55 protein-coding genes and 2 tRNA genes (2 of these 57 only partly in view) are annotated in these 54,637 nt (G+C 60.8%); 28 read left to right on the top strand and 29 right to left on the bottom strand.

The annotated features are described in order from the left end of the window. Positions 1 to 609: the final stretch of a transglutaminase TgpA family protein gene (locus tag BMZ23_RS09525; protein WP_093476055.1), read on the top strand. The gene continues 1,446 nt to the left of window position 1, outside the view; the window shows 609 of its 2,055 coding nt (coding positions 1,447-2,055); its start codon lies beyond the left edge, outside the window; it ends in the stop codon at positions 607 to 609. A gap of 37 nt (positions 610 to 646) precedes the next feature. Next, positions 647 to 1,111, top strand: a complete 465-nt coding sequence (locus BMZ23_RS09530; protein ID WP_093476058.1) for a DUF3429 domain-containing protein — start codon at positions 647 to 649, stop codon at positions 1,109 to 1,111. Positions 1,112 to 1,144: 33 nt separating this feature from the next. On the opposite strand, the gene BMZ23_RS09535 is transcribed toward BMZ23_RS09530, so the two are convergent. The 7 genes from BMZ23_RS09535 to BMZ23_RS09565 form a co-directional block, all read right to left on the bottom strand. Then, complete coding sequence (locus tag BMZ23_RS09535) at positions 1,145 to 2,116, bottom strand: hypothetical protein (protein WP_093476062.1); 972 nt, start codon at positions 2,114 to 2,116, stop codon at positions 1,145 to 1,147. A 67-nt stretch (positions 2,117 to 2,183) separates the two neighbouring features. Beyond that, entirely contained in the window at positions 2,184 to 3,221 is a 1,038-nt protein-coding gene (locus tag BMZ23_RS09540) for a M14 family zinc carboxypeptidase (RefSeq protein WP_093476065.1), read from the bottom strand. A gap of 70 nt (positions 3,222 to 3,291) precedes the next feature. Further along, entirely contained in the window at positions 3,292 to 4,506 is a 1,215-nt protein-coding gene (locus BMZ23_RS09545; protein WP_093476252.1) for a serine hydrolase domain-containing protein, read from the bottom strand. A gap of 21 nt (positions 4,507 to 4,527) precedes the next feature. Then, a complete protein-coding gene (locus tag BMZ23_RS09550; protein ID WP_093476068.1) occupies positions 4,528 to 5,442 on the bottom strand; it encodes a hypothetical protein in 915 nt (304 codons plus the stop codon). A gap of 14 nt (positions 5,443 to 5,456) precedes the next feature. Beyond that, positions 5,457 to 6,434, bottom strand: coding sequence for an NAD(P)H-dependent flavin oxidoreductase (locus BMZ23_RS09555; RefSeq protein WP_093476071.1), 978 nt, complete (start codon positions 6,432 to 6,434; stop codon positions 5,457 to 5,459). Positions 6,435 to 6,592: 158 nt separating this feature from the next. Then, the gene (locus BMZ23_RS09560) at positions 6,593 to 7,375 is read right to left on the bottom strand and encodes an META and DUF4377 domain-containing protein (protein WP_093476074.1); all 783 of its coding nucleotides are present in this window, start codon (positions 7,373 to 7,375) and stop codon (positions 6,593 to 6,595) included. A 56-nt stretch (positions 7,376 to 7,431) separates the two neighbouring features. Next, positions 7,432 to 7,899, bottom strand: coding sequence for a flavodoxin family protein (locus BMZ23_RS09565; protein WP_093476077.1), 468 nt, complete (start codon positions 7,897 to 7,899; stop codon positions 7,432 to 7,434). A gap of 136 nt (positions 7,900 to 8,035) precedes the next feature. Between BMZ23_RS09565 and BMZ23_RS09570 the strand changes: the two genes are divergently transcribed. Next, entirely contained in the window at positions 8,036 to 8,521 is a 486-nt protein-coding gene (locus BMZ23_RS09570; protein ID WP_093476079.1) for a glutathione peroxidase, read from the top strand. 12 nt (positions 8,522 to 8,533) lie between these two features. Here the strand turns inward: BMZ23_RS09570 and BMZ23_RS09575 are convergent, their stop codons facing one another. Next, positions 8,534 to 10,885, bottom strand: coding sequence for a response regulator (locus BMZ23_RS09575; RefSeq protein WP_093476082.1), 2,352 nt, complete (start codon positions 10,883 to 10,885; stop codon positions 8,534 to 8,536). Positions 10,886 to 11,009: 124 nt separating this feature from the next. On the opposite strand from BMZ23_RS09575, the gene BMZ23_RS09580 reads away from it, so the two are divergent. Next, positions 11,010 to 11,891: an ATP-binding protein gene (locus tag BMZ23_RS09580; RefSeq protein ID WP_093476085.1), complete on the top strand. Its 882-nt coding sequence runs from the start codon at positions 11,010 to 11,012 to the stop codon at positions 11,889 to 11,891. 24 nt (positions 11,892 to 11,915) lie between these two features. Here BMZ23_RS09580 and BMZ23_RS09585 read toward each other — a convergent pair whose 3' ends face one another. Beyond that, positions 11,916 to 12,674 carry a hypothetical protein gene (locus tag BMZ23_RS09585; RefSeq protein WP_093476088.1) on the bottom strand — a complete coding sequence of 253 codons (759 nt, stop codon included), beginning with the start codon at positions 12,672 to 12,674 and terminating at the stop codon, positions 11,916 to 11,918. 216 nt (positions 12,675 to 12,890) lie between these two features. On the opposite strand from BMZ23_RS09585, the gene BMZ23_RS09590 reads away from it, so the two are divergent. Further along, positions 12,891 to 12,966 (top strand) — tRNA-Glu (locus tag BMZ23_RS09590). A 16-nt stretch (positions 12,967 to 12,982) separates the two neighbouring features. Then, positions 12,983 to 13,058, top strand: a tRNA-Gly gene (locus BMZ23_RS09595). Between the two features lie 112 nt (positions 13,059 to 13,170). Here BMZ23_RS09595 and BMZ23_RS09600 read toward each other — a convergent pair. Both BMZ23_RS09600 and BMZ23_RS09605 read right to left on the bottom strand, forming a co-directional pair. Continuing rightward, on the bottom strand, positions 13,171 to 13,569 hold the full coding sequence (locus BMZ23_RS09600; protein WP_093476091.1) for a PA2817 family protein: 399 nt from the start codon (positions 13,567 to 13,569) through the stop codon (positions 13,171 to 13,173). A gap of 80 nt (positions 13,570 to 13,649) precedes the next feature. Then, positions 13,650 to 16,115, bottom strand: a complete 2,466-nt coding sequence (locus tag BMZ23_RS09605; RefSeq protein WP_093476254.1) for an acyl-CoA dehydrogenase — start codon at positions 16,113 to 16,115, stop codon at positions 13,650 to 13,652. Positions 16,116 to 16,330: 215 nt separating this feature from the next. Between BMZ23_RS09605 and BMZ23_RS09610 the strand changes: the two genes are divergently transcribed. From BMZ23_RS09610 to queF, 3 genes are read left to right on the top strand one after another with little or no spacing between them, the layout of a single operon-like run. Beyond that, positions 16,331 to 17,266, top strand: a complete 936-nt coding sequence (locus tag BMZ23_RS09610) for an ABC transporter ATP-binding protein (RefSeq protein ID WP_093476094.1) — start codon at positions 16,331 to 16,333, stop codon at positions 17,264 to 17,266. After that, positions 17,263 to 18,033, top strand: a complete 771-nt coding sequence (locus BMZ23_RS09615) for an ABC transporter permease (RefSeq protein ID WP_093476097.1) — start codon at positions 17,263 to 17,265, stop codon at positions 18,031 to 18,033. Before BMZ23_RS09610 ends, BMZ23_RS09615 begins: the two co-directional genes overlap by 4 nt. Positions 18,034 to 18,078: 45 nt before the next feature. Further along, positions 18,079 to 18,915 carry an NADPH-dependent 7-cyano-7-deazaguanine reductase QueF gene (gene queF / locus BMZ23_RS09620; protein WP_093476100.1) on the top strand — a complete coding sequence of 279 codons (837 nt, stop codon included), beginning with the start codon at positions 18,079 to 18,081 and terminating at the stop codon, positions 18,913 to 18,915. 20 nt (positions 18,916 to 18,935) lie between these two features. On the opposite strand, the gene BMZ23_RS09625 is transcribed toward queF, so the two are convergent. From BMZ23_RS09625 to BMZ23_RS09635, 3 genes are all read right to left on the bottom strand, one after another. Next, positions 18,936 to 19,211: a DUF4404 family protein gene (locus BMZ23_RS09625; protein ID WP_093476103.1), complete on the bottom strand. Its 276-nt coding sequence runs from the start codon at positions 19,209 to 19,211 to the stop codon at positions 18,936 to 18,938. 74 nt (positions 19,212 to 19,285) lie between these two features. Beyond that, the gene (locus tag BMZ23_RS09630) at positions 19,286 to 19,969 is read right to left on the bottom strand and encodes a VOC family protein (protein ID WP_093476106.1); all 684 of its coding nucleotides are present in this window, start codon (positions 19,967 to 19,969) and stop codon (positions 19,286 to 19,288) included. A gap of 93 nt (positions 19,970 to 20,062) precedes the next feature. Continuing rightward, entirely contained in the window at positions 20,063 to 20,533 is a 471-nt protein-coding gene (locus BMZ23_RS09635) for an anti-virulence regulator CigR family protein (protein ID WP_093476109.1), read from the bottom strand. A gap of 340 nt (positions 20,534 to 20,873) precedes the next feature. Here BMZ23_RS09635 and BMZ23_RS09640 point away from each other — a divergent pair, with 340 nt between their 5' ends. Then, the gene (locus BMZ23_RS09640; RefSeq protein ID WP_093476112.1) at positions 20,874 to 22,310 is read left to right on the top strand and encodes an MFS transporter; all 1,437 of its coding nucleotides are present in this window, start codon (positions 20,874 to 20,876) and stop codon (positions 22,308 to 22,310) included. A gap of 33 nt (positions 22,311 to 22,343) precedes the next feature. Here the strand turns inward: BMZ23_RS09640 and BMZ23_RS14975 are convergent, their stop codons facing one another. The 4 genes from BMZ23_RS14975 to msrB all read right to left on the bottom strand — a co-directional run bounded on the left by BMZ23_RS14975 (position 22,344) and on the right by msrB (position 24,307). Continuing rightward, the gene (locus BMZ23_RS14975) at positions 22,344 to 22,520 is read right to left on the bottom strand and encodes a hypothetical protein (protein WP_177197258.1); all 177 of its coding nucleotides are present in this window, start codon (positions 22,518 to 22,520) and stop codon (positions 22,344 to 22,346) included. A 116-nt stretch (positions 22,521 to 22,636) separates the two neighbouring features. Then, a complete protein-coding gene (locus tag BMZ23_RS09645) occupies positions 22,637 to 23,116 on the bottom strand; it encodes an FKBP-type peptidyl-prolyl cis-trans isomerase (protein ID WP_093476115.1) in 480 nt (159 codons plus the stop codon). Positions 23,117 to 23,180: 64 nt separating this feature from the next. Beyond that, a complete protein-coding gene (gene msrA, locus BMZ23_RS09650; RefSeq protein ID WP_093476118.1) occupies positions 23,181 to 23,783 on the bottom strand; it encodes a peptide-methionine (S)-S-oxide reductase MsrA in 603 nt (200 codons plus the stop codon). Between the two features lie 2 nt (positions 23,784 to 23,785). Next, a complete protein-coding gene (gene msrB / locus BMZ23_RS09655; RefSeq protein WP_093476121.1) occupies positions 23,786 to 24,307 on the bottom strand; it encodes a peptide-methionine (R)-S-oxide reductase MsrB in 522 nt (173 codons plus the stop codon). A gap of 168 nt (positions 24,308 to 24,475) precedes the next feature. On the opposite strand from msrB, the gene BMZ23_RS09660 reads away from it, so the two are divergent. Further along, positions 24,476 to 25,717: a serine hydrolase domain-containing protein gene (locus BMZ23_RS09660; RefSeq protein WP_093476124.1), complete on the top strand. Its 1,242-nt coding sequence runs from the start codon at positions 24,476 to 24,478 to the stop codon at positions 25,715 to 25,717. Positions 25,718 to 25,788: 71 nt separating this feature from the next. Here the strand turns inward: BMZ23_RS09660 and BMZ23_RS09665 are convergent, their stop codons facing one another. Together BMZ23_RS09665 and argF are read right to left on the bottom strand one after the other, a co-directional pair. Continuing rightward, the gene (locus BMZ23_RS09665) at positions 25,789 to 26,913 is read right to left on the bottom strand and encodes an ABC transporter ATP-binding protein (protein ID WP_093476127.1); all 1,125 of its coding nucleotides are present in this window, start codon (positions 26,911 to 26,913) and stop codon (positions 25,789 to 25,791) included. A 23-nt stretch (positions 26,914 to 26,936) separates the two neighbouring features. Next, complete coding sequence (gene argF, locus BMZ23_RS09670; RefSeq protein WP_093476130.1) at positions 26,937 to 27,842, bottom strand: ornithine carbamoyltransferase; 906 nt, start codon at positions 27,840 to 27,842, stop codon at positions 26,937 to 26,939. 279 nt (positions 27,843 to 28,121) lie between these two features. Between argF and BMZ23_RS09675 the strand changes: the two genes are divergently transcribed. Together BMZ23_RS09675 and grxD are read left to right on the top strand one after the other, a co-directional pair. Next, the gene (locus BMZ23_RS09675) at positions 28,122 to 30,203 is read left to right on the top strand and encodes a molybdopterin oxidoreductase family protein (protein WP_093476133.1); all 2,082 of its coding nucleotides are present in this window, start codon (positions 28,122 to 28,124) and stop codon (positions 30,201 to 30,203) included. A 103-nt stretch (positions 30,204 to 30,306) separates the two neighbouring features. Then, entirely contained in the window at positions 30,307 to 30,624 is a 318-nt protein-coding gene (gene grxD / locus BMZ23_RS09680; protein ID WP_093476136.1) for a Grx4 family monothiol glutaredoxin, read from the top strand. A 54-nt stretch (positions 30,625 to 30,678) separates the two neighbouring features. On the opposite strand, the gene BMZ23_RS09685 is transcribed toward grxD, so the two are convergent. The 3 genes from BMZ23_RS09685 to BMZ23_RS09695 are packed head-to-tail and all read right to left on the bottom strand — an operon-like array spanning position 30,679 to position 33,379. Further along, a complete protein-coding gene (locus BMZ23_RS09685) occupies positions 30,679 to 31,467 on the bottom strand; it encodes an SDR family NAD(P)-dependent oxidoreductase (RefSeq protein ID WP_093476139.1) in 789 nt (262 codons plus the stop codon). Between the two features lie 19 nt (positions 31,468 to 31,486). Next, entirely contained in the window at positions 31,487 to 32,317 is an 831-nt protein-coding gene (surE, locus tag BMZ23_RS09690) for a 5'/3'-nucleotidase SurE (protein ID WP_093476142.1), read from the bottom strand. Between the two features lie 3 nt (positions 32,318 to 32,320). After that, positions 32,321 to 33,379: a phosphotransferase gene (locus BMZ23_RS09695; protein WP_093476145.1), complete on the bottom strand. Its 1,059-nt coding sequence runs from the start codon at positions 33,377 to 33,379 to the stop codon at positions 32,321 to 32,323. A gap of 33 nt (positions 33,380 to 33,412) precedes the next feature. Between BMZ23_RS09695 and BMZ23_RS14820 the strand changes: the two genes are divergently transcribed. Beyond that, entirely contained in the window at positions 33,413 to 33,619 is a 207-nt protein-coding gene (locus BMZ23_RS14820) for a hypothetical protein (protein ID WP_143069583.1), read from the top strand. Positions 33,620 to 33,637: 18 nt separating this feature from the next. Here the strand turns inward: BMZ23_RS14820 and BMZ23_RS09700 are convergent, their stop codons facing one another. Beyond that, positions 33,638 to 34,672 (bottom strand): AraC family transcriptional regulator, encoded by a 1,035-nt coding sequence (locus BMZ23_RS09700; protein WP_093476148.1) that lies wholly within the window; start codon positions 34,670 to 34,672, stop codon positions 33,638 to 33,640. Positions 34,673 to 34,831: 159 nt separating this feature from the next. Between BMZ23_RS09700 and BMZ23_RS09705 the strand changes: the two genes are divergently transcribed. The 10 genes from BMZ23_RS09705 (at position 34,832) to BMZ23_RS09750 (ending at position 44,401) form a co-directional block, all read left to right on the top strand. Then, entirely contained in the window at positions 34,832 to 36,868 is a 2,037-nt protein-coding gene (locus BMZ23_RS09705) for an NADPH-dependent 2,4-dienoyl-CoA reductase (protein WP_093476151.1), read from the top strand. 125 nt (positions 36,869 to 36,993) lie between these two features. Next, entirely contained in the window at positions 36,994 to 37,467 is a 474-nt protein-coding gene (gene ispF, locus BMZ23_RS09710) for a 2-C-methyl-D-erythritol 2,4-cyclodiphosphate synthase (RefSeq protein ID WP_093476154.1), read from the top strand. Then, complete coding sequence (gene truD, locus BMZ23_RS09715) at positions 37,464 to 38,522, top strand: tRNA pseudouridine(13) synthase TruD (protein ID WP_093476156.1); 1,059 nt, start codon at positions 37,464 to 37,466, stop codon at positions 38,520 to 38,522. The genes ispF and truD overlap by 4 nt, the downstream gene beginning before the upstream one ends. Further along, positions 38,522 to 39,274 (top strand): 5'/3'-nucleotidase SurE, encoded by a 753-nt coding sequence (gene surE, locus BMZ23_RS09720; protein ID WP_093476159.1) that lies wholly within the window; start codon positions 38,522 to 38,524, stop codon positions 39,272 to 39,274. Before truD ends, surE (BMZ23_RS09720) begins: the two co-directional genes overlap by 1 nt. A gap of 35 nt (positions 39,275 to 39,309) precedes the next feature. Then, on the top strand, positions 39,310 to 39,945 hold the full coding sequence (locus BMZ23_RS09725) for a protein-L-isoaspartate(D-aspartate) O-methyltransferase (protein ID WP_093476257.1): 636 nt from the start codon (positions 39,310 to 39,312) through the stop codon (positions 39,943 to 39,945). Further along, positions 39,942 to 40,904: a DUF368 domain-containing protein gene (locus BMZ23_RS09730; RefSeq protein WP_483866628.1), complete on the top strand. Its 963-nt coding sequence runs from the start codon at positions 39,942 to 39,944 to the stop codon at positions 40,902 to 40,904. The genes BMZ23_RS09725 and BMZ23_RS09730 overlap by 4 nt, the downstream gene beginning before the upstream one ends. Before the next feature lie 16 nt (positions 40,905 to 40,920). Beyond that, entirely contained in the window at positions 40,921 to 41,820 is a 900-nt protein-coding gene (locus BMZ23_RS09735) for a peptidoglycan DD-metalloendopeptidase family protein (RefSeq protein ID WP_093476162.1), read from the top strand. A 47-nt stretch (positions 41,821 to 41,867) separates the two neighbouring features. Further along, complete coding sequence (gene rpoS, locus BMZ23_RS09740) at positions 41,868 to 42,884, top strand: RNA polymerase sigma factor RpoS (protein WP_425431685.1); 1,017 nt, start codon at positions 41,868 to 41,870, stop codon at positions 42,882 to 42,884. A 9-nt stretch (positions 42,885 to 42,893) separates the two neighbouring features. Continuing rightward, the gene (locus BMZ23_RS09745; protein WP_093476168.1) at positions 42,894 to 43,475 is read left to right on the top strand and encodes a LemA family protein; all 582 of its coding nucleotides are present in this window, start codon (positions 42,894 to 42,896) and stop codon (positions 43,473 to 43,475) included. Further along, positions 43,472 to 44,401 (top strand): GIDE domain-containing protein, encoded by a 930-nt coding sequence (locus BMZ23_RS09750; RefSeq protein ID WP_093476171.1) that lies wholly within the window; start codon positions 43,472 to 43,474, stop codon positions 44,399 to 44,401. The genes BMZ23_RS09745 and BMZ23_RS09750 overlap by 4 nt, the downstream gene beginning before the upstream one ends. Here BMZ23_RS09750 and BMZ23_RS09755 read toward each other — a convergent pair. Beyond that, positions 44,375 to 46,453: a putative bifunctional diguanylate cyclase/phosphodiesterase gene (locus tag BMZ23_RS09755; protein ID WP_093476174.1), complete on the bottom strand. Its 2,079-nt coding sequence runs from the start codon at positions 46,451 to 46,453 to the stop codon at positions 44,375 to 44,377. The two genes, BMZ23_RS09750 and BMZ23_RS09755, sit on opposite strands and share 27 nt — an antisense overlap. Before the next feature lie 123 nt (positions 46,454 to 46,576). Next, positions 46,577 to 47,158, bottom strand: a complete 582-nt coding sequence (gene sodB / locus BMZ23_RS09760; protein ID WP_093476177.1) for a superoxide dismutase [Fe] — start codon at positions 47,156 to 47,158, stop codon at positions 46,577 to 46,579. A 314-nt stretch (positions 47,159 to 47,472) separates the two neighbouring features. Here sodB and BMZ23_RS09765 point away from each other — a divergent pair, with 314 nt between their 5' ends. Then, positions 47,473 to 48,381 carry a hypothetical protein gene (locus tag BMZ23_RS09765; protein WP_143069584.1) on the top strand — a complete coding sequence of 303 codons (909 nt, stop codon included), beginning with the start codon at positions 47,473 to 47,475 and terminating at the stop codon, positions 48,379 to 48,381. On the opposite strand, the gene BMZ23_RS09770 is transcribed toward BMZ23_RS09765, so the two are convergent. After that, positions 48,332 to 48,991: a lysophospholipid acyltransferase family protein gene (locus tag BMZ23_RS09770; protein WP_425431688.1), complete on the bottom strand. Its 660-nt coding sequence runs from the start codon at positions 48,989 to 48,991 to the stop codon at positions 48,332 to 48,334. The two genes, BMZ23_RS09765 and BMZ23_RS09770, sit on opposite strands and share 50 nt — an antisense overlap. Positions 48,992 to 49,173: 182 nt before the next feature. Next, on the bottom strand, positions 49,174 to 49,926 hold the full coding sequence (locus BMZ23_RS09775) for a GNAT family N-acetyltransferase (RefSeq protein ID WP_093476186.1): 753 nt from the start codon (positions 49,924 to 49,926) through the stop codon (positions 49,174 to 49,176). A 199-nt stretch (positions 49,927 to 50,125) separates the two neighbouring features. On the opposite strand from BMZ23_RS09775, the gene BMZ23_RS09780 reads away from it, so the two are divergent. Then, positions 50,126 to 50,974: an oxygen-binding di-iron domain-containing protein gene (locus BMZ23_RS09780; RefSeq protein ID WP_093476189.1), complete on the top strand. Its 849-nt coding sequence runs from the start codon at positions 50,126 to 50,128 to the stop codon at positions 50,972 to 50,974. Beyond that, positions 50,923 to 52,077 (top strand): phospholipase D-like domain-containing protein, encoded by a 1,155-nt coding sequence (locus BMZ23_RS09785; RefSeq protein WP_093476192.1) that lies wholly within the window; start codon positions 50,923 to 50,925, stop codon positions 52,075 to 52,077. Before BMZ23_RS09780 ends, BMZ23_RS09785 begins: the two co-directional genes overlap by 52 nt. Position 52,078: 1 nt before the next feature. Here the strand turns inward: BMZ23_RS09785 and BMZ23_RS09790 are convergent, their stop codons facing one another. Then, complete coding sequence (locus BMZ23_RS09790) at positions 52,079 to 53,200, bottom strand: GGDEF domain-containing protein (RefSeq protein ID WP_093476195.1); 1,122 nt, start codon at positions 53,198 to 53,200, stop codon at positions 52,079 to 52,081. A gap of 325 nt (positions 53,201 to 53,525) precedes the next feature. Between BMZ23_RS09790 and BMZ23_RS09795 the strand changes: the two genes are divergently transcribed. Beyond that, a protein-coding gene (locus BMZ23_RS09795; RefSeq protein ID WP_093476198.1) for a fumarate hydratase crosses the window boundary here: on the top strand, positions 53,526 to 54,637 show its 5' portion. 409 nt of this gene lie beyond the right edge of the window; 1,112 of the gene's 1,521 nt are visible here — the first part of the coding sequence; the start codon lies at positions 53,526 to 53,528; the stop codon falls past the right edge of the window.

Genomic DNA, 54,637 nt, shown 5'->3' on the forward strand with positions numbered 1-54,637 from the left:
GATGCGGTTCGTGGCGAGGGCAGCTTTCTGGAGGATGCTTTCCTGTCTCCGGTGCGCTACCGCGAGGTGGGCTGGATCAACCAGAGCCGTCTGTTCTGGGATGATGTGAACTACCAATGGCAGTTGCGCGTGCTTGGCTATCAGAGCGAGCAGCAGTTGCGGTTTTTGCAGAACTGGTTTGGCACTACCGACTGGCAGCGGATTGCAATTTGGGCGTTGTTGCTGGTGTTGCTGGCGACTGTGCCGGTCGTACTGTGGATTTTGCGTCCGGCGCGGCGTGCGGCAGACTGGCGGGTGCGCGCCTGGCAGCGCCTGGATCGCCGGCTGGCCAGAATCGGTCTGCAGGCGCAGCCGGGAGAAGGGCCGCGCAGCTGGGAGTTGCGGCTGATGCAGCATTTGCCTGGCCAGCGCGCCGAGCTGAAGGCCTTTTTCGAGCAATTTGTGCAGGTAACCTATGCCGAGCCGGAAGCCGGAAGCCGCAGGTCAGGGCGCAAGGCCCTGCAGCAGAGCTTGCGGGTATTGCTGCGCCGGTTACCACGACGCCGTCCGCCACAGCCGACCCGGGTGCTGGATGAGGTGCTGTCATCCGGGTCGCAGCCACCACTATAATCAGAAGCCTGAACATAGATCAGGCAGGGGATTTGCGATGCATCCGTTCAATGCTATTCGTCCACCCAGACTTGCATTGGTACTCAGTGTGGCTGGGCTGGTGCCTTTTGTAACCGGTGCCCTGGGGCTGTGGGTGATTCCCGAGGGCTGGCGTGATCGAGTGATGGATGAGTTGCTGGCCTATGCGGCCGTGATTCTGGCTTTTATGGGAGCCATTCATTGGGGGCTGGCAATGCGCGCCGAGGAAACCAGTGACAAGGCACCCATCCAGCTGGGGTTGTCTGTCATTCCCCCGTTGCTGGGGTGGCTTGGATTGAGCCTGCCGATTGCGCTGGCATTACCAGTATTTTTTCTGGCGTTCTTGCTGCTTTATGTGGCTGACCGCTGGGCGGTAAGCCATGGGCTTGCGCCGGTTTGGTATCCGGCGTTGCGCAAGCCTATCAGCCTGGTGGTTGTTTCCTCTCTGCTGGTTGCCTGGCTGGCTCTTTTGCAAGGGTTTTGAAAAGGCCATGGCCAGGCCGTCTCCGGTACGGCTTTATTCGCGCTTTCTGATATCCCCGCGGAACAACATTTCCAGGCGCAGGGTAAAGGCCCAGCGGGGGTCGAAGTTGGCGTCACGCGGGAAGTGCAGTTCAGGTATTACGTCAAGGTAAAGAATTTCCCGGTGCAGGTCGCGGCGGTAATGGGTCAGCAGGTAGTAATCATTGATGCGCGGGCTTGAGCTGCTGTTGCCGACCATGGCAGCGGCATAACGCATGGCGCTGCGCCGACCGAGAATCTGGTTAAGCTCTGCCCCTTGGGAAAACTCCAGCGTGTCGTATTCCTCCTGCCACTGGAACTGGGTTATGTAGCGTAAATGCAGGCTTTCACTGAGGGGGCGGCCGATATCCCAGCGGCTTCGTGCCGAGTAGCCGTCACTGTTGAACCAGGACAGCCGGTTGTATGACCCCAGCTGCCAGGGGCCGTTACCCAGATCCCAGAGGCGCTCGCTGGTCAGTCGCACATAGGGGTCAAGCGGCAAACGGAAACGAACGCCGCCGCCAAAACGGGTTGCCCAGCCTTCGCGCTTGTCCTTTGAGTCGAGATGATCGAGGCCAATGGTGGTGGAGCTGCTGTCGTTCTGGTCGCGGCGCAGCCGCTGGCTGCCCTGGTCAGCCAGGGTGCCCTGGCGTTCTTCCGGATCGCTTTCGATCAACAGGCGCAGGCGGTCACGGGTGGTTGGCAGATCCAGACGCGCACGGATACTCAGGTCGGTCTCGAAGTCTTCTGATTCCTGCCAGTCAAATTCACTGCTCAGACGCAGGAAAGAGCGGTTTTCCACGCTGTAGCTGTCGTCACTGCCAAAGAAATCATCAATGTTACGCGAGGTATTGCTGACCCATCTGGAGACGCTGTCGTGGACAGGCGTGATGCGTTCAACCATCCAGGGCGTCAGGTCGCTGTCACCATCGTCAGCGTGCAGGGACAGTGGAATAACCGCCAGGCAGAGCAACAGTGGTATACGCATCCATGATTTCTCCTTATGTTTTTCCCCCAGTCTAGCTTGAAGACCGGAAAATGACAGTCTGTGGGTTTCAGATAAACCATTGCTGAATGGCTTCACGCGTCAGGCGTTCGCGCTCCGTGGCGGCTGGTTGCCAGTGCTGCCAGGCCCGGGTTGCTTGACTGAGGAACTCGAATAGCGGCAGGTGCTGGCGCAGCACACGGCGCTTGCGGTGGTCGATCACCGGATTGAAATAGCCGAACCAGTCGAGCATCTGTCGCGGATTCTTGCGTACCCACAGCCACGAGCCCATCTCCAGGGTGAACGGCAGATAGACCTGCTGCGGATGCTGTTCCAGTGCTTCATCGTACAGGTAGTCCCAGAGGTCACCGTGGGTGGTGTAATTCACCGATTGCGGCTCGATGATGTACGGGTGGTGGTGCGGGTAGCTGCGCTGGTACAGCTGTTTCAGGGCGTGCACTTCAGCAATGTGGGGAATCGGTCGATGGCTGCGGGCATAGCTGCACCACAGCCGGTCGCGCCGGCCAAAGCCGCTGTGGCAGTCAACGCTGAGGGCAAAGGGGCGGCCTAGCAGGCGCTGGCGCACTGTGTTGACCAGCGCCATGGCCTCGGTTTCCATTGGTTGGTCGCGGCGTCCGCGATACCAGGGCAGGTGGCGGCTGATACGGTGACCACTGACCAGCCAGGGGGCGGGACCCATGGCATCTATCGGTGCATTGCGCATCAGGTCGACACCCTTCAGGTTGCTGCGCCGGTGATGCCAGATGCCGCCGGGGTTGATCATCGGCATCAGCAACAGGCGCAGGTGCTGCAACTGTTCATGCAACGACTCGTCCCACTCGAGGCGGTGCACCAGGCTGTGCAGCCAGGACAGCAACACCTGAGTACCTATCCGCTCAACACCATGCACACCGGCAAAGAAGCCGATTACCGGCGCATCATTGGCCAGGCTGCCCAGCTCGAGCACCTGCACCGGTACGCGCAGCCCATCGACCTCGACCTGACAGGCGATATCTACCCGCAGGTATTTTTTGCCCACTTCCAGCAGGTGTTCCAGTTCCAGCAGTTCGGGCAGGTGGCGCTGGATTTTCAGTAGTTCTTCGGTCATGGTCAGCCCGTTGCAGGAACTGCCATGAGCCTGTCACAGGCCGGTTGCAGGCATGTGACAGGCAGTCTGCTCAGTCGACCAGTGCGCCGTAGAGCATGGCCCGCAGTTGCTGGCGAATTGGATAGCTGGAGGAGGGGATCAGCTGGGTCATGAACACCATTAGCAGATCCTCGGCCGGGTCGACGAAAAAGTTGGTGCTGGCCATGCCGCCCCAGCCGTATTCACCCACCGATCCGATGGTTTGCGAACGTGCCACATCCAGCTTGACCGAGAAGCCGAGGCCAAAACCGCTGCCATCATAGGGTGTTTCGCTGAACGAGCCGGCCAGAGCCAGGCTCGGAAGGTCGCTGTTGTCCGGGAGGTGGTTGAGGCGCATAAAGCCCAGGGTTTTTGGCCCGATGATGCGCTGGCCGTCGAGGCTGCCGCCGTTGGCCAGCATCTGCGCAAAGCGCCAGTAATCGTCAACGCTGGATACCAGGCCGCCTCCGCCTGACAGGTAGCCGGCCCGGCTGAATGGCGAGTCCTGCGGGTCGTCCTGCAGGCTGAAGGAGTCGCCGGGCTGGTGCTGGTAACAGGCGGCAAAGCGCGGCAGTTTGGCTGTTGGTACGCTGAAAAAACTGTCCTGCATGCCCAGCGGGGCAAAGATATGCTCGGCGAAATACTGATCCAGCGGCTTGCCGGACAGCAGCTGGACCAGATAGCCGCAGACATCGGTGGCCACCGAGTAGTTCCAGGCGCTGCCGGGAGAGAACTCCAGCGGCAAGCGTGACAGTTCGTCTACCAGTCGCTCCAGCGTCATTCCCGGTCCGCCGTCGAGCTTGAGTGCGCGGTAGGCAGCGTCCACATTGGTACGCTGCATGAAGCCATAGGTTAATCCGGACTGGTGACTGAGCAGGTCGCGAATGGTCATCGGCCGCTGGCAGGCCGTGGTAAGGAAATTCGGATGCACGCCGGCCTTGTACACACGCAAGTTCTGCCAGGCCGGAATGTATTTGTGCACGGGATCATCGAGCAAGAAACAGCCCTGTTCGTAAAGCTGCATCAGTGCTACCGAAGTGACCGGCTTGGTCATCGAGTAGATGCGAAACAGCGTGTCACGTTGCATCGGCAGGTTGCGTTCGACATCCCGCAGCCCCTGTGACTGACACCAGACCAGCTCGCCGCGACGGGCAATCAGGGTGACGCAGCCGGGCAATTTGCCCGGCTGCAGGTACTGCTGGTCGATATGCGTGGCGATGCGCTGCAGGCGTGTCGGGTCAAAGCCCTGGATCAGTTCACGGGACATGCGGGTTTCCATGGCGCAGTTTTACGCCTCTGCTTCGTAGTTGGGGTAGGAGTGCTTGAGGGTGGCATGATTCAGCAGCATCTCGGCCTTCAGCACAGTGCCGCTGGCGTCATAGATGCGCGAGCGTACCCAGTAGGATTCGGTGCGCTTGCTTTCCGACAGGGCAACCACTTCGCGGCGGATCAGGTAGTCCTCACCAACAAACAGTGGGCCGTCGATCATGCGGATTTCCTGGTCGGCAAACAGGCCGATGACCGGTTGTTTGACCGGGAATTCAGCCAGTTTGCTGCTGTATTCGGCCAGTACGCTGACCATTTCCAGCGGGATGATCGCCCGGCCCCAGGGGCTGCTGGTCGGGTCGCTGTACCACGGGGAGTTCTCGGTGATGCGCTCAAGCTTCTGTGCCAGCGAGAAGGGGTACAGGTTGCCCATGTGCTGATCGGCGTCCATACGTACCGGTTCATCCTGCTTGCCGGTCATGCCGACCTTGAGGTCGGCGAGAATCACCAGCTTCTCCGGCGTGCGCAATTTGGCCATGCGCTCATCCAGCAGGCTGGGGCCGTCATCCGGGCCCAGGCTGGCGCTGGCTTCCAGTACCGGGGTGCCGTCGGCCTTTTCCGCCCAGCAGCGCACACGGGTGGCACCGGGCGCCGGGCGCTCGATAAAGGCGCGTACCTGTTCGCCCTCGACCACCATGTTCTGGAAGTGACTGGAGAAACAACCACGCTCAAACCAGGTCTGGCCCCAGACCTCGGCCAGCAGCGGGGTGAACTGGCTGAAATGGGTTGGGCCTTCGATTGGGCCGGCGCGAAAGCCGAGTTTCTCGGCCATGGCGTCATCGTGAATCGAGGTGTGGCCGCTGTATTCCTGGTCGGCCAGCATCTGTTTCGGCTCGCGCAGCGGGCCGCAGAGAAAGAGTGGAGTGTCGAAACTCATGTGGATGTTCCTTATCAGTTGTTCAACATGCCGCTGAGGCGCTGGCGGATAATGGTTTCGGCTTCGGCCATGATGCGGTCGATCAGCTCCTGCACCGTGGGGATGTCGTTGATCAGGCCGGCAACCATGCCGCAGGACCAGGCGCCGGCATCCATTTCGCCGGTTTTCATGATGCGCGGGTAGACCCCGGCAACTTCCGCGGCGATGTCGGCAAAGGTCAGCTTGCTGCCCAGTTCACGTTCCTTCTCCAGCAGACGCTCGACGGCGGCGTTGGTCATCACCCGCTCGGTATTGCGCAGCGGACGCATCACCAGTCGGGTATCCAGTTCGCTGGCGGCGACAATCGCCTGCTTGACGTTCTCGTGTACCGGCGCTTCGCGGGTGGCGATAAAGCGGGTGCCCATGTTCATGCCCTCGGCGCCGAGCGCCAGGGCAGCAGCCAGCGAGCGGCCATCGGCCATGCCGCCGGAGGCAACAAAGGGAATCTCCAGCTCGTCGGCGGCGCGCGGTAGCAGGATAAAGTTCGGCACGTCGTCCTCGCCGGGGTGGCCGCCACACTCGAAACCATCCACGCTGACCGCGTCACAGCCAATGGCCTGGGCCTTCAGTGCATGGCGCACCGCGGTGCACTTGTGGATCACCTTGATGTCGTGCTCCTTGAGGATCGGCAGGTATTTCTGCGGATTGTTGCCGGCGGTTTCCACGGCCTTGACGCCGCCTTCAATGATGGCGCGGATATAACCGGGGTAATCCGGCGGGGTGACTGAGGGCAGGAAGGTCAGGTTGACGCCGAACGGCTTGTCGGTCATTTCCCGGCAGCGGCGGATTTCATTCAGCAGGGCTTCGGGGTTTGGCTGGGTCAGGGCGGTGATCATGCCCAGGCCGCCGGCATTGGCGACGGCGGAGGCCAGTTCGGCATAGCCGACATGGTGCATGCCGCCCTGAATGATCGGGTGCTGGATGCCGAACAGTTCGGTGATACGGGTTTTCATCGCGATGCCTCTGTGCAGGTTGGTTGGCGGCGCAGCCAGGCGCCCGGTCCCTTTGTGACCGATGAGTGTAGGTGGGCGGCATGCCCCGGGCAATCGCGTTGTTTACAGGGTATTCACTGGTTTGATTGGCCGCCGCAAGGCCTGCGGCGGCCGACTGATCAGCGGATCATCATTTCCGACTCGACCACCATGTCCAGCACCCAGACGAAGCGGGAGGCGTCGGCCGGCGGCTGGGCGCGGGTGAAACGCTTGAGCCTAAGCACATTGCGGATGCCGGCCTGGTGTTCGAAACCTTCAATGGACTCGTACATCAGTCGCCATTCGCCGGCATTCCGTTGCAGCCCCTGTTCGTCGTAGTGCAGGTCGCGGACTTTGAGACAGCGGTGCTCCGGCATCAGTGGGTGTTGGCAATCTGCGAGGTCCTGGGAAACTTCCAGAAAGACGATTTCCGGGGTGCTGCCGTAGCGGGTTTCAGCGGTCGGAGTGCCCTGCAGAAGCAGTTGTTGACCGGCAGCGTTGGTCAGTTGCAGCTGGCGCTGTTCGCCATTGTCCTGCACATGCAGTTGCAGCGACTGTCCCAGAAAGTCGCGAATGGCGCTTTCACGCTGCATCAGCGCCTGATTGTCGCAGTACATCATGGTCTGCATCAGCTGACCGACCTGCAGCCGCTGCTGTTCGATGCGATAGTCACCGCCGATCAGGTTGCAGCTGCCAGTGATGCCCAGGCGCTGTTCCTCGAAATTGAGTTGCAGGGGCTGCTCCGGCACGCCGCTGAGTTCGGCAATCGGGCTGCCGTCGGCCTGCAGGGCCTGTTGCAGTTGCCAGTGCCAGCCCTGCAGCTGCGGCTCCGGGCCGGGGGCTGTCGGGGTGCTGGTGGCGTTGCAGGCCACCAGCAGGGCGCTGCCCAGCAACAGCAAGGAAAGGCGTGGTGTCGATGACATTTTGCTACTCCGGTGCGGTGGATGAAGGGCTTCGACCCCGGGCGCTGTCAGAGGTTCTAGAACACCCCGTTATCCAGGCCGGCCGCCAGATACAGGCCAAGCTCCTCGACCTGCTCGACAAAACTGTCCTGCCAGTCGCCACGCAGGGTCAGCGGCGGCTGGACCCAGTTCCAGCGCAGCCCGGTGACTATGCTTTCGATCGCGCGGCGGGTGCCGGTGCCGTCATGTCCGGCGCGGATATACAGGGCGCAGGGCAACCCCTGCTTGCGCTCCAGCACCGGGTAATAGCAGCGATCGAAGAAGTCTTTCAGGGCGCCGCTCATATAACCGAGATTTTCCGTGGTGCCGAGCAGGATGGCATCGGCCGCCAGCAGATCCTCCGGTGTTGCCTCCAGTGGCGGCAGCCAGCGACTGCTGACTGACTCGATGTCCGGGTGACGGGCGCCGCGCAATGCCGCCTCGGCCAGTTTGCGGGTGTTTTCGGAGGGCGCGTGGGCAACGATCAGCAGGTGTTTGCCGGGCATGCGGGGAGCCACTGAATGACTGTAGTTGCTCCCAGAGTAGCACTGGCCAGCGCCGGATGCATGTCGGGTGAAAATAACCCCGCTCTGCTAAGCTGTGCAGCGGGCAGACAGGGGTCTGCCGCTATCGGAGAACAGCATGACCGAGACTATCCTGCAGATTCCCTGCGAAACCATTGATGGCCGCGAGGTGACCCTGGGTGAACTGGGCGGCAAGGCCTTTCTGATCGTCAATACCGCCAGCAAGTGCGGCTTTACCCCGCAGTACAAGGGGCTTGAGGCGCTGTGGCAGAAATACCGCGAGCGTGGCCTGCAGATTGCCGGATTCCCCTGCAACCAGTTTGGTGCCCAGGAGCCTGGCAGTGAGGAAGAGATCGCGCAGTTCTGCGAACTCAAGTACGGTGTCAGCTTTCCGCTGTTTGCCAAGGTTGAGGTGAATGGCCGCCAGGCGCATCCGCTGTTCATCCAATTGAAGTCGCTGGCGCCAGGACTGCTTGGCAGTAAGGGTATCAAGTGGAACTTCACCAAGTTTCTGGTGGATGCCGAGGGTCGCGTGGTCGGCCGTTACGCGCCGACCACCGGACCGGCTGAGCTGGAAAAGGATATTGAAAAGTTGCTGGGTTGACGATGTGGCGCGCTACTGCCGTTCATTGTCGTTCGGCAGCCAGTGCGCCAGAATCTGTTGCAAGTCTTCACGGTTGAAGGGCTTGGTCAGGTAGTCGTTCATGCCAGCCTCCTCACAGCGCAGGCGGTCGTCCTGCAGTGCATTGGCGGTCAGTGCTATTACCGGAATATCCTTCCAGCGTGGGTCGCTGCGCATTCTGCGGGTGGCTTCGTAGCCATCCACAACCGGCATGTTGCAATCCATCAGTACCAGCGGATAATCGTGGCGCTGTAACAGCTGCAGGGCCTCTTCGCCCTGTGCCGCGATGTCAACTTTATAGCCCATTCTTTCTAGCATCCCGCGAGCAACCATCTGGTTAACCACGTTGTCTTCAACCAGCAGCAGGGACTGGCCATTGCCCTTGTGTTGCGGTGTAGCAATCGCCTGGGATTGGTCTGGTGCATGCAGCAGACTGTCAATCGCTGCGGCCAGGCGGGCGCGCGGCGGCGGTGCAGGCAATTGCTGGCGTATTCCCAGCATTTGGGCCTGCTGGCTGTCCAGTTGCTTGGGATATGGGCAATACAGCAGGCGGGGGATCTCGCTGTGGATGCCGCTCAGGCGTCTGGCCAGATCGGGGGAGTCGATTATCCAGACGTCTGCCAGGGGTATTTGCTGCAGCGGGGTGTCGGACTGGTAGTCCAGACGCGTTACCTCCAGACGCCAATGACGCATGAGTTCTTCAAGGATGGCTCCCTGGCGTCGATCGCTGCGATTGAATAAGAGTACCGAGCAGAAGCCTGGCGCTGGTTCGGCGTTATCCGGGGTCTGGCCGGAGGCCAGGGGTAGATGAACGCAGAATGTGCTGCCCTTGCCGGGGTGTGACTCGACACTCAGATAACCGTGCATGGCTTCGGTGAGACTTTTGCACAGCGCCAGGCCCAGTCCGGTTCCACCAAAGCGTCGGGTAATGTGCACATCCGCCTGGGTAAAAGCGTTGAATATGTCACCCAGCGCATCAGCTTCGATGCCGATCCCCGTGTCGCTGATACGGATGAATACAGAATAGTGGTCGTCTTCCCTGTTGCAACCAAGCTCAACAGCCACTTCGCCGTGTTCGGTAAACTTCAGGGCGTTTGACAGCAGGTTGCTGATTACCTGACGAATCCGGGTCGGATCTCCGCGCAGACTGTGCGGGAAGTCTGGCTGAATGCGGCAGCTCAGTTCCAATTCGTGCTTGCCGGCATTTTGCGACAGCAGGCTGAGGGTTTCTTCAACCAGATCAGGCAGGTTGAAATCGATGTGTTCCAGTTGCAGTTTCCCGGCTTCGAACTTGGACAGGTCCAGTATGTCATTGAGCAGCTGTACCAGCACCTTGCCTGAGTCGTAGGCAATAGTCAGCTGTTGCCTTTGCTCACTGTCCAGGGGGCTGTCCAGAACCAGTCCGATCATGCCCAGCAGGCCGTTGATCGGGGTGCGTATTTCGTGGCTCATGGTGGCCAGGAAGGCGCTGCGCGCGCGGGCCATCTGTAGAGCCTGCTCGCGGGATTCCTGCAGCTCGGTGTTCGAGCTGCGTAGCTGGCTGTTGGCTAGTTGCAGTTCGTTGGTTCGCGCCTCAACGATCATTTCCAGTTCGTCCAGATAGCGCCGCAGACGTTCCTCGGCACGCAGTTTCTGGCGCAGGTTGACATCGATATTTTGCAGTTGCTGGTTGATTACCTCGACCAGCACGCCAATTTCATCACGCTGGTGTCCGGCAGGACAGGGCAGGCGGGAATGCCGGTGTGAGGCGGTATCCATGCCAAGAAGATTGCTGATGAGTTGAGTGAGCGGTTGCGTAAGCATGCGGTAAAACAGCCCCATCAACAGCAGCGACAGTGCCAGGCTTAGGACGAATGCCGAGAGCATGACAGTGCCGGCGCGGCGCAGGAAGGTAGCCCCCTGATGGAAGGTGTCTACTTCGATATGCAGTTTGCCAAGAATTTCTCCGGGCAGAAGGTTGACCTGCAATTCGCTGGAGTAACTGCGGCGGCTGTCAAACAGCAGGTCGCTGATCAGCCGCCAGCGGCTGTCATTCATCGGGCGGCTGACGCTGGCCAGGGCACTGCCGTTGTTATCGATGATTTCTGCTTTGACCAGTTGTGGCGCCCGCAGTAGGCCATTGACCAATTCTGCTGCCAGTTCGGCATCGATGTTGTAGGCAATTCGCGAGGCCGGACCATGGCTGACGTTCAGTTGCGCAACAATTTCGCGGTCGATTGCCGCGTTTTCGGCACGGTAGTCCAGCAGTACCTGCAGCATGCCGAGCAGAACGCCAAGGCCGAAGGCTGCCAACACACCCAGGCGGGTCTGCTTGAAGGAAAGTCTGTCGGTCAACCGGATTTTCATGGGTGCCGTCTGTCCTTGATGGAGTCGGCCGATTGCCTGCCTAGGCCGCTGCGGGTGTCGGCGTGGTGGAGTGCCGCCGTCTGTGGCATGCTTTTGCCGTGTCCCTATTCTAGCGGAGCTCTACATGTCTGCCACCCTGGTCGAACAATTGCTGGACTCCCTGCAAGAGGCTGTTGCCGGGCAGGGGAAGCAGGATCAGATAGACTGGCAGCGGGTCTTTGCGGCTCGCTGGGAGTCCTCTGGACGTGCCGGCCAGCTGCGCCCCTTGCACTTGAGGCTGGATACGCAGCTGCAGGATCTGGTCGGAATTGACCGGCAAAAACAGTTGCTCGAGCTCAATACGGCGCAATTCGTTGCAGGCTTTCCGGCTAACGACGCCCTGTTGTGGGGCGCCAGAGGTACCGGAAAATCATCGGTGGTTCGTGCCTTGCTGGCCGCCCATGCGACCCGAGGGTTGCGTCTGATCGAGGTGGATCGTGGCGAGTTACTCAACTTGCCGCAACTGGTTGCACGAATCCGTGATTTGCCATGGCGGTTTCTGTTGTTTTGCGATGACCTGGCCTTCGAGGCGGACGACCAGACCTACAAGTCGCTGAAAACCTTGCTTGATGGAAGTGTCGAGGCCGGTGCGGACAATCTGCTGATTTATGCAACTTCCAATCGTCGACACCTGTTACCGGAAATGCGTAGCGACAACCAGGCGGCAAGCATGGTCGATGGTGAGTTGCATCCGGGGGAGGCTATCGAGGAGAAGATATCCTTGTCGGACCGGTTCGGGCTGTGGGTGTCGTTCTATCCCTTTGCCCAGGATCACTATCTGCAGGTGGTACGTCACTGGCTGGGGCGCATAGCCGCAGATGCAGGGTTGTGCTGGGAGTGGTCGGTGGAGCTGGAACAGCAGGCGCTGCGCTGGGCTACGGCGCGTGGTAACCGGAACGGGCGCTGTGCCAGACAATTCGCCCGTGATTGGGTTGGCAGGCAGTTGCTGAACGGGGCTGCGATCTGACGTGATGCAGGCCCCGGGCAAAAGCTAGTCGTCGTAAAGGCTTTTCTTTTTCCAGGTTTCGTTTTCTTTTTCCAGTTCATCCATGCCGGAAAGCAGCTCTCCACTGGTGTTTTTCTGTTCTGCGGCATTTGCCGCCTGTTCCGCTCTGGCCATGAGCGTTTTGAATTCGCTGATTTTGTCGGCCAGGGCAGGGCTATTGAGTTTGACCAGAAAGGCCACAGCGCGTTCGTATTGCAGCTTGGCAACGCGGGGCTTGCCCTGTTGCATGGCCTGGCGGGCCAGGGCGCTGAATGTCTCCAGTTGGGTAAGCAGCAGACACTGGCGCAGATGCTTCTGCCAACGTTGCAGTTCGGCGGCGGCAATGATCGAGTCAGCGCCGGCCTGCTGTAATGTCTTATCCAGGCTCTCCAGCTGCTGGCGAATACTACGGCTGTGCTCTTCGCTGGTGACCTGAAGGACAGCAGGCCGGGAGTCCTCGTTTGCTGTCCCGTTGCCGAGCGCGTCCCGCTGCTTGCGCAGAGCCTCATTTTTGCTGTCCAGGCGTAACAGCTTGTCGAGCAGGTTGATCTCAACCAGCTGAAGCTGGCTGCGCAGTTCGGCTGGCACGAAGGTTTCGGGAAGTTGTGAGCTGGCCTGGTTGAGCAACCTGAGCCTGGCTTTCAGTTCGGCTGTGGCGCGGGCGCGTTGAACGCGGGCGCGCTCGATGGTGTGGTTGATGTAGCCGATAGCCAGCAGAACGGCAATGCCGCCGGCAACCAGCAGTGCAATCAGAAGAGGAGACACGTAGGCGAGCTCTTATTGTGATGAATGAATATTGCATCAGTTATGCCACAAGGCACTGCGCAAATAAAGCCACGCGGTGGCTATAAGCGTCTGTTGCAGGGGTGTCGAAAAAAGTAGTGATAAAGGGGTTGACGCACTCATCACCCCTGCATAAAATGCGCGCCACTTGCAGCGAACACGGCGACGTAGAGCGGCAAGCAGTGAAGCACGGATAGTGTCCCCTTCGTCTAGTGGCCTAGGACACCGCCCTTTCACGGCGGTAACAGGGGTTCGAGTCCCCTAGGGGACGCCACTTCGGCGTCATGTGTGCGGGAATAGCTCAGTTGGTAGAGCACGACCTTGCCAAGGTCGGGGTCGCGAGTTCGAGTCTCGTTTCCCGCTCCATATTCGAAAAGGCAGCCCTCGTGGCTGCCTTTTTTCGTTGTGCGATTTCCCTTGAATCTAATGCCCGAGCGGTGGCTGGCAGTCACCGCCCGGATGCTGCCTGCCGGTTGCTTTACTGCAGCCGCTGGTGCATGGCTGAGGCCCAGTCGAAGTGCTCGCCACGGGCCTCGACCAGCGCGCGCTGTTCGTCAAGGGCCTGGAAGCGGGCAATTTCCTCATCGGGCATGAAATGCAGGCAGTCGCCGCCAAAAAACCACAGCAGCTCGCGGGGGATCAGGTGGGCGATCTGCGGATAGCGGCTGATGATCTGGCAAAGAATTTCCTGCCCTTCGTACAGGCAGTCCCGCTGATTCAGGCGCAGCTCCTGCAGCAGCTCGGCAAAGCGCTCCATAAAAGGTTCGTGGCTTTCCTCGGGCAACTGGTCCATCAGCATGGCCTGCGCATGCAGGGTGTCGAACAGGCTTTCCAGCAGGGCCAGGTGGTAGGCGTGATAACTCGATTGGGCTGACATGGCGAGGCTCCGTGATTACGCAGGCGCGGCAGTCTAGCAGAAAGCAGGATGCCGGGGAGTCGTTACTCCCCGGTCATCAATCAGTTGGCCTTGCGTTTGCTGCTGCGTTTGCGGCCGCTGGCCGGCTGCATGTCCTCGGCAGCAAAATCATCCACCATGATCACCGCGCGCCGTGCCTCGCGGGTACGCTTGAGCAGTTCCGCTTCCTGTTCACTGAGTACGCCGGCTTCCACTGCCACCGCCAGTTCGTCAGCCTGGCTGTCATGCGCCAGCTCGCCGGTGGCACGGGCCTTGTTCAGTCGGTTTTCCAGCGGGTCGGCCTGCATCACCAGCTCCAGCGTGCTGTTCAGTAACCCGGTGACGTCGTCCGGGTCCTGGCTGCGGTAACAGCCATCCAGCAGCCGGTCGCGCGCTGCTCCCGGGGTCATCAGGCGTCTGGCAACCTCGGCGCAGGTGCGGTCCGATGGCGGACGCAGGTGCCTACCCAGCGGGAAGATAAGTGGGCGCAGGGCAATGCCGATGCGTCGGTCGGGGAAGTTCAGCAGTATCTCGTGCATGGCTTGCTGAATGCGTACCAGCAGGTCGTCCATGCCCCAGCGCAGGAAGGGCAGGTCCTCGTCGGGGCAGCCATGATCCTGATAGTACTTGAGCGTGGCGCTGCCCAGGTACAGGTGGCTGAGGATGTCGCCGAGGCGCGCTGACAGCCGCTCGCGGCGCTTAAGTTCGCCGCCGAGCATCAGCATGCACAGGTCAGAGAGGGTGGCAAAGGCCGCCGACAGGCGGGTCAGTTGCTGGTAGTAGCGGCGGGTTTCGGCATTGCCAGGGGTTTTCAGCAGGCGCGCATCGGTCAGGCCAAGCAGCAGGCTGCCGGCGGCATTGCCCAGCGAGTAGCCGATATGCTCGAACAGCAACTGGTCGAACTGTTCGATGGCCTTGGCGCTGTCGCTTTCGCGGGTCAGCTGCATTTCCCTGAGCAGGTAAGGGTGGCAGCGGATGGCGCCCTGACCGAAGATCATCATGCTGCGCGTGAGAATGTTGGCGCCTTCCACGGTGATCGAGATCGGCGCGGCCTGATAAGCGCGGCCCAGGTAGTTCTTCGGGCCCAGGCAGATGCCTTTGCCGCCATGGATATCCATGGCATCGTTGATGCACTGGCGCATGCGCTCGGTCAGGTGGTATTTGACCACCGCCGACAGCACCGCCGGTTTCTCGCCCAGATCCACTGCGCCGGCGGTCATGCTGCGTGCCGCATTCATCACATAGGTATTGCCGCCAATGCGCGCCAGTGCCTCCTGGATGCCCTCGAACTCGCCAATCGGCAAGTTGAACTGGCGGCGGATACGCGCATAGGCGCCGCTGGTCATGCTGGCCATCTTGGCGCCACCGGTGCTGCCGGCCGGCAGTGAGATCGAGCGGCCCACCGACAGGCAGTTCATCAGCATCTTCCAGCCCTGGCCGAGCATGGCTTGACCGCCAATCAACCAGTCCAGCGGAATGAATACGTCCTTGCCGCTGTTCGGGCCGTTCATAAAGGCCGCATTAAGCGGGAAGTGCCGGCGACCGATCTCGACACCGGGGGTGTCGGTGGGGATCAGCGCCAGGCTGATGCCCAGGTCTTCCTGTTCGCCCAGCAGGTGGTCGGGGTCATAGGCCTTGAAGGCCAGTCCCAGCAGGGTGGCGACCGGGCCAAGGGTGATATAGCGTTTTTCCCAGTTCAGGCGCAGACCAATGACTTCCTCGCCCTGCCACTGACCCTTGCAGACGATGCCGGTATCCGGCATGGCACCGGCGTCGGAGCCGGCATCGGGGGAGGTCAGGGCAAAACAGGGAATCTCTTCGCCGCTGGCCAGGCGCGGCAGGTAATGCTGCTTCTGTTGTTCGGTACCGTAATGCAGCAGCAGTTCGGCCGGGCCCAGCGAGTTGGGCACCATCACCGTGGAGCCGAGATCGCCGCTGCGGCTCGACAGTTTCATTGCGATCTGTGAGTGGGCATAGGCGGAGAAGCCCTTGCCGCCGTACTCCCTGGGGATGATCAGGCCAAAGAAGCCGTTGCTGCGGATGAACTGCCAGAGTTCTTCGGGCAGGTCTTGTTGTTCGGTGGTGATTTGCCACTCGTTGGCCATACGGCACAAGTCTTCCACCGGGCCATCGAGGAAGGCTTTTTCCTCGTCGCTCAGCTGAGGCTTGGGAAAAGCGTGCAGGCGGTGCCAGTCGGGGTTGCCACTGAACAGCTCGCCATCCCACCAGACAGTGCCAGCGTCAAGGGCTTCCTGTTCGGTGCGGGATATTTCCGGGAGGGTCTTGCGAAACCAGTTGAACAGCGGGGTGCTGATGCTGGTGCGGCGCCACTGGGTCAGATTGAGCGGGATGGCAATGCCGAGAAACAGCGCCCAAAGCAGCAGGGTGGGAAACCAGTGCAGACTGCCGAACAGGGTCATGATCAGCAGGAATCCGCCCGTGGCAATGCTGCCATTAAGCAGGCCGCTGCGGCGCCAGGCCAGTGCCGCGATGCACAGCAGCAAGCCGATCAGCCATAGCAGGGTCAGCATGAAAAGCTCCTTTGTGGTTCTGGTCAGGAGCCCAGCATAGCTGCTTTGTCAGGTTGGGGGAAACCGCCGGTCAGAAACGCTGTCTGCATGAGCAATAGGCTGCTTGGCACCTTGGTGGCTATGTTGTTCGGGGATTATCAGGGTTGCGGACTTGATATCCCCGCGCAAACCCCCATCATGTCTGACCCGTTCCGCCAGATTCAGGACCACCCATGACAGCGGCGATCAGTATTCGCGGATTGCAGAAGACCTATCCCAACGGCCTGCAGGCACTCAAGGGGATCGACCTTGAGGTGGCGGCCGGTGATTTCTTTGCCCTGCTGGGCCCGAATGGCGCCGGTAAGTCGACCACCATTGGCATCCTCTCCTCGCTGGTCAACAAGAGTGCTGGTGAGGTGCGCATCTTCGGGCATGATATTGACCGCGAGCTGATGGCGGCCAAGCGCTGCATCGGCGTGGTGCCCCAGGAGTTCAACTTCAGCCAGTTTGAAAAGGTCATGGATATTCTGGTGACCCAGGCTGGCTTCTACGGTATCGGCCCGGCGCTGGCGCGTGAGCGCGCCGAACATTACCTGCGCCGCCTCGGGCTGTGGGACAAGCGTAATGAGCCCTCGCGTATGCTCAGTGGCGGCATGAAACGTCGGTTGATGATTGCCCGGGCACTGATTCACCAGCCACGTCTGCTGATTCTGGATGAGCCGACCGCCGGCGTGGATATCGAGATCCGCCGCTCGATGTGGCAGTTCCTCGAGGAGATCAACGCCCAGGGCGTGACCATAGTGCTGACCACCCACTATCTGGAGGAGGCCGAGCAACTGTGTCGCAACATCGCCATTATCGATCGCGGGCGGATCATCGAGGACACCAGCATGCGCGAGTTGCTCAAGCAGTTGCACAGTGAAACCTTCCTGCTGGATTGCCGGCAGACCCTGGAGCAGGCGCCGCAACTGCCGGGCTATGCCTGCCGACTGCAGGATGCCCATACGCTGGAGGTTGAGGTGGACAAGCAGCAGGGCATGAATGCGCTGTTCGCCGCGCTCACGGCGGCCGGCATCGAGGTGCTGAGCCTGCGTAACAAGAGCAATCGTTTGGAAGAATTGTTTATGCGTCTGGTCGATGCGTCTGCCAGTCAGGAGGTGTCGGCATGAGTAATCCGACGCTGGTTGCCTTTACCACCATTGTGGTCAAGGAAATTCGTCGTTTTACCCGCATCTGGCCGCAGACACTGCTGCCGCCGGCGATCACCATGGCACTGTATTTTGTGATTTTCGGCAACCTGATCGGCAGCCGCATTGGTGAGATGGGTGGCTTCAGCTATATCGATTACATAGTGCCTGGGCTGATCATGATGTCGGTGATCACCAACAGCTATTCCAATGTGGTGTCGAGTTTCTTCAGCACCAAGTTCCAGCGCTCGATCGAGGAGCTGATGGTGGCGCCGGTGTCACCCCATGTGATTCTGCTCGGCTATGTGTTTGGCGGGGTGGCGCGGGGGCTGATGGTGGGGCTGATCGTGACCCTCTGCTCGCTGTTCTTTACCCGCTTGCAGGTGATGCATATCGGCCTGACGGTGACTGTGGTGTTCCTCACCGCGCTGGTGTTTTCCCTCGGCGGCTTTATCAATGCGCTGTTTGCCCGCAGCTTTGACGATATCTCGATCATCCCGACCTTTGTGCTGACGCCGCTGACCTACCTGGGCGGGGTGTTCTACTCGATCAGCCTGCTGCCGCCGTTCTGGCAGGCGGTGTCGATGGTCAATCCGATACTGCATATGGTGAATGCCTTCCGTTACGGCATTCTTGGGGTATCCGATATCGGTATCTGGGTGGCCCTGCTGATGCTGGTGCTGGTGGCGCTGGCGCTCTATGTGTTCAGCTATCGCCTGCTGATGCGCGGCACCGGCCTGCGCATGTAAGCCGGTCAAGGCGGTCCGGGACCACAATGTTATGGGAGTTTATGCATGAATTCGCATCCGGCCGAGCAGTCACCGCTGGGCAAGAGTACGGCCTATGTCAGTCACTACAGCCCGCAATTGCTGTTCCCGATTGCCCGCGATGCCAAGTGGCAGGAGCTGGGCCTGCGTGGCGACAGCCTGCCATTTGTTGGTGAGGATATCTGGAACTGCTGTGAGCTGTCCTGGCTGGAGTCAGGTGGCAAGCCCCGGGTGATGGCTGCCGAGTTCCGCTTTGCTGCCAGCTCGCCGGCGATCATCGAGTCCAAGTCGTTCAAGCTGTACCTGAACTCGTTCAACCAGAGCCGCTTTGACAGTGTCGAGGCGGTGCAGCAGGTATTGCAGCAGGATTTGTCGGCGGCCTGTGGGGCGCCGGTGCAGGTGTTGCTGCAGGACCTGCATGGCCTGCGTGAGGCCGGTCTGGCCGAGTTGCAGGGGAAGTCGCTGGATGATCTCGACGTTCAGGTCGACCAGTACCACTACAACCCGGCACTGCTGGCACTGGTCGAGCCGGCCGTGCGCGTGGAACAGACCTGGGTGACCGATCTGTTCAAGTCCAATTGCCCGGTCACCGGCCAGCCGGACTGGGCCAGTCTGCAGATCAGCTATGCCGGGCCGCAGCTGGATGAAAAGGCGTTGCTGCGTTACCTGCTGTCATTCCGCGAACATGCGGACTTCCATGAGCAGTGTGTCGAGCGGATTTTCTGTGACCTGCGCGGCATACTCGGCGACGACTGCCGGTTGCTGGTGAGTGCGCGCTATCTGCGCCGTGGCGGGCTGGATATCAATCCCTGGCGCAGTTGCGGCATGCCGGCGCCGGGTAATCTGCGGCTGGCCCGGCAGTGAACGCCGGGCCGCGCTGATACTCAGATACCCATGTCCGAGAGTGTCTGCATCACGCTGCGCAGGGTGCCGGCCAGGGTCGGGTGACGTGCTTCAAACTCCTCGGCCATCAGATTTACCCCGTCAACCAGGGTCGGTTCGCTGTCGGCCTCGGCGTTGGCCAGCGCCAGCAGACGTACCTCAAGACTGGCGGTCAGCTGTTCCAGCTGTTCTCGTTCCTCCGGATTCAGCGGTCCCTGTTCTTCGGCCAGCGCCTGTTGCAGGGCCTGGATATGCGCTTTGAGACGATCGGCGGCCATGTGGCTCTCCTTGTTGGATCAGGTCATGCCTTAACTATACCTGCTTGCCAAAGGCCTGGGCAGTGCTGCGACCTTCAATGCACACCAGGTTCGCGACCCGTCAGCGAAGCGCGCTCCGACAGCTCAACCCAGGTGCCTTCGGGGGCGATGACGAAAGCAATCCGCGCGGTACTGCCGAGGGTCACAGGGTCACGGGCACTGCGTGCCCCGGCGGCGATGGCGGCCTGCCAGGCGGCGTCACAATCCTCCACTTGCAGGGTGAGGTAGCGTAACCCCAGGGCGGGCAATGTATTGTCGTTGGCGCCAGCGGACTGCCCGCCAGGCTGCAACTGCAACTGACTGTTACCGCAGGCCAACAGGTTTTCCGCCAGCCGCTGCAGCCCGAGTACATGATGGTAGAAACTGGCGCTGGCTTTCAGGTCCGGCGTGGCAATGCGTATGCCCAGGGTCGGTGTGTCGCTCGGGTGAATTTCAATCAGGTTGCCGTCCGGATCATGCAGCAGGCGTTCGCCACTGAGGCCCGGTAGACCAAGAATTACAGCCTGCAGATTGTTGCTGCCAGGGTGCGGGAGAGGGTCGCGGGCGGCGTTGAGCTTGAGAATCGCCTCGCCGACCGCATGTCGATGTTGCAACAGGCCGCCGCCCAGTTTCAGGGTATGGTCAAAGGGCAGGCCGACGGTCTGTTGCCAGAAATCCAGCTGCGCCGCCGGTTGGTTGCTGAACAAGCCGATATCAAAACTCTTCTTGGCAAACTGCATGACGGGCTCCGCGCTGATCGGTTTCGGCAATCCTCGGTCGGAAAAGCACAGGGAGCCAGCATCAATCATGCCGGTGATTAAGTGGCATCGGCATCAGTCGTAGATGTTTTCCAGAATGGCTTCGACCACGCCGGTGGTGACGCCGACCAGAATGGCGTCACGCCCGACCTGTCGCCAGTCGTAATCAGGATAGCGTGGCAACTGGCCGAGCAGGCGATTGTCGAACTGCTTGGCAATGCCGGGGGGAAGCGGCTTGCCACGTGCCAGATTCTTGCGAATACCCGGCGGCAGCGCGTCCGGTGCAGGGCCCAACAGGTGCCGTTGTTCGCGGAAGATATTTCGGATGATACGTTCATCCAGATCCAGTGATTCATTTCGCTGCTTGCTCTGGGTGCCGTAGTTAGAGCGTTCGCCGCGGGTTTCACGACTCTTTTGCTGGATCTGCTCGGCCTTGGCGGCGTTACCCTTGGCTGCTGCGGCATGCGCGGGTGGTTGTGCCTGGCTGTGGCCGGCTGCCAGCAGCAGAGCGGCAAGGCCTCCACTCAGCAATATCTTGATTTTCATGCTGGTCCCATCCTGTCTGGTTGCTATAAAGCTTGGGCCGCTTTTGCTGGGCAGAGTTCCGGTTACACGTAAAAACAATCAGCGTTATGAATGGTCAGGGCGAGTGACGGTTGATTGCGCCTGCAAACGCCGGAATCAAAGGACTGTAGCCTTCTCATCAGGGAAACAGGGAAGCAGCCGGTTATGAATACTGTTGATTCCTGCTTTAAGACACTTGTAGGCATTGGGTCGTCCTGCTAAGAATCACTCAGGATGTCGCCATCGAACGACACCGGACGAGACGCACAAGCACAATAACGCAGGCCCTGCTGGAGTCTGCACGTTTCACGCGGAGAGCAGCATGAGTCAGTCAGGCGATCTGAAACGCTCCACCATTCTTATTCATGGCTCAATCGGCATGCCGCTGGCGGTGATCGGCTATCCATTGGTGGTCTATTTGCCGCCGTTCTACGCCCAGGAAGTCGGGCTGAATATCGCCCTCATGGGGTTGGTGCTGGTGTTGGCGCGGCTGACCGATGTGATCACTGACCCGCTGATAGGCACCCTGAGTGATCGCTGGCGTACCCGTTTCGGGCGGCGCAAACCCTGGCTGATGATGGGTATGCCATTGATGCTGTTGGGCACCGTGATGATTTTCATGCCGCCTGAGGGCGTCGGAATCGGTCATCTGCTGTTATGGACAATCCTCATGTATCTGGGCTGGACCATGGTGACACTGCCTTACAGTGCCTGGGGAGCGGAGCTTTCCGGGGCTTATCACCAACGTAGCCGGGTTACTGCTGCGCGCGAGGGTTACATTCTTGTTGGTCTGTTTTTGGCGGCCTTGGCGCCGGCCATTGTGCAGCGACTGGGCAAGCGCTTTCAGGAGGGTGATACGGACGGCGCTGTCATGCAGTTTGCCGTCTGGCTGCTGGGAAGTGATGGCCAATTGGGCACTGGTTATGGTCCGATTCTGGCGGGGATGGCCTGGATGCTGTTGATTCTGTTGCCGCTGACGGTGTTTTTGGTTGTCGGTGCGGTCAAGGAGCCGCCGCCGCGTTCGGTTCAGCGCACCGACTGGCGAAAGGGACTGCGAGTCCTGAAGAACAACGGTCCGTTCAAGCGCATGATGCTGATTTTGTTGATTGTTGTTACAGGTGAGTCCTTTCGCAATGCGCTGTCGGTGTTCTTCATGCAGCATGTAATCCAGATTCAGGCGCAGATTGGTTTGATGTATCTGTTGTATTTCGGCGTGGGTATTCTGGGCATACCCTTCTGGCTGATTGCCGGCAAACGTATCGGCAAGCACAAGGCGTTTTGTTTGGCGGTGGCTGTATCCAGTGTCAGTATCATTGGTATGTTCTTTCTGCAGGCTGGCCAGTTACTGCCCTTTGCCATCATGTTTGCGCTCAAGGGGTTCTGTTTTGCGGCCTTCCAGTTTCTGCCGTTGTCGATGCTGGCAGATATCGTTGACCTGGATACCGCACGCAGCAAGGAACACCGGACCGGGCTCTTCTTCGCCATGTCGGGCATGGCGCACAAGCTGGCCATGGCGCTCGGACTGGGTTTGTCTCTGGGTTTGCTGGCGCTGGTCGGATTTGATGCCAAGGCAGTAGAGCACACCGGCAGCCAATTGATGGCGCTGAGGGTGTTGTACATCATCGGCCCGGTATTGCTCTATATGACAGCTTTTGCGATTGCCTGGAAGTATCCGCTGACGTCAGAGCGCCAGGAGCGGATTCATCAATGGGTGTTGCGTCGCAATCGTCGTATGCAGCTGGAACCGCAGCAGCCCTAGCCGGGCTGGAGGGGCGCTGCCGTGGTGGGCGCTTTAGCGTGCGCCGCGGGTCGGGCGGGGAGCGGGCCAGGTCTGACCGCTGACGCCATTGGGGATTTTCTGGATTTCACCGCCAGAGGCCAGGAAGGAGTCGATCTGCTGGGTAATGGCGTTGCTGCTGGTGACGGCGGCATCGGCCTTGCGTTTGGCGGGACTGGTACGCGTGCTCATGACGGCTCTCCTTATAGGGGGAACCGGACACCATACAGGTTATTGCCGGTGACGGCAAACCGGCACCGATGATTGCGAGGCAGGAAAAGCCGGCAGCAAGCGCTGCCGGACAGTTTTCAGTGCTGGTGACCACCCACGCCGTGGGCATGCCCGTGGGCGATTTCTTCCTCGCTGGCTTCACGTACATCCATGACTTCTATATCGAAGGTCAGGGTCTTGCCAGCCAGCGGGTGGTTGGTGTCGATATCGGCCATTTTCAGGCCGACCTTGCTGACGGTAACCTGGATTGCGCCCTTTTCGGTTTCGACCACGGCAGTCATGCCCGGCTTCCACTTGCGGGCACCCTGCAGGTGCTTGACCGGAACCCGCTGGATAGCGTTCTCGCGGCGCACGCCGTAGGCCTGCTCGGGGCTCAGGGTGATGCTGAAATTGTCACCGGCCTGATGGCCTTCGAGGGCGTTGGTCAGGCCGTCGATCAACCCGGGGTGACCGTGCAGGTAAAGTACCGGCTGGTGTTCGCGGGAATTCTCGATCTGACCCTGCTCGTCCGACAGGCAATAGTGAAACTGGACGACGGTATTCTTGCTGATCTGCATGCCTGGCTCCGCTACGGCAGTTGAACAGCGGCGATTATCCGGTTTGTCGCCGCTGTTGCCAAGATCAGTTGCCCCAGAGTTCCTGAAGGCGTGTATCGCGGCCGCAGCGGCTGCGGTAGAACTTGTAGCGGATCGGATTTTTCAGGTAGTAGTCCTGATGGTAGTCCTCGGCCGGATAGAAGGCGGTTTGCGGCAGGACCTCGGTAACTATCGGCTGGGTAAAGCGTCCGGAGTCGGTCAGTGCCTGGCGGGATGCTTCGATCAGCTGGCGCTGTTGTTCGTTGTTATAAAACAGCGCGCTACGGTATTGCGGGCCGTTGTCGCAGAACTGGGCATTCGGGGTGATCGGGTCGATGGTTGGCCAGAAGGCTTCCAGCAGTCTGGCGTAGCTGGTCTGCTGCGGATCGAAAAACACAGCGACGGCTTCGATATGTGCGGTGACACCGGAAGATACCTGTGGGTAGGTGGCGGTCTCCGGCGTTCCGCCAATGTAGCCGGATACCGTGTGTACTACGCCCGACATGGCGTCAAAGTCGGACTCGGTACACCAGAAACAGCCGCCGGCAAACACGGCCATTTCGGTGCCGGGCGGACCTTGCTCCAAAGGCGTGGCAGCCTGTGCCTGAATGCCGGTAAGCAACAACAGTGCAGCTAGCATCTTTCGCATGCTTATCCCCTCAACGCCGGCAGGTTTTCTGTGGCCGGCACAAAACGCAAGGCCACTCCGTTATTGCACCAGCGCTGCCCAGTTGGCTGCGGTCCGTCGTTGAACACATGGCCCTGGTGCCCACCACAACGGATGCAGTGGTATTCGGTGCGCGGCCAGACCAGCTTGAAGTCACGCTTGGTGCCCATGCTGCCGGGGATCGCCTGGGTGAAGCTGGGCCAGCCGGTACCGCTGTCGTATTTGTCTTCGCTGCGAAACAGTGGCAAATGGCAGGCGGCACAGACATAGGTGCCGTCTTCATACAGCTTGTCCAGAGGGCTGCTGCCAGCGCGTTCGGTGGCTTCCTCGAACAACACACGCCAGGCTTCGGGGGATACCTTGTCGCGCCAGTAATCATGCGGGTGATCCAGCGGGGTGAAGTCGGTCACGGTCTTGTGCTCCACAGTTGAGGCCAGTAGCTGGCGTCCGAGCAGGGGCAGGCTGGCCGCTGCGATCAGGGTTGTCAGCAGGTGCCGTCGGTGCATGGTGCTCTCCAGTTATACATAACATGTACACAATGGATTTTTTCTGTATCTTTTGCAAGCATCGCCAGCGCGTTCGGGTGATTGACCTGTGGTCTTGATTTGCTTTGTGTTGCCGGAATCCGTCCGGAATATTATGGTGTTTCACTCGAAAACAATAAGGAAACTGTCATGTCGAAGCGCTTTTCACGCCATCTGTATCCGCTCTGGCTGGCCGCCGGTTGCCTGTGCGCAAGCCTGCTGGCACAGGCGGATACCTCGCCGCAGGCCATTGCTGCCGAACGCTTCCGGTTGCTAGAGCAAGCCCTTCAGGCGGAGGTGGATCAGGGTCGTCTGGCGGGTATCAGCGTGCTGGTTGAGCAGGACGGCAAGCTGCTACACCGCAGTCGCCATGGCTATCAGGATATCGCCGGCGAGGTGCCGCTGGCCGATGACAGCTTGTATAAGATCTTTTCGCTGACCAAGCCGGTAACCAGTGTTGCCATGTTGATGCTGCAGGAACAGGGCAAGCTGTCACTGGATGATCCGCTCGCCAAATACCTGCCAGAGTTTGAAGGCCTGCAGGTGGCAGTGGCTGATGGTGCAGATGGCGTGCCGCAAACCGCAGCACCTCGCCATCCGCCGACACTGAGAGAGTTGATGAACCAGACGGCAGGGTTTAGCTATGGGGTATTCACCCAGTCCCAGGTCGATGCCTTATACCTGAGAGCCGACCTGTTCAACCCGCAGCAGACTCTTGAGGAGTTGGTCGGCAAGCTGTCCAGACTGCCGCTTCTCTATGAGCCGGGTACCGTGTGGAATTACAGTCTGTCGGTGGATATCCAGGCGCGGGTGGTCGAGGTGGTCAGTGGTCTGCCCTACGATGAATTCCTCGCCCGCAATATCTTCCAGCCTCTGGGCATGCAGGATACCGGCTACTACGTCAGCGCCGCGCAGGCGCCACGCCTGGCGGTTTCCTACAAGCCCGGTGAGAACGGCCTGGAGCCGCAGGACAACACCAGGTATCTGACCAAGCCGACGCTGATCCAGGGTGGCAGCGGACTGATTTCCAGCATGGATGACTACCTGCGCTTCGCCCGTATGCTGCTCAACGGCGGCGAACTGGACGGTGTGCGTATCCTCTCGGCAGAGTCAGTGGCGGAAATGGCCCGCGATCAGTTGCCTGAGGGTGTGGCCGGTCCATCCTGGGTGCAGGGCAACCGGTTCGGCCTGAATGTGGCGGTTGTCGAAGACAGTGTCAAGGCCGGACATCTGCCGGTGGGCACCTACTGGTGGTGGGGTATTCAGGGGCCGTGGATGTGGGTTGACCCGGCCAACAAGCGCATTGTGCTGGGCATGCTGCAGAACACCGACTATCGCCATTCGCGCAAGGTGCACGGCACTATCAGCCATATCCTGTTTGGCGGGCAGTAACGCCTGCCGCAGCGTTCACCGGTGGGATAGTGCGCACGGGTGAATGCTGCATCGGGGAAGCAGACGCCCGATCACTCGTCCTGTGCGGCGGGTTCGGTATCCAGCACCTGCTCCAGCGGCAGCTGCGCATGTACGTTGACGCTGCCCTGGGCTGAGAACACCACCAGATGGTCCGCGGCGGTACGGATGCCCAACTGTTCTCCCACCGGGTGGTCATCGTGACTAGGCAGTATGGTCTCCAGCACGCTGCCGGTGGGCAGTTGCAGGCGGTACAGGGTGGTGGCACCAAGGAAGGTCTTGCCGATGATGCGTGCCCGCAGGCTGCTGTTGTCCTGGGCGACGATGTCGTCCGGGCGCAGCAGCACATCCACTGCACTGCCGGCGGGTAACTGGTAGGCGCGGTTGCCGCGGATTACGCCGAGTTCGGTCTGCACGGTATCCGGCGTCAGCAGCTGGCCGCGAATAAAGTAGCCCTGACCGATAAAGCTGGCAACAAAGGGGGTGGCCGGTTCGTGGTAGAGGTTGTACGGCGTGTCCCACTGCTGCAGTCGGCCTTCCTTGAGTACCCCGACGTGGTCGCACACGGCAAAGGCCTCGCTCTGGTCGTGGGTTACCAGCATCGCACTGATCTTGCGCGCCTTGAGGATCTCGCGCACCTCGGCGGACAGGCGCCGACGCAGTTCGCCATCCAGGTTGGAAAACGGCTCATCCAGCAGCAGCAGCTTGGGGTCGGGTGCCAGCGCGCGGGCCAGCGCTACGCGCTGCTGCTGGCCGCCGGACAGCTCGTGGGGGTAGCGCTTGCCCAGATGCCCCAGTTTCACCAGATCCAGTAGCTCCGCCACGATGCGTTTTCGCTCAGGATGGCGGTTGATGCCGAAGCCGACGTTGTCCTGCACGGTCAGGTGCGGGAACAGCGCGTAGTCCTGGAACACCATGCCGATCTGCCGCTGCTCGGGCGGCAGGCGTTTGTCGGCACTGCTGATGCGCTGCCCGGCCAGGCGTATTTCACCGCCAGTAATCGGCTCGAAGCCGGCAATTGCGCGCAGCGTGGTGGTCTTGCCGCAGCCGGAGGGGCCAAGCAGGCAGCCGATATCGCCGGCACGCAGGTGGATGTTCAGCTGGCTGACTACCGGGTGACCCTGGTAGCCGCAGGACAACTGATTGAGTTCCAGTACTATGCCGTTGCTATCGCTCATGTATGCCTCAGGGGTGGAGCCGCTCATTCAACCAGTAAAAACTCCAGCAGCGCCTTTTGCGCATGCAGGCGGTTTTCCGCCTGATCGAATACCACACTGCGCGGATCATCCAGCAGGTCGTGGCTGACTTCCTCGCCACGGTGCGCCGGCAGGCAATGCATGAACAGCACATCGTCAGCGGCGTGATCGAGCAGGGCGGGGCTGACCTGATAAGGGCGGAAACGCGCCATGCGTGCATCGGCCTCATCTTCCTGGCCCATGGAGGCCCATACATCAGTATTCACCATGTGCGCACCGGCAACTGCTTCGCGCGGGTCGCGCACGATGGTCACGCGATCGCCTGCGGCTTCAACAAAGCGCGCATCCGGTTCGTAGCCTTGCGGACAGGCCACGCGTAACTGGAAATCAAACTGCGTGGCGGCCTGCACAAAGGTATTGCACATATTGTTGCCGTCGCCGATCCAGACCACTGTCTTGCCCTGGATGGAGCCGCGGTGTTCAAGAAAGGTCTGCATGTCAGCCAGCAGCTGACAGGGGTGCAGATCGTCACTCAGACCATTGATGACAGGTACCGCAGAATACTCGGCGAAGGTCTCCAGAGTCTGGTGGGCAAAGGTGCGGATCATGATTGCATCGCACATCGAAGACAGTACCCGGGCGCTGTCCTCGATCGGCTCGCCCCGGCCAAGCTGGGTGTCGCGCGGGGACAGAAAGATCGACTGGCCGCCGAGCTGGATCATGCCGGCTTCGAAGGAGACCCGGGTGCGTGTCGAGGCTTTCTCGAAAATCATCGCCAGAACCCGGTTTTTCAGCGGCTCGTAGATCATGCCTTGCTTGTGCAGTTTCTTCAGCTCGCTGGCGCGCTTGATCAGGCTGTTGAGCTCGGCCGGGGTGCAGTCGGTCAGGGACAGAAAGTGGCGTACGGTCATGGTGTGCAACTACCCGTTGTCTGCGCTGGAGCGGCTGCCTGAGGCAACAGGTCCACCCTCCGGCCCGTTTTTGGCCGGGGAGGTTGCGCGCTGGAAAAGGGCTGATCTTATCGGCAAAGCCGAGTTGATGGCAAATCGGCCCTGGTTGGCACTGGTTGGCGTATTCATTGGTTGAATGCGCTGGCATTTACAGCGCCTGACCTTTTGCCGGAAGCTGGAAGCCATGCGCAGACTGCGTTTTACTCTGCGAAACAGTTAACAACAACAAGCGGAACGCCCATGTCCAGTGTCCATTACCGTGCCTGCAATCTCTGCGAGGCTATTTGTGGTCTGCGTATCGAACACGATAACGGTCGCATACTGTCGATCCGTGGCGATCGTGATGATCCCTTCAGTCGCGGGCATATCTGCCCCAAGGCGGTAGCCCTGCAGGACCTGCAGAATGACCCGGACCGCCTGCGCCAGCCGCTGCGCCGGGTAGGGGGTCGCTGGCAGCCAATCGCCTGGGATGATGCCTTCGAACTGGCGGCGGAGCGTTTGCATGCCATTCAGCAGGCCCACGGGCGTAATGCGGTGGCGGTGTATATGGGCAATCCGAATGTGCACAACTATGGCTCGATGACCCACGGCAACTATTTCCTCGGGCAGTTGCGTACCCGGCAGCGCTATTCGGCGACTTCGGTGGACCAGTTGCCGCATCATCTGGTGTCGTTATGGCTGTATGGCAACAAGATGCTGATTCCGATTCCGGATATCGATCACACCGACTTCTTCCTTTTGCTTGGCGGCAACCCGCTGGCGTCCAATGGCAGCATCATGACAGTGCCGGATGTCGAGCGCCGCTTGAAGGATTTGCAGGCGCGCGGCGGCAGCCTGGTGGTGGTCGATCCGCGCCGCAGCGAAACCGCCGCCATCGCCAGTCAGCACCTGTCGGTACGCCCCGGCAGCGATGCGGCGTTGCTGGCGGCAATGCTCAATACCCTGTTTGCCGAAGCACTGGTGAAACCCTCGCCGATACAGGCGCTGGCCGATGGCCTGACCGAGGTCGAGCAGGCCATGGCGCCCTTTACTCCGGAGCGGGTGGCCGACTGGTGCGGTATTCCGGCGCCGGCGATCCGCGACCTGACCCGGCGCTTTGCCGCCGCTCAGCGGGCGGTCTGCCATGGCCGCATGGGCGTTTCGGTGCAGCGTTACGGCACCCTCTGTCAGTGGCTGATCCAGCTACTCAACCTGCTCACCGGCAATCTCGACCGCGAGGGCGGTGCGCTTTGCACCGAGCCGGCCTTTTCCGTTACCAACCCGGACAAGCCCGGTCATTTCGCTGCCTGGCACAGCCGTGTCTCCGGGTTGCCGGAGTTCAATGGCGAACTGCCGGTGGCGGCGCTGGCCGAGGAAATCCTTACCCCCGGCGACGGGCAAATCCGTGCGCTGGTCACCTCGGCGGGCAACCCGGTGCTGTCGACGCCGAACGGTCGTCAGCTGGATCGTGCACTGGGCAGTCTGGAGTTCATGCTGAGCGTGGACTTCTATCTGAACGAGACGACCCGGCATGCCGACCTGATTCTGCCGCCGACCACCACCCTGGAGCACGACCACTACGACATCACCTTCAACAGCTTTGCCGTGCGCAACGTGACCCGCTTCAATCAGCCGATGTTGCCCAAACCCGAAGGGGCGCTGCACGACTGGGAGATTTTTGTTGGCCTGGGGCAGGCCTGGGCGCGCCGCTGCGGTGAGCAGCCGCGTGCGGTGCAGGCGCCGGCGCAGCTGATTGCCGCCGGTCTGGCCAAGGGGCCCTGGCGTGAGCAGATCAGTCTTGAGCGACTGCTGGATGCGCCGCATGGTATTGACCTCGGCCCGTTGCGGCCGAGTCTGGCTGGCCGCCTGCAAACCGCCGATGGGCGCATTGCCTGCGCCCAGCCGCTGATGCTGGAGGAGCTGCAGCGTCTGCGTGGCGAACTCAGCCTGCCGCTGGAGGACGAGCTGCTGCTGATCGGCCGGCGGCATGTGCGCAGCAACAATTCCTGGATGCACAACAGCCACCGGCTGATCAAGGGCAAGCCGCGTGACCAGTTGCTGATGCACCCGCAGGATCTGGCCGAGCGCGGCCTGCAGGATGGCCAACAGGTTGAGCTGGCCTCGCGCGTCGGTTGCGTGCGGGTGCAGGTGCAGGCCAGCGACGAGATGCGCCCCGGCGTGGTCAGCCTGCCACATGGCTGGGGGCATGACCGTGCCGGCGTGCAGCTGGGCGTGGCCACCGGGCATCCGGGGGTGAGTGCCAATGATCTGACCGACGAGCAGTGGCTCGACCCGGTCACCGGCAATGCGGCGTTGAACGGGGTGCCGGTGCGCATCCTCTGAGGCAATTCCCCACGCCCCGTACGGATGAATCGGCGGGGCGCTTTGCGTTACACTGCGCGGGTTTTGGGGCTGCGGCCCCGTTCAGTCAGCTATGAGGAGCACCATGGATACCATCGACGTCATCAAAGAGCAGATCGCCAACAATCCGGTCCTGATTTACATGAAGGGTGCGCCGAATGCTCCCCAGTGCGGCTTTTCCGCCCGCGCCGTGCAGGCGCTGATGGCCTGCGGCGAGAAGTTTGCCTATGTCGATATCCTGCAGAACCCGGATATCCGTGCCACCCTGCCGCAATACGCCAACTGGCCGACCTTTCCGCAGCTGTGGGTTGGCGGTGAGCTGGTCGGTGGCAGCGATATCATTCTGGAGCTGCACGAGTCCGGTGAGTTGCAGAAGATGATTGCGGCGGCTGCGGTCAAGTAACCCGCGCGGTTGTGTGAAAAACAATGCCCCGGTCAGCGCCGGGGCATTGTCGTTTCAGACCTTCATGCCGGGCAGGTTCAGCGAGGCGGTGTTGCCGCCGTCCACTGCCAGCGCCTGGCCGGTGATATAGCTGGCATCGTCGCTGGCGAGAAAGGCAATGGCAGCGGCGATTTCCTCGGGGCGACCAAAGCGGCGCAGTTCACAGCGGGCACCCAGCTTGGCTTCCTTGTTGTTGGCGCGGGCATAGTCGAATACCGGCTTGGTCATGCCGGTTTCCACCAGACCGGGGCACACCGCGTTGACGCGGATGTTCAGGCCGCCCAGATCACAGGCGCTGGTCATGGTGAAGTTGATCACCCCGGCCTTCGAGGCGCTGTAGGCATTGCCGCCGGCGCCGGAGCGAATGCCGGCCACCGAGGCGGTGTTGACGATGGCGCCGCCGCCTTGTTTTTCCATTTGCCGCGAGGCGTATTTGCTGAACAGCATCACGCCATACAGGTTGACGCCGATAATTTTCTGCCAGGTTTCCAGGCTCTGGTCCTGTACCGTGCTGTAGTCGCCACCGGCGATCCCGGCATTGTTGCACAGCACGTCCAGTTGGCCGAAGGCGGCAATGGTCTGCTCGACACAGTCCTGCACGGCGGCCTCGTCGGCCACGTCCACCAGCATGCTCCTGGCGTCGCTGCCGGCGGGCAGTTGTTCCAGGGTCTGGCGCAGGCCGTCCTCGTTACGATCGACCAGCATCAGGCGCGCGCCCTCTGCGGCCAGACGTACGGCGGTGGCACGCCCAATACCGCTACCGGCTCCGGTGATCAGGGCGACTTTGTTGATGAAACGTTGCATGCGGTTTCTCCGTTAGTGTTCAGTGATCCAGGCTCAGCGCGCCGTCTGCGGCGTCCTCGTCCTGTGGCTGGATGCCGAGGGCCTCTGCCAGTTGGTTGCCATCCAGTTGCCAGTTGGCGATCTCCCGCTCGAAGCGCAGCGGCGAGATGCTGATGCGTCCGGCACGCAGGGCGCCAACGTCGGTATCCAGACCACTGATGCGCTCGGCCTGGCGCTGGAAGCCGAGCCAGTAGTAGGGCACGTCGCGGGTGTCGCGGCGGCTTTCGATGTTGATTCCGGCGATGCTGCCGGCACGGGCGCGACACAGCGCGACGCCGGTGACCTGATCAGCAGGACGGGCCGGGAAGTTGATGTTCATCGCGCAGTCGGTGGGCCAGCCCTTGGCGAGCAACTGGCGAACGATCTCTGCACCGTAGCGGCGGGAGGTGTCCCAGTGGACCTCGCTACCCTTGTGGTAGGCCTGCGACAGGGCAATCGCCGGGATATTCAGCAGGGTGGCGGTGAGGGCGCCGCCGATGGTGCCCGAGTAGGCCACCGAGTCGCTGATGTTGGCGCCGCAGTTGACCCCGGACAGCACCAGATCCGGTGGTTCCGGCATCAGCTCGCTGACACCGAGCATCACACAGTCGCTGGGGGTGCCGCTGACACTGAAACGCTGCGGGTCGAAGGTATGCACGCGCAGCGGCTGGTGCAGCGAAATCGACATGGAAACGCCGCTCTGGTCGAGATCCGGGGAGATCACCCAGACCTCTTCGGCGATTTCCCGGGCGATTTCCTCGAGTACCCCGAGACCTGGCCCGCGCCAGCCGTCATCGTTGGTCAGCAGTACGCGCTTGACGGGTTTGCTCATAAGTCAGGACTCCTGGTTACCCTGGGCGATTTCCCAGCCGCGCTGGGCCAGCAGGCCGGCGCGCTGGCCGACTTCGAGGGCGTCAGCGTTACTGGCGTTACCCTGCAGGGCACGGTGATAGACGCCCTGCAGAATGGCGGCCAGGCGGAACAGCGAGAAGGCCAGGAAGAAGTTCCAGTCGGGAATGCTGTCACGACCGGTGAATTCGCAGTACCAGTCCAGCAGTTGCTGCTCCTCGGGAATCTGCAGCCCCTTGAGGTCGGCACCCTGCATGCCCTTGACGCCATTCACGCCAGCCGGCAGGTGATAGGGCAGGCAGCAGTAGGCCAGATCCGACAGCGGATGGCCGAGGGTTGCCAGTTCCCAGTCGAGAATCGCCACCACGCGCGGTTCGCTGGGGTGCAGGATCAGGTTGCCGATACGGAAGTCGCCGTGGGCGATGGTGGTGAAGTCCTCGCTCGGTGCATTGGCCGGCAGCCAGGCCATCAGCGCATCCATGGCCGGCATGTCGCCGGTGCGGCTGGCCTCGAACTGGCCACTCCAGCGCTTGATCTGGCGCTGCACATAACCTTCCGGTTTGCCATAGCCCTCCAGACCAATGGCCTTCCAGTTGGCATTGTGCAGTTTGGCCATGGTTTCGATCATCGAGCGATAGATCGGGGTACGCTGGGCCGGGTCCACGTCAGTCAGCAGCGGCTGGGTGTGCACGCGGCCTTCGACGTGGTCCATGATGTAGAAGTTGGTGCCGATGATTTCCGGGTCCTCGCACAGCAGGCGCGCCTTGGGTACCGGGACGCCGGTACCGTCGAGGGCGTTGATCACCTGATATTCGCGTTCGACCATGTGCGCCGACGGCAACAGTTTCCCCGGCGGCTTCTTGCGCAGTACATAGCGCTTCTCGCCGATCTGCAGCAGGAAGGTGGGGTTTGACTGGCCACCCTGGAACTGTTTGATCTGCAGGCCCTGCTCGACATCGGGCAGGCGGCCCTTGAGCCAGTCGGCCAGTTTTTGCTGGTCAAAGCGGTGGGCGGGCAATACGTCAATCAGCGTGGCTTCGCTCATCGGATCAATCCTGTTCAGTAAAAATGTGACCGCATGGTACCGGCGCGCCGGTTGGCTTGTCATGCCCGGCTCCCGGGCAACATCGAATTGTCACATGCCAGCGGCATGCTTGGCGGAAACATAAGGCAGGCGAATGATTGCGGATGGAGGCAGGCGATGCTGGATTGGCTTGAGGAGTTGCTGGAGGAACGCGAGCTAGAGCTGGATGAGGCGCTGGTGGAGGATGCCGAGGAGATGTAGGGCGAGTATGGAGCCTGTTCAGCTTTTCTGAATATTCCCCAGCAGATCAGTCCGGCGCTGCTTGCGATAGCTTCCCGGTGGTTCTCCGGTCCAGCGGCGGAAGGCGCGCTGGAAGGCTTCGGGTGAGGAAAAGCCGAGCAGGAAGGCGACTTCGCCCAGCGCCAGTTCGGTGTCGCGCACATAGCTCAGTGCCAGTTCACGGCGAGTGTCGTCGATGATGTCCTGAAAGCGCGTGTGATCCTCACGCTGCAGTCGTCGGCGCAGGGTCCAGGCTGGCAGGCCGAGTTGGCGCGCGGTTTCCTCCAGACTTGGCAGGCGGCTGTGCAGGCGCGGCGAGACGATTTCCTCGACCCGTTCGCGCAGGCGCTTGTGGCGGGTCAGCTCATCCAGTTGTTCGGCGCACAGGCGCAGCAGCTCGGCGTGCGTGGCTGGCGCGCTGCCCGGCAGCGGCTGTTGCAGGCTGGCGCTGTCCCAAATCAGCTGATTGTGCGGCTGCTCGAACAGCACCGGGCAGTTGAACAACTGCTCGTGGCGTTCGGCATAGTCCGGCGCCGGAAATTCGATATGCACCTCGCGCAGGCGTGCCTGCCCACCGCTCAGTTGCCAGCCAAGATATGCCCGTGAGGCGAGTGCCGAGTCGACCACAAACAGGTTGAAAGCGTTGTACGGGCTGATGGAATAGAAGCGCAGGGCCGGGGCGTCGAAGCTGGAGTGACCGCGGTAGTTCTGGCTGGTCAGGCGCTCAAAGCGCACCAGTGCGGAAAAGGCGTCGTGCAGGGTGGCGGCGCAGGCGGCGGCCATGCCCGGCAGGCCGAAATGCTGAGGCAGGCTGTGGCTACCCATTAGCAGGCCAAGGCCGGGACGGCCGCTGAGACGGATAGCGGCATGTCCCAGACGCATAAAGCGCGGAATGCTGATGCGCGCATTGGCGCTGCCAAGCAACCGCTGGTCGATGCGGTAGCGCTGCAGCAGCGGGTCTGGGTCATGGCCCAGACTGCGCAATGCCGTTTGCAGGCTGTACAGGTAGCCAACTGACAGGTCGCCAAGTTTCATCCGCTGTTCTCTGCAGGGTCTGCCAATAAATGTAATTCAAGGTTATTAAAATGTCACCTTGGGTGATTGAGCGGGCGATGGTAGAGGCCTATTGTCTTGCCATACAAACGCCGGACAGGTATCCGGCGGTCCTGATGAGCACCACAACCGGAGAATTCGATGAGCGAACACGCCCTTTATCCGAACCTGCTGGCCCCGCTGGATCTTGGCTTCACTACTTTGCGCAATCGTACCCTGATGGGCTCCATGCACACCGGTCTGGAGGAGCGCCCCAAGGGTTTTGAGCGTATGGCTGCCTACTTTGCCGAACGCGCCCGCGGCGGCGTTGGCCTGATCGTGACCGGTGGTATTGGCCCGAATGACGAAGGTTGTGTTGCCAAGGGCGCGGCCAAGTTGACTACGCCGGAGGAAGCCGAGCATCACAAGGTGGTTACCCGGGCGGTGCACGAGGCCGGTGGCAAGATCTGCATGCAGATCCTGCATGCCGGTCGCTATGCCTACAACCCGAATCTGGTGTCGGCCAGTGCGGTGAAGGCGCCGATCAATCCGTTCACCCCGAAGGAGCTGGACGAGGAAGGTATCCAGAAGCAGATCAATGACTTCGTCAACTGCTCGGTACTGGCCCAGAGTGCTGGTTACGACGGTGTCGAGATCATGGGCTCCGAGGGCTATTTCATCAACCAGTTCCTGGTCAGCCACGTCAACAAGCGTACCGACCGCTGGGGCGGCAGCTACGAAAATCGCATGCGCCTGCCGGTGGAGATCGTCAGCCGGGTGCGTGAGGCGGTGGGCCCGAACTTCATCATCATCTATCGCCTGTCGATGCTCGACCTGATCGAGGATGGCAGCAGCTGGGACGAGATCGTCACTCTGGCCAAGGCCATCGAGGCGGCCGGAGCGACCATCATCAATACCGGTATCGGCTGGCACGAGGCACGGATTCCAACTATAGCCACCATGGTGCCGCGCGGTGCCTTCACCAAGGTCACCGCGCGCCTGAAGGGCGAGGTGAAGATTCCGCTGGTCACCACCAACCGCATCAACACCCCGGAAGTGGCCGAGCAGGTGCTGGCCGAGGGCGATGCCGACATGGTGTCGATGGCGCGGCCGTTCCTCGCCGATCCGGAGTTCGTCACCAAGGCCGCCGCCGGCCAGGCGCAGCTGATCAATACCTGCATCGGCTGCAACCAGGCCTGCCTTGACCATACCTTTGGCGGCAAGCTGACCAGCTGCCTGGTCAACCCGCGTGCCTGCCACGAGACCGAGCTGAACTACATCGCTACCGACCGCCAGAAGAAGATCGCTGTGGTCGGTGCCGGCCCGGCCGGCCTGTCGGCTGCCACCGTGGCGGCCCAGCGCGGCCATGCGGTGACGCTGTTTGATGCGGCCAGCGAGATCGGTGGTCAGTTCAATGTGGCCAAGCGCATTCCGGGCAAGGAAGAGTTCTACGAAACCCTGCGCTATTTCGGCAACCTGATCGAGCAGACCGGTGTGCGCCTGAAGCTGAATACCCGGGTGGCCGCTGCTGACTTGCAGGAGTTTGACGAGGTGATTCTGGCCACCGGCATCGTGCCGCGCACGCCGGACATTCCGGGTATCGAGCATCCGAAGGTAATCAGTTATCTGGATGCGATTCTTGAGCGCCAGCCGGTAGGTGAGAAGGTCGCGGTGATCGGTGCCGGTGGTATTGGCTTTGATGTCAGCGAATTCATTACCCATCAGGGCGACAAGGCCAGTCTGGACCCCGAGCTGTTCTGGCGTCAGTGGGGTATCGACACCCAACTGCAGGCACGTGGTGGCATTGCTGGCGTCAAGCCGGAACTGCATGCCCCGGCACGCCAGGTCTGGCTGTTGCAGCGCAAGACCAGCAAGGTCGGTGACGGCCTGGGCAAGACCACCGGCTGGATTCACCGTGCCGAGCTGAAGAACAAGCGGGTAGAAATGCTCAACAGCGTGCAGTACCTGAAGGTCGACGATCAGGGGCTGCACATCCGCATCGGTGACAGTGGTGAGCCGCAGGTGTTGCCAGCTGACACCATTATCGTCTGCGCCGGTCAGGACCCGCTGCGCGAGCTGCAGGCCGGGGTCGAGGCGCTGGGCAAGCCGGTGCACCTGATTGGCGGTGCTGATGTGGCCTCCGAGCTGGACGCCAAGCGCGCCATCGATCAGGGCTCGCGGCTGGCAGCAGCACTCTGATGCCTCTGCGTTGAACAAGGCGGCCCTGCGGGGCCGCTTTTGCGTTGTGCGCATGCCATCTGCCGGTTCCGTGGCGGGTGCCTATCGCGGTAAGATCGCCGCGTCGCATTTATCAGGAGTGGCGCATGCGTATTGGGCATGGTTATGACGTTCATCGATTCGGTGCCGGGCAGTTTATTACCCTTGGCGGGGTGCGCATTCCCCATCATCAGGGCCTGCTGGCGCATTCGGATGGTGACGTGCTGCTGCATGCGTTGACCGATGCCCTGCTCGGGGCGGCTGCGCTGGGCGATATCGGTCGGCATTTTCCGGACACCGATCCACAGTTCAAGGGGGCTGACAGCCGGGTGCTGCTGCGCCATGCGCTCGGCCTGGTCGCTGCAAAGGGCTGGCGGGTCGGCAATGTCGACGCCACCATTGTGGCCCAGGCACCGAAGATGGCGCCGCATATCGAGCAGATACGCGCGCAAATCGCCGCCGATCTGCAGGTTGACCTCGATCAGGTCAACGTCAAGGCAACCACCACCGAGAAACTGGGTTTTACCGGGCGCGAGGAGGGCATTGCAGTTCATGCCGTAGCCTTGCTGGTGGCGGCATGACCGAGGACCAGTTGCTCGGGCCGCATGCCTGGGGTGAGCCCTGCGGGTCGGCGGTGTTCAAGGCCGCCACCGAGGACTTTCAGGTGCGCGAGCAGTTGCATATTCCCTTCAGCGGCAACGGCGAGCACCTCTGGCTGCTGATCGAGAAGCGCGCGCTGGGCACCGAGGATGTGGCGCGCATGCTGGCGCGGGCTGCCGGTGTGGCGCTCTCCGAGGTCAGCTATGCCGGCCTTAAGGATCGCCAGGCGGTGACCAGCCAATGGTTCAGCGTGCGCCTGCCGGGGCGGACCGATCCTGATCTGTCGGCACTCTGGAGCGACAACTTGCGCTGCCTGCAGCAAACCCGGCACAGCCGCAAGCTGCAACGCGGGGCGCACAATGCCAACCGTTTTCTGATCCGCCTGCACGAGCTGCAGGCCGACCGTGATGCCCTGCAGCAGCGCCTGGAAACCCTGGCCGCCGAGGGCGTGCCGAATTACTTCGGGCCCCAGCGTTTCGGTATCCACGGCAACAATGTCGATCAGGCCCGCCAGTGGGCCACCCGTGGCGGTCTGCCGCCAGCACGTGGCACCCGTTCACGGCTGCTGTCAGCGGCGCGAAGCCTGCTGTTCAACCAGTATCTGGCGCAGCGGGTTGCTGCGGGCAGCTGGAATCGGGTGCTGGATGGCGACCGCTTGGCCTTCAGCGACAGTCGTAGTCACTTTGCCGCCGCCGATCTGGCAGCGGATGATCCACGCCTGGCGGCGCTGGACCTGCATCCCACCGGCCCCCTGTGGGGGCAGGGCGCGCCGGCAAGCTCGGGCGAGCAGCTGCAGCAGGAATTGCAGTTGGCCGAGCGCGAATCGCAGCTCTGTGACTGGCTGGAAGCTGCCGGACTGGAGCAGCAGCGACGCATTCTGCGACTCCCCATTGCTGAGCTGGCGTGGCATTATCCGTCGACAAGCTGTCTGCAACTTGAATTCACCCTGCCCAGTGGCTGTTTTGCCACCGCCGTAGTGCGCGAGCTGGTCAGCCTGACCACCGGCGCCGAGGCCGGGCTGCAAACGGACTTCTGATGCGTATTCTGATCGCCAACGATGATGGGGTGCTGGCCCCGGGACTGCGAGCCCTGCATGACGCTCTGCAGGACCTTGCCGACTGCGTGGTAGTGGCCCCGGCCGAGGACCGCAGTGGTGCCAGTAGCGCCCTCAGCCTGGACAAGCCGCTGCGTCCCTTTACCCTGGACAACGGCTTTATCGGCCTGAATGGCACGCCCACCGACTGCGTGCATTTGGGCATCAATGCATTGTTCCCGGACAGTGTCGATATGGTGGTGTCGGGGATCAACCTGGGCGCCAATCTGGGCGATGACGTGCTGTATTCGGGCACTGTGGCGGCGGCGCTGGAAGGGCGTACCCTGTCGCGCCCGGCACTGGCCTTCTCGCTGGTCGGCCGCCAGCCGGACAACCTGCCGGCGGCGGCAGCGATTGCCCGGCGTCTGGTGCAGGCGGTCGATGTGCTGGATCTGCCGCCGCGCACCGTGCTCAACGTAAATATCCCCAACCTGCCGCTGGAGCTGATCAAGGGCATCCAGCTGACCCGTCTCGGGCACCGTGCGCGGGCTGCCCGGCCGGTTAAATGGGTCGATCCGCGCGGCAAGGAGGGTTGGTGGATATCGGTGGCCGGCGATGCCGAGGATGGTGGTGACGGCACCGACTTCCATGCGGTGATGCAGGGGTATGTATCGGTCACCCCGCTGCGGGTCGACAAGACCCACTACGAAGTCTTCGACCGGCTGGGTGACTGGCTGGGTGGCCTGGAGCTGTGAGCGTGCGCGACGACCTGTGGAAAAGCGGTATCGGCATGACCTCCCAGCGTACCCGGGAACGCCTGATGGAGCGGCTGTTCGAGGAGGGTATCCGTAACCTGCAGGTGCTTGAGGCGATCCGTCGCACGCCGCGACATCTGTTCCTTGACGAGGCGTTGGCGCACCGCGCCTATGAAGACACGGCGCTTCCGATTGGCCACAACCAGACGCTGTCGCAGCCCTACATAGTGGCACGCATGACCGAACTGCTGTTGGCTGGCGGCCCGCTCGACAAGGTGTTGGAAGTGGGAACCGGATCCGGCTACCAGACCGCCATTCTGGCCCAGGTGGTTGAGCGGGTGTTCACTGTCGAGCGCATTCTGCCGCTGCAGGAGCGGGCCAAGTCGGTGCTGCGCGAGATTGGTATTCGTAATGTGGTGTTCCGGCACGCTGATGGTAACTGGGGTTGGCCGCAGTACGGGCCCTATGATGCGATCATGGTCACGGCGGCACCTGCCGAGGTGCCGGCAGAGTTGCTTAACCAGCTGGCCGACGGTGGTCGCTTGGTGATTCCGGTGGGTGAGCGTGAGCAATACCTTACCCTGGTAGTGCGCGAAGGCGACAATTTCATTCATCAGCGGATCGAGCCGGTGCGCTTCGTTCCTCTGTTGGCAGGAGCTATACATTCGTGAATATCGCCGGCAAACGCCGACTGGAATTTCTGCTGATCTTTCTCAAGGGTATGGCCATGGGCGCGGCGGATCTGGTGCCTGGCGTTTCTGGCGGCACCATCGCCTTTATTTCCGGTATCTATGATCGACTGCTGGCGGCGATTTCCGCTTGCACGCCGGACAAGTTGCTGTGGCTGCTGCGCGGCCGCTGGCGGGAACTTTGGCAGGCCATTGACGGGAGTTTTCTGTTCACCCTGCTGGCCGGTATCCTTACCAGCATTGCCAGCCTGGCGCGGCTGATCAGTTATCTGCTGGACAGCCATCCGCAGCTGATCTGGTCATTTTTTTTCGGCCTTATCCTGATTTCAGTCCTGCTGGTAGGTCGTCAGATCGGCCGCTGGCGCGTCTGGACACTGGCAGCGCTGCTGGCTGGCGGCGGCTTTGCCTGGCTGATCACGGTTGCCGTGCCACTGCAATTGCCGGCTACTGCACCGATGTTTTTTTTCGGGGCCGCGATTGCCATCTGCGCGATGATATTGCCCGGCATTTCCGGCAGTTTCATTCTGCTGCTGCTGGGGCTGTATGCGGCGGTGCTGGAGGCAGTGAAATCCTTTGACATCATTTTGCTGGGTTGTTTTGTTGCGGGCTGCCTGCTGGGTCTGTTGAGCTTTTCACGTCTACTCAACTGGCTGCTTGGCAAGGCACGCAATATCACACTGGCATTTCTGACCGGTCTGCTGATAGGTTCGCTGAACAAGGTCTGGCCCTGGAAGCAGACCCTTGAGTGGCGGATCAACAGTGCTGGCGAGCAGGTTCCCCTGGTTGAACGCAACCTGTTGCCGGAACAGTTCGAGCAACTCACAGGTCTTGCGTCCCAGTGGCAGGCGGGTGTGGGATTGATGGTGTCTGCCGTATTGGTGGTATACCTGCTTGACTGTCTCGGACGCCGGGCAAGACACCCTGCAGATGGTAACGCCTGAATCGATGGAAAAAATCATGGACAGAACTCCACCTTTGCTGGCCCTGTTGTTGAACCGCATCATGCGGCTGTGTGCCTTGTTGGCGCTGGGGCTGGGGCTGGCGGCCTGCGCGGCCCCCCAGGGTGGGGTTCCGGTGGATGACCGCGGCCGCGGTGGTTCGGCTGCCGCACGCGCCGCTGACGCCGGTCCCGGTGGCAGTTATGTGGTGCAGCGTGGCGACACCCTGTACCAGATTGCCTTCCGTTACGGCATGGATTGGCGTGCCCTGGCCACACATAACCGTATAGCGGCCCCCTACACCATCTATCCCGGGCAGCGGTTGCAGTTGGGCACTGGTCCTGTCGCAGCCGTTGCCAGTCGACCAGCACCCACAGCCGCGAACCGTTCGGTGGTCCGTACGCCGGCGACAACGCCTGCTGCCACTCCCCAGACGCCGACTCCCCAGCCGTCAGCGCCCGCTGTGGCGGAGACGACACCGGTAGTTGCTGTAGCCGCTCCTGCGCCTGCTACAACCCCGGCTCCGGCGCCGGCTGCTTCTGCTGGCAGTAAAGGCTGGGTCTGGCCGGCAGAAGGCCCCCTGATTGCCCGTTTCAACTCAAACGGCAGTTTGAATAAAGGCATTGATATTGCCGGCAACTTGGGACAGCCTGTGAAAGCTGCGGCGGACGGTAGTGTTGTCTATGCCGGTCAGGGTCTGCTCGGTTATGGCGAGATGCTGATCATCAAACATGACGATGTCTACCTCAGCGCCTATGCCCACAACAGCAGGTTGCGGGTGAAGGAGGGAGATACTGTGCGTGCCGGACAGGTCGTTGCGGAGATGGGCAGTACCGGAACCGACAGGGTCAAACTGCATTTCGAGATTCGCCGTCGGGGGCAACCGGTGGACCCGATGGGCTATCTGCCCCGCAGATGATCTTGTGTGAGTGACCCAGCCCGGCGCCGATCATGGTACGTAGAGTCATGAGAGCACCAAGGGGCACAAGCATGGCAAACAACAACAATAACCATAATGCAATATCAATGACGGATGATCTGGACCTGCTGGACAAGCGGCAGAGCTCGAGGGGGAGCGACATGGATGAGCGTCAGACTGAAACCCGCAGTAGTAACCGTCGCCGTCGTCCCGGCGCCTTCGAGTTTACCAGCCAGCTCGATGCCACCCAGATGTACCTCAACGAAATAGGTTTTTCCCCGCTGCTGACCCCGGAAGAAGAAGTGCACTTTGCGCGCATGGCCCAGCGTGGTGAAGAGGCTGGGCGCAAGCGCATGATCGAAAGCAATCTGCGTCTGGTGGTAAAGATAGCCCGCCGCTATGTCAATCGTGGGCTGACCCTGCTGGATCTGATCGAGGAGGGCAACCTGGGGCTGATCCGGGCTGTGGAGAAGTTTGACCCGGAGCGTGGTTTCCGTTTTTCCACCTACGCTACCTGGTGGATCCGCCAGACCATCGAACGGGCGATCATGAACCAGACCCGGACCATCCGGTTACCGATTCATGTGGTCAAGGAGCTTAATGTCTATCTGCGCGCTGCGCGAGAACTGACTCAGAAGCTGGATCACGAGCCAAGCCCTGAAGAAATTGCCAACCTGCTTGACCGTCCGGTGAGTGACGTCAAACGCATGCTCGGTCTGAACGAGCGGGTTGCCTCGGTAGATGTCTCCATCGGGCCTGATTCGGACAAGACCCTGCTGGACACCTTGACCGGCGAAAGCTCCGGCGATCCTGCAGATCTGTTGCAGGACGAGGACTTGAATGACAGTATCGATCGCTGGTTGCTGGAGTTGACAGAAAAGCAGCGCGAAGTGGTCAGTCGGCGCTTTGGATTGCGCGGGCATGAAAGCAGCACTCTGGAAGAGGTTGGGCGCGAAATTGGTCTGACCCGTGAACGGGTAAGACAGATTCAGGTAGAGGCCTTGCGTCGCCTGCGTGAAATTCTTGAACAGCATGGTCTGGATGGCAACTCGCTGTTCAGTTAAGGGGCATCAATGGAACAATTCAGTGTTACGCCGATCATCATCACCTGTGTGTTGCTGGTGCTCGGCATCTATGCGGTACTGCTGTACAACCAGTTGGTCAACGTCAAGCATGCGGTCAGCATGGCATGGTCAAACATTGATGTGTTGTTGCGCCAGCGTCATGAAGAGTTGCCCAAGCTGGTCGAAACTTGCCGTGCCTATATGCAGCACGAGCAGCAGACGCTTGAGCGGGTTGTGGCGGCGCGCGGCGCGGTGGCCAAGGCCCGGGAAAACTCCGATGTCAAAGGGCTGGGGCAGGCCGAGAGTCTGATGCGGGTGGGTCTTGGTCAGCTATTTGCGCTGGCGGAAAACTATCCTGATCTGAAGGCCAACGAGTCGTTTCGTCACTTGCAGGACCGTATTTCCGGGCTGGAGAATGGCATTGCTGACCGGCGTGAGCTCTACAATGCCGCGGTAAATATCAACAACGTGCGGATCGAGCAGTTTCCTGAAGTCTTGCTGGCACGGTCTCTGGGTTTTCTGCCGGCGGATCTGTTGCAGTTTTCCGAGGCAGACAAGGCTGATGTGGATATGCGGTCACTGTTTGGATGATCGATGTATACGGGCTGTTCTGGCTCGACAGCACGCATTTGGTTCTGATTGCCGGTAGCACCGGTATTGTTGCGCTTTATTTTCTCTGGCGTGTGTTTGCACGCTTGCGTCTGGCCTGGATAGTCGAAAACACACCCACCTCGCTGGTGCGTTCTGCAGCACAGGGGCAGGTTGAGCTGGTTGGCCAGGCCTTCCCTTTCGAAGGCCGGCCGTTAAGGGCACCCCTGACAGGCAACCCCTGCCTGTGGTATCGCTACCGTATCGAAAAGTATCAACGGCGTGGCAAGAACAGCCAATGGAAGGAAATCGAGAAAGGCGTCTCCGAGCAGGCCTTCGAGCTGCGTGATGCTACCGGCAGTTGTCTGATCGATCCCCGTGGTGCCGATGTGCACCCACGTCTACGCAAACGCTGGGAAGGCAACAGGCGTCATCCGCTGTCCGGGGATTCCCCGGGATTATTGTCCCGCCTGGTATTTGGCGAGCGTTATCGCTACACCGAAGAGTTATTTGTTGCGGAGGATATCTGCTACGCCCTTGGCTGGTTTGAAACCCGTGGCGGTGGCCGTCATTTGCCTGCGCTGGAGCAGATGACGGCTGATGTGGTGCGGGAGTGGAAGGCTGACTATCCGGCCTTGCTGGCACGTTTTGACAGCAGCGGTACCGGCCAGCTTGATGAATCTGTCTGGTCGCGCGTGCGGGAAGCGGCCGCCGAAGAAGCCGCGCAGCGACGCCGTGTGCTAGCCGGTGAGGCGGACCAGCACTGGTTGCAGCGCCCATCCCGGCGAGGTCTGCCATTTCTGTTGTCGGACCATCATGAGGATGATCTGAGTCGGCAGCTGCGTCGGCAGTCAGGGTTGGCGACGGCGGGGCTGTTAGTCTGCTCGCTGGTCAGCGGTGGGTTATGGCTGGCGCTGCTGAACGCTTGAGGTGACTGCCGCCGGCTGACGGCCCTCGAAGTCTGTCTTCCAGTTCAGCAGGGCATTGGCGGCAAGCGGTCTGCTGTAGAAGTAGCCCTGTCCCTCGCTGCATCCCTGGCCCAGTACATAGGCTTCCTGTTCGGCGGTTTCCACGCCTTCGGCAATTACCTGCATGTTCAGGGAGCGCCCCAACTGGATGATGGCGCGCACGATGGTCGCATCGTCAGCGTCATCCAGCACATCCTGGACAAAACTCTTGTCAATCTTGATCTTGTTCAGCGGCAAACCACGCAGGTAGCTGAGCGAGGAATAGCCAGTCCCGAAGTCATCAATGGCGATCTGCACGCCGGCTTTTTTCAGGCTATTGAGGTGGCTGGCAGCGGTACCTATGTCTTCCATCAGGCCTGTCTCGGTGATTTCCAGTTCCAGGCACTCCGGACGAAGCTGGTGGCGCTGCAAGGCATTACTGACGGTTTTTGTCAGATCGGCGCTGTGCAGCTGAACGGTGGAGAGGTTGACAGCCATACGCAATCCGGGGAGGCCGTGGGCGTGCCAGTGCGCCAGTTGGCTGCAGGCCTGGTCAAGAACCCATTCACCTATTTGGACGATGCTGCCGTTCTGCTCTGCCAGGGGGATGAAAATGTCCGGTGGAACCAGTCCGCGTTCAGGATGCTGCCAGCGAATCAGCGCCTCCACGCCAACCAGCTTGCGCGACTGCAGGCATATCTGTGGCTGGAACAGCAGATGGAATTCATTGCGCGCCAGCGCGCCGCGCAACTCCTTGTCCAGTTCGCGGCGGACCCGCATCTCGCTGTCCAGGCTGGCAATGTAGAACTGGTAGCGGTTACGCGAGCGGGCCTTGGCCAGCATCATCGTCTGTTCGGCTTTTTGCAGCAGCTTCTCGGCATTCTGCCCGTCATCCGGAAACAGGGTGATGCCTATGGTGGCGCGCAAGGTAACCTGATGCTCTCCAAGGTCGAACGGGCGAGCCAGATCGTCAAGCAGTGTCTGGGCCAGTTCAGCAGCCTCATAGGGTTCGTCAACGCTGGTCTGGACTACCGCAAACTGGTCGCCGCCAAGGCGAGCCAGGCTGCCGAGCCGCCCACTGTTGGCCCGCAAGCGTTCGGCGACAGCCACCAGCAGGCTGTCGCCCAGTTGGTAGCTGAACTGTTCGTTGATTTCCTTGAAGTCGTCGAGGCCCAGGCAAAGCAGAGCTACGCCACGCTGGCGGCGGCCAGCATCAACCAGTATCTGCGCCAGTTGTTCCTGAAGCAGTGCGCGGTTCGGCAGTCCGGTCAAGTGGTCATGCCGGGACAGATGCAGCAGGCTTGCTTCGGCCTCACGGCGCCTGTGACTGTTGCGCTCAATTGAGTCAAGCATCTGGTTGGCCTTGGTGATCCATAAACCCAGTTCGTTGCGCTCTTGTCCCGGCAGCATGGGAATGCTCATTTTACCGGGCTGGTCTGGGTTGATGTCGGCAAGATGCTCGATAATGCTTGTCAGGGGGCGTGTCAGGTACAGGTGATAGAGCAGGTAGAGCACTAGCGCCATGGCAGTGGCTCTGAGCATGCCGGATACCAGAATGATCAGGGAGCGCTGCAGGAAGTCTGCCCCGTAAATCGCGGTATCCAGAGTAATGCGAAGGTCGCCGTAATATTCCTCGAAGGGCGCTCGACCATAGAGAGGAATGCTGTAGCTTTGTTCGCTGCCCAGCAGCGGATCGGTCAGGCTGCGCAGCTTGTCGCGCTGTAGGGGTCTTTCACGGCTGGCCAGGGCGGTCCGGTCGGGGTGGGTAATGCTCGCCTGGCGCAATGCCTTGTGTTCAAACAAACCCTCTATGACTTGCAGGCCCATTTCCCGGTCCAGGCTGTAGACCGATTGGGTTGCCGGGTCGCGCGACATGGCAAGGATCTGGGCTGCGGCAGTGTCGAGCTGGCTGCGTTCCTTGTTCAGGTCGTAGATGATCTGCCCGATACTCAACAAAATGCCGACCAGCAGTGCCCAGAAGAGCACCAGGCGCAATAACTTGATCGACAGGCTGTGACGGCGGGCGATGATCAAGGGTGGCCAGTCCCGTTATTGTTGATATGACGTCATCATGCCGGCATAGCCACTTGCCCGCAAGGGTTGTCGCCGAAGGGCACTGCGTATCCATCATTATTGATGGATACGCAGAGAGGAGTGTCAGCCGGCGTAGTTGGCGGCGACGAAGTCCCAGTTGACCAGGTTCCAGAAGGCTTCTACATACTTCGGGCGCATGTTGCGGTAGTCGATGTAGTAGGCATGCTCCCAGACGTCACAGGTCAGCAGCGGCTTGTTGTCGCCAGTCAGCGGGCAGCCGGCACCGGTGGTGCTTTCCAGTGCCAGCGAGCCGTCCGGCTTTTTGACCAGCCAGCCCCAGCCGGAGCCGAAGGTGCCGATGGCAGTTTTGCTGAACTCTTCCTTGAACTTGTCGAAGGAGCCGAAGGCTGCGTTGATTGCATCGGCCAGGGCGCCAGTCGGTTGACCGCCACCGTTCGGGCTCAGGCAGTGCCAGTAGAAGGTGTGGTTCCAGACCTGTGCCGCGTTGTTGAATACGCCGCCGCTGGAGGTCTTGACGATCTCCTCGAGGCTCTTGCCTTCGAACTCGGTTCCGGGGACCAGATTGTTCAGGTTGACCACGTAGGTGTTGTGGTGCTTGCTGTAATGGTATTCAAGCGTCTCGGCTGAAATGTGCGGCTCAAGAGCGTTCTTCTCGTAGGGCAGTGCAGGCAGTTCGAAAGCCATGGTGTTTCTCCATCTCTCAGGTGTTTTTACGTTCCTGCGCGTCCGTTCGGACTGGCGGCAGGTGTGTTGCCGGGCGCCACGACCTTCGATGCTGCAGGGCTGGCGGCTGTCCCGTGCGCGTGCTCTGTGTCACGTTAATTGATGCGGCTGGGCGGCTCTGGGCCTTGTTCTGTAGCCGCGCCGGCCAATGATAGCACTGAGGCAACAGGCCGGGCCATGCTGGCAAGGTATGCCGATTCCCCGCAGAATGTAACAACTGGTGCTTATGCTCTGCCGTGTTTATGTTCTTTTGATGAATTATCCGGATGTTTCCCATGACTGAACGTAATGCCGAACCTGAAGTTGATCTTCCCAGCATGCATGTTTCCCCAGAAGAGCGTGCTGGTGTCAACGCGTCACGCGCCGAGGACTCTGTTACGCCCCAGATTGAGGGCCTGCGCAGCCCGTACCGCCCCCCGCCATCGGCAGGTACGGGGTTGCTGTGGGCAGTCTGTGCCGCACTCGGGTTGGGTGTTGTCGGTCTGGGGTGGTGGTCGCATCAGCAGCAGATGGGGCTGCAGCAACAGTTGGTGGCAACACAGAACAGTTTTGCCCGTGTCAGTGAGGAGGCGTCGGGGCGGATCGAGGATATCACCGGCAAGGTGACGGCAACCGAAACCACGCTGACGGAAGTTGAACGTGAGCGTGAGCGACGCCTGCAAAAAATTGAACAGGGCTTGCAACAGTTTGTCGAACGCCTTGCCGCGCTGGAAAGCACTTCGGCACGTCTGGATCAGGACGCTGGTGAACGTTCAGCGGCAATTGTACGGTTGCAACAGCAACTTCAGGAGACTGCAACAGAGCATCAGTCTCTGACCCGGGAAGTGGCCGGGTTACAGGCGTCTAGTGAACAGAAACTTGAGGCTTTCGGCGAGACGCTGCAGCAGCTGCAAGGCGCCCAGCATGCATTGCGTGAGGATATGCAGCAACTGGCTGCCGTGCAGCAGGCGTTGCAAGGGCTGCGTCAGCAAGTGCAGCGACAGCAACAACAGATCGAGCGGCGTGAGAGTGAAGCATCTGCCGGCGCTGCCGCCGAGTTGGTGCTGTTAAGGGCAGAGCTGGACCAGCGACTGCAGGCGGCGGAGGAGGCTCAGCGCGCCGTTGATGCCTTCAGGGTTCAGACCAACCGGACGCTCAGTGCCATGCAAGATCAGTTGCGCACACTTCAGGCGCGTTTGCCGTAATCCGGCTCACCTCTGTTGACTGTGGCTCTCTTCGCCGTTTCACGGCCGGGACACCCAGGATGTCCGCGATCTGCTGCTGGGTGGTGTGTGCCAGTCGCTTGCGACTGGTTTGCGCGTGCATCTCAAGCGCCGGTAACAGGTGCAGGTGCGCCTCTATTGTGGGACTGCCGAGTAGTTGCCAGAGGTGGCTGGTGAACTCGTCGTCGCCGACAAACGGGATCAGTTGGTCAGCCTGCCCGGCACGCCGGTAACTCAGGGCAATCGGCTGTATGCGCAGTGCCGGTTGTTCGGTGTCGAGCAGTCGGCTGTGGAAGGGCAGTACCCGCGACCCGTCGGTGGTGGTTCCTTCGGCGAAGATCACCATCGACTGCCTCTGCTGCAGTTGCTGGCTGAGTTGTACGCGCAGTTCGGCTGCTGCACCGGCGCCGCGTTTGAGGAAGAGAGTGCCAGCGCTGGCGGCCAGCCAGCCGAGCAGGGGCCAGCGACGGACTTCCTGTTTGGACAGAAATTGGACTCTGGCGCTGGCACCCAGCACCAGTATGTCTACCCAGGATATATGATTGCTTAACCAGAGCGCCGGTTTGTCTGGCAGATCTCCGTGGCGGTAAATGCGTACAGGTAGCAATGCCAGCATGCCGCGCATCCACAACAGACAGAAATTGCGCCGCATGGTTGTGGCTGAGTCCATGTTCAGCCGCTTTGCAAGTGCACAGGCTGCGGCCAGCAGGCTGCCGAGCAGCAGCCAGAGCAATACGCCGGGCAGCCGTATGCTTCGTCTGAGGGCGGCGCGCATCAAGCAGCACCGAAATGGCGGGCGTAACGTGGGCAGAGTTGTTCGCGTCTTAGCAGGATAAATACGTCCGCCACATTGAACAGCGGGTCCCAGCTTGGCTCGCCGCAGATTCTTGCGCCAAGACGCATGTAGGCCTTGAGCAAGGGTGGTAGTTGGGCGGTGACGTTTTCCGGAATTTCCATCCTCGGGACGGGCTGGCGTGGTAACGCTTCGATCAGGCTGCGATCCAGATAACGCTCTCGCAGGCGTTGCATGATCACCTGCGTCTGGATGCCACCATCCTCCATGGCAATACTGGCGCAGCCCATCAGATAGGCATAGTGCTGCTCTTTCATCAGCTGTGCCAAGGCTGCCCAGAGCACGCCGATAGTGCCGCCGTTGCGGTAATCGGGATGCACGCAGGTGCGACCAATTTCCAGCATGTCTGCGCTGATTCTGGCCAATCCGGGCAGGTCGAACTCGCTCTGGCTGTAGAACCCTCCTGCGCGCCTGGCACCCTCCGCATTCAGAAGACGGGTAGTGGCAACAACCTGGCCGGTAGTGCGGTCCATGACCACCAGGTGCTGGCAGAAAGGATCGTAGCGGTCGTGGTCAATGCCCGGCTCCGTGCATTGCAATTGTGCGCCGCACTCCTCGGCAAACACCTTGAAGCGCAAACGTTGCGCGGCGCGCAGGGTGGCGGCATCGGTGGCCAGCACCGAGTGCAGTGAATGGCCCGGGTTGAGTTCGGCAACAGCGAGAGCATCGCGCATGGTGGGCAGCCTCCACGTGGCTTTCCTTGGTGTTGCGCTCGATGCTAGGCAGGCTGCGTGTCAGGCAGGTTAAGTCTGCATGACGTGACGGTGACAATATTTGGCCATGCAATGCGTATGGGTTTTGATCTGGGTCAGCATTACTGCTGGCGCCAGGCAGTATAAAGAGCACCTTTCTACCACTTGAGAGGTATATGCGATGGCGGCCAAGGCTCGGGTTCTGTTCGACAATGGCAACCACAAGGTGCTGTGTTTCGATCAGCTGGTTACCGGTGATGGGGTGCAGTCCAACCAGTTCCTGATCATTGACGGCGATCAGCATGCGTTGCTCGACCCCGGTGGTGATCTGACCTACATGCCATTGTCGCTGGCTGTTAGTGAGCATATTCCGCTGGGTGATCTGACCTATGTACTGGCCTCGCATCAGGATCCGGACATCATCGCCTCATTGGATAAATGGTTTTTGCACACCCGTTGCAAGGTGGTTTGCTCAAAGCTGTGGGCACGTTTTCTGCCCCATCTGTCGGCCGCTTACCTGACGCGTCACAGCGGTGTCAGTACTACCGAGCGGATGATCGAAGTGCCGGATCAGGGGATGTATATCCCGCTGGGCTCCTCCCGGCTGATGGTGCTGCCTGCGCACTTCCTGCATTCGGTGGGGAATCTGCATTTTTATGACCCTGTCAGCGGGATTTTGTTTTCCGGGGACATGGGTGCCTCTCTGGTCGACGATGCCGATCCGGTGACCGATTTCGCCGAGCATGTACCGACCATGGAAGGCTTTCATCGCCGCTATATGGCCGGCAACAAGGCCTGTCGCCTGTGGGCCAATATGGTGCGAAAGCTGCAGCCAAAAATGATGGTGCCGCAGCATGGTCGTCCGTTCTGCGGGCCTGATATGATCGGAGCCTTCCTCGACTGGATCAGCCAGCTGCAATGCGGCATGGATTTGCTGGACCAGTCGCATTACCGCATTCCCGATGACAGGGATGGTGCATGGCAGGCCCAGTCTACCCGTGGCGAGAAGATTGCCGATACGCTCTGCTGATTGATGGCGAGCAGTTTTACCCGTGCATGTTGTCTGCCGTGCAGTCGGCACGCCGGTCGGTGGAGCTGGAGCTCTATCTGGTCAGTTCGGGGGCTGTTGCCGGTGACTGGCTGGCTGTGCTGGTTGATGCTGCCCGGCGCGGGGTGAGGGTGCGTTGCCTGCTTGATGGCTTTGGCAGCCTGCAATTGCAGGCTGGTGACCGTAAAAGACTGGTGAGCGCCGGTGTGCAGTTGCGTTTCTACAATCCTCTGCGCTGGCTGGCTGGCCATGGCAACCTGCACCGGGATCATCGCAAGTTGTTGCTGGTGGATGATGAGGTTGCCTTTGTTGGTGGTGCCGGGCTGACTGATGACTTCTATCATCCGCAGCAGGGCAGTAGCTGGCATGAGCTGATGCTGAAGGTGGAAGGGAGTGTGGTAGTTGACTGGCTGGACTTGTTCGAGCGCCAGTGGCTGGCCTCGGCAGCCCCCTTGCGCCGCTGTCCGCCGGGCCGCTGGCGGCGTCTGCCGCTGCCGGCAATGCCTGCCGGTCGTGACGGGCTGGGGCGGGTGTCCTATACCGATGCGGCTGAGCATCAGGAAGTGCTGCGTGCCTTGTTGGCGCAGGTTGCTGCCGCCAGGCAGCGAATCTGGTTGGCAACCCCGTATTTTATTCCCGGCTGGCGTGTGCGCCGGGCGCTGCGACGTGCGGCCCGTCGTGGGGTGGATGTGCGTCTGTTGTTGTGTGGCCAGATCACCGATCATCCGCCAGTGCGCTATGCTGGTCAGCGTTTTTTCGGACGTCTGCTGGGGGCTGGTGTAAAAATCTTCGAATATCAACCCCGTTTTTTGCACCTGAAGATGGTGCTGGTGGATGACTGGGTCAGTATTGGGTCATGCAATTTTGATCATTGGGCGCTGCACTGGAATCTGGAAGCCAATCAGCAAGTGCTTGACCGGCGTTTGCTGGCAGAGGTTGATGATTGTTTTGTCCGGGACTTTGCCTGTAGCCGCGAATGGACGCAGGCCCAATGGCGGGAGTTGCCCTGGCATCACAAGGCAAAGATCCTCGTGTGGGGGCAGGTCAGCCGCTGGTTGATGCTGTGGACGGGTATCCGTGGCTGACTCAGACGGCCTGCGGGTGTATCTGCAGGCAGTTGCGGCCATTGTCCTTGGCCTGGTACAGCGCCTGATCGGCTTCGTTGATGCGGGCTTCCAGCGGGTCGCCAGGATTGAGCAGTGTCAGTCCGGCAGAAAAACTGCAGCGGGTTCCCTCCGGCATGCTATCGAAGTGGCACTCGGCAAAAGCCTGCCTCAATCGTTCAATACATTGGGTAAGGCTGTCGATACTGGCGTTGCCCAGCAGCAGGATGAATTCTTCGCCACCAAAGCGTGCAATCAGGTCCTCGTCGCGCAGACGCTTGCGTGCGATGCGGGCAAAGGTCTGCAGGACAGTATCTCCGGCGGCATGTCCATAGAGGTCATTGATACGTTTGAAGTGGTCCAGATCAATCAGTGCCAGACCTAGCTTTTCTCCCGGCCCCAGCAGTGCCAGACGACGACTGGCTACGTCCATGAAGTGGCGGCGGTTGGACAGGCCGGTCAGGCTGTCGGAAGTGGCCAGTGTCTGCAGCTGGCTCATCATGCCCTTGAGCGTTTCCTGATGCGCCTGCAATGTGCTGTGGCGCCGTTGCAGGCGTTCGCGCAGTTCGCGGATGTAGCTGCCGAAAATGCTAAGCCAGCCAAGCACGCAGCACAGCACGAATAGCTGCAGTATCGACAGGGTGGGGTTGATATTTTCAGGGCGACGAAACAGATCATGTAGCACCACCGCCGAAAAGCACAGCAGCGCCAGTATCGCATGAGTAATGAATTGCCGTCGGTTGAGCTGGAATACGCCGAACAGCAAGATGACCGGATACAGCAGCAGGACAGTGCCGCGGAAGTCGCCAAGGTAGAGTAGTAACCAGCTGGCCAGCAACAGGGCCACTACGATCTGAGCGCTGGTCATGCTGGGATCGGCAAAGCGCAGGTTGTACCCGCTGCGCATACTCCACCAGAACAGGGCCTGGGTGCAGCTGCCGGCCAGTATTATCAGCAGGGCCATCTGTCCGCTGCCATGGAATTGATCGGCAAACCATGCAACCGCCACAATGCTGTGGCTGATCAGGTAGTTGATCTGCGCCATATAGAAGCGTTGCAACCGCAATCGTTGGAAGTTCTGCTCGTTGTTGTCCATGACTGGCATTATTTGCCGTCCCTTGATGGCATTTTGGCGTCAATCTAGCGCGTGTCGATCCGTTTGAACAGAGGGGTGTGCAGGCAAATGACTGACATTTGTGAACAGAGGGGCACTTTGTCGCAAAAACCATAATAAATGGCGTAAATGTCATACAATTGATTTTACGCTGCTACCATAGTCGCACGCTATGACTGCAATCGCTGCCGCATTTGCGGGCCTCGGGTATACTTGGCAGCCTGCTGCGCCGGCACCGCTATCCCGATAATCGCCGGCCTGTCCGTGAGCTTGCGGCATCTGCCGCGCCAGCCAACCAGAGGAGCCTGTCCCCGTCATGGCCACAATCAAGCAAGATGATCTGATCCAGAGCGTTGCCGACGCGCTGCAGTACATTTCCTATTACCACCCGGTGGACTTCATCCAGGCCATGCACCAGGCCTGGCAGCGCGAGGAGTCGCCGGCGGCGCGTGATGCCATGGCACAGATCCTGATCAACTCGCGCATGTGTGCCACCGGGCACCGTCCGATCTGCCAGGACACCGGGATTGTCACCGTGTTCGTCAAGGTCGGTATGGATGTGCGCTGGGAAGGCGCTACCATGGGCCTTGATGACATGATCAACGAGGGCGTACGCCGCGCCTACAACTACCCGGACAACGTCCTGCGTGCCTCCATTCTGGCTGATCCGGCCGGCAAACGGGTAAACACCAAGGACAATACCCCGGCGGTGATCCACTACCAGATGGTGCCGGGCGATACCCTTGAATTCCATGTCGCGGCCAAGGGCGGCGGCTCGGAAAACAAGTCGAAGATGGTCATGCTCAACCCGTCCGACTCGATCGTCGACTGGGTGATCAACACCGTGCCGACCATGGGTGCCGGCTGGTGTCCGCCGGGCATGCTCGGCATCGGCATCGGTGGTACTGCCGAGAAAGCCGCAGTACTGGCCAAGGAATCGCTGATGGAGCCGATCGATATCCACGAACTGCGTGCCCGTGGCCCGCAGAATCGCATCGAAGAGCTGCGTCTGGAAATCATGGACAAGGTCAATGCGCTGGGCATCGGTGCCCAGGGTCTGGGCGGCCTGACCACAGTGCTTGATATCAAGATCAAGGATTACCCGACCCACGCTGCCAGTCTGCCGGTGTGCATGATCCCCAACTGTGCCGCCACCCGCCACGCGCACTTCGTGCTGGATGGCTCCGGCCCGGCCGAGCTGGCGCCGCCGCCGCTGGATGCCTATCCGGATATCGCCTGGGAAGTGGGCGACGGTGTACGCCGGGTCAATCTGGATACTGTCACCCCGGAAGAGGTGCAGACCTGGAAGACCGGCGAGACCATTCTGTTGTCCGGCAAGATGCTTACCGGTCGCGATGCCGCGCACAAGCGCATGGTCGATATGCTGAACAAGGGTGAGCAACTGCCGGTCGACCTGAAGGGCCGTTT

Origin of the sequence: Halopseudomonas yangmingensis, assembly GCF_900114825.1 — a bacterium.
Lineage (GTDB): Bacteria > Pseudomonadota > Gammaproteobacteria > Pseudomonadales > Pseudomonadaceae > Halopseudomonas > Halopseudomonas yangmingensis.

Excerpts from the sequence above, each read along its gene's own strand:
- BMZ23_RS09705 (WP_093476151.1), top strand. The coding sequence starts at position 34,832 with ATGAGCGAACACGCCCTTTATCCGAACCTGCTGGCCCCGCTGGATCTT.
- BMZ23_RS09580 (WP_093476085.1), top strand. The coding sequence starts at position 11,010 with ATGTCTGCCACCCTGGTCGAACAATTGCTGGACTCCCTGCAAGAGGCT.
- surE (WP_093476159.1), top strand. The coding sequence starts at position 38,522 with ATGCGTATTCTGATCGCCAACGATGATGGGGTGCTGGCCCCGGGACTG.
- BMZ23_RS14975 (WP_177197258.1), bottom strand. The coding sequence starts at position 22,520 with ATGAGCACGCGTACCAGTCCCGCCAAACGCAAGGCCGATGCCGCCGTC.
- BMZ23_RS09635 (WP_093476109.1), bottom strand. The coding sequence starts at position 20,533 with ATGAAAATCAAGATATTGCTGAGTGGAGGCCTTGCCGCTCTGCTGCTG.
- BMZ23_RS09780 (WP_093476189.1), top strand. The coding sequence starts at position 50,126 with ATGGCGGCCAAGGCTCGGGTTCTGTTCGACAATGGCAACCACAAGGTG.
- BMZ23_RS09540 (WP_093476065.1), bottom strand. The coding sequence starts at position 3,221 with ATGACCGAAGAACTACTGAAAATCCAGCGCCACCTGCCCGAACTGCTG.
- BMZ23_RS09725 (WP_093476257.1), top strand. The coding sequence starts at position 39,310 with ATGACCTCCCAGCGTACCCGGGAACGCCTGATGGAGCGGCTGTTCGAG.
- BMZ23_RS09765 (WP_143069584.1), top strand. The coding sequence starts at position 47,473 with ATGACTGAACGTAATGCCGAACCTGAAGTTGATCTTCCCAGCATGCAT.
- msrB (WP_093476121.1), bottom strand. The coding sequence starts at position 24,307 with ATGCACCGACGGCACCTGCTGACAACCCTGATCGCAGCGGCCAGCCTG.
- argF (WP_093476130.1), bottom strand. The coding sequence starts at position 27,842 with ATGACCGTACGCCACTTTCTGTCCCTGACCGACTGCACCCCGGCCGAG.
- BMZ23_RS09530 (WP_093476058.1), top strand. The coding sequence starts at position 647 with ATGCATCCGTTCAATGCTATTCGTCCACCCAGACTTGCATTGGTACTC.
- BMZ23_RS09550 (WP_093476068.1), bottom strand. The coding sequence starts at position 5,442 with ATGAGTTTCGACACTCCACTCTTTCTCTGCGGCCCGCTGCGCGAGCCG.
- BMZ23_RS09570 (WP_093476079.1), top strand. The coding sequence starts at position 8,036 with ATGACCGAGACTATCCTGCAGATTCCCTGCGAAACCATTGATGGCCGC.
- BMZ23_RS09600 (WP_093476091.1), bottom strand. The coding sequence starts at position 13,569 with ATGTCAGCCCAATCGAGTTATCACGCCTACCACCTGGCCCTGCTGGAA.
- rpoS (WP_425431685.1), top strand. The coding sequence starts at position 41,868 with ATGAGAGCACCAAGGGGCACAAGCATGGCAAACAACAACAATAACCAT.
- BMZ23_RS09750 (WP_093476171.1), top strand. The coding sequence starts at position 43,472 with ATGATCGATGTATACGGGCTGTTCTGGCTCGACAGCACGCATTTGGTT.
- sodB (WP_093476177.1), bottom strand. The coding sequence starts at position 47,158 with ATGGCTTTCGAACTGCCTGCACTGCCCTACGAGAAGAACGCTCTTGAG.
- BMZ23_RS09790 (WP_093476195.1), bottom strand. The coding sequence starts at position 53,200 with ATGCCAGTCATGGACAACAACGAGCAGAACTTCCAACGATTGCGGTTG.
- BMZ23_RS14820 (WP_143069583.1), top strand. The coding sequence starts at position 33,413 with ATGGTACCGGCGCGCCGGTTGGCTTGTCATGCCCGGCTCCCGGGCAAC.
- BMZ23_RS09535 (WP_093476062.1), bottom strand. The coding sequence starts at position 2,116 with ATGCGTATACCACTGTTGCTCTGCCTGGCGGTTATTCCACTGTCCCTG.
- BMZ23_RS09745 (WP_093476168.1), top strand. The coding sequence starts at position 42,894 with ATGGAACAATTCAGTGTTACGCCGATCATCATCACCTGTGTGTTGCTG.
- BMZ23_RS09700 (WP_093476148.1), bottom strand. The coding sequence starts at position 34,672 with ATGAAACTTGGCGACCTGTCAGTTGGCTACCTGTACAGCCTGCAAACG.
- BMZ23_RS09660 (WP_093476124.1), top strand. The coding sequence starts at position 24,476 with ATGTCGAAGCGCTTTTCACGCCATCTGTATCCGCTCTGGCTGGCCGCC.
- ispF (WP_093476154.1), top strand. The coding sequence starts at position 36,994 with ATGCGTATTGGGCATGGTTATGACGTTCATCGATTCGGTGCCGGGCAG.
- BMZ23_RS09735 (WP_093476162.1), top strand. The coding sequence starts at position 40,921 with ATGGACAGAACTCCACCTTTGCTGGCCCTGTTGTTGAACCGCATCATG.
- BMZ23_RS09555 (WP_093476071.1), bottom strand. The coding sequence starts at position 6,434 with ATGAAAACCCGTATCACCGAACTGTTCGGCATCCAGCACCCGATCATT.
- BMZ23_RS09665 (WP_093476127.1), bottom strand. The coding sequence starts at position 26,913 with ATGAGCGATAGCAACGGCATAGTACTGGAACTCAATCAGTTGTCCTGC.
- BMZ23_RS09625 (WP_093476103.1), bottom strand. The coding sequence starts at position 19,211 with ATGGCCGCCGATCGTCTCAAAGCGCATATCCAGGCCCTGCAACAGGCG.
- BMZ23_RS09695 (WP_093476145.1), bottom strand. The coding sequence starts at position 33,379 with ATGAGCGAAGCCACGCTGATTGACGTATTGCCCGCCCACCGCTTTGAC.
- BMZ23_RS09645 (WP_093476115.1), bottom strand. The coding sequence starts at position 23,116 with ATGCAGATCAGCAAGAATACCGTCGTCCAGTTTCACTATTGCCTGTCG.
- BMZ23_RS09775 (WP_093476186.1), bottom strand. The coding sequence starts at position 49,926 with ATGCGCGATGCTCTCGCTGTTGCCGAACTCAACCCGGGCCATTCACTG.
- grxD (WP_093476136.1), top strand. The coding sequence starts at position 30,307 with ATGGATACCATCGACGTCATCAAAGAGCAGATCGCCAACAATCCGGTC.
- BMZ23_RS09565 (WP_093476077.1), bottom strand. The coding sequence starts at position 7,899 with ATGCCCGGCAAACACCTGCTGATCGTTGCCCACGCGCCCTCCGAAAAC.
- BMZ23_RS09640 (WP_093476112.1), top strand. The coding sequence starts at position 20,874 with ATGAGTCAGTCAGGCGATCTGAAACGCTCCACCATTCTTATTCATGGC.
- BMZ23_RS09630 (WP_093476106.1), bottom strand. The coding sequence starts at position 19,969 with ATGCAGTTTGCCAAGAAGAGTTTTGATATCGGCTTGTTCAGCAACCAA.
- BMZ23_RS09560 (WP_093476074.1), bottom strand. The coding sequence starts at position 7,375 with ATGTCATCGACACCACGCCTTTCCTTGCTGTTGCTGGGCAGCGCCCTG.
- BMZ23_RS09610 (WP_093476094.1), top strand. The coding sequence starts at position 16,331 with ATGACAGCGGCGATCAGTATTCGCGGATTGCAGAAGACCTATCCCAAC.
- surE (WP_093476142.1), bottom strand. The coding sequence starts at position 32,317 with ATGAGCAAACCCGTCAAGCGCGTACTGCTGACCAACGATGACGGCTGG.
- BMZ23_RS09545 (WP_093476252.1), bottom strand. The coding sequence starts at position 4,506 with ATGTCCCGTGAACTGATCCAGGGCTTTGACCCGACACGCCTGCAGCGC.
- queF (WP_093476100.1), top strand. The coding sequence starts at position 18,079 with ATGAATTCGCATCCGGCCGAGCAGTCACCGCTGGGCAAGAGTACGGCC.
- truD (WP_093476156.1), top strand. The coding sequence starts at position 37,464 with ATGACCGAGGACCAGTTGCTCGGGCCGCATGCCTGGGGTGAGCCCTGC.
- msrA (WP_093476118.1), bottom strand. The coding sequence starts at position 23,783 with ATGCGAAAGATGCTAGCTGCACTGTTGTTGCTTACCGGCATTCAGGCA.
- BMZ23_RS09685 (WP_093476139.1), bottom strand. The coding sequence starts at position 31,467 with ATGCAACGTTTCATCAACAAAGTCGCCCTGATCACCGGAGCCGGTAGC.
- BMZ23_RS09615 (WP_093476097.1), top strand. The coding sequence starts at position 17,263 with ATGAGTAATCCGACGCTGGTTGCCTTTACCACCATTGTGGTCAAGGAA.
- BMZ23_RS09575 (WP_093476082.1), bottom strand. The coding sequence starts at position 10,885 with ATGAAAATCCGGTTGACCGACAGACTTTCCTTCAAGCAGACCCGCCTG.
- BMZ23_RS09785 (WP_093476192.1), top strand. The coding sequence starts at position 50,923 with ATGGCAGGCCCAGTCTACCCGTGGCGAGAAGATTGCCGATACGCTCTG.
- BMZ23_RS09675 (WP_093476133.1), top strand. The coding sequence starts at position 28,122 with ATGTCCAGTGTCCATTACCGTGCCTGCAATCTCTGCGAGGCTATTTGT.